Source organism: Blautia sp. HCP3S3_C12, from assembly GCF_052064155.1.
Taxonomy (GTDB): Bacteria; Bacillota; Clostridia; order Lachnospirales; family Lachnospiraceae; genus Blautia_A.
The window spans coordinates 1-57,671 of sequence record NZ_JBQHWC010000013.1; the positions used below are offsets into that span (position 1 = coordinate 1).

Genomic DNA, 57,671 nt, shown 5'->3' on the forward strand with positions numbered 1-57,671 from the left:
GGTTCCGATGGGCCTGCCATCATCATTCACACAGCATGGCTATACTTGTTTGGCTTCATGCCACAAGTCCTCGCCTTCGTGGCGCACAATCGTCAGCATAACGTATAAAGTTCACTTTTGGAAAATATGCTTTTCCATCCCTTTTAGTTTTGTGGTATTTCTTTCTAATCTGGACTTCCAGACCATCCAACACCATATTGCAGATAGTTGGTGAGATAGCCGAACCCTGTGGGCTGCCGAGGTCTGTTGGAAATAATCTTCCGGTCTCGACATACCCGCTTTTTAACCATTTTCGCAGAATATCTCTGTCCATTGGGATATGGTTCAGTATCCATTCGTGACTGATGTTATCAAAACAGCCCTTAATGTCTCCTTCCAGCACCCATTTAGGGGATTTTGCTTTATTCAGACAGGTAAAGCACTGTTCGATTGCATCCTGTACACATCTCTTTGCTCTAAATCCATAGGAGTTAGGGTCAGCAGTGATTTCCGCAATCGGTTCCAGTGCAAATTTGTACAATGTCTGCATCGCTCTATCCTTCATACATGGGATACTGAGCGGCCTCATTTTTCCGTTCTTTTTCGGGATATATACCCTCTTTAACGGTAATGGTTTATAGCCTCTGCGTTTTAAGCTGAGAATTGCTTCATATTTCAGTTTGGGAGTAGACCATAAGATTTTGTCTACACCTGCTGTCTTTTTGCCTTTATTACTCGTTACTCTTTTTACAGCTAAAGCACGTCCGTAGAAAGAGTGTGTAAGCAGCCATTGCAAAGACTTTACTTTGCCGGTTCTGCCCTGTTGATGAGCCTTTACGATACGCATTTGCAGTTTTTTAACGTATGCATTCGCTTTGTTCCAGTCGATGCTGTCCCATGCCTTAGCAATGTCAGAAGTCGCACACATTTTCATGTTCATTTGCCTTACTCCTTTCAAAAATTCTATAAACTCTCTCGTAATTAAGCACCATGCGGAATTCTGCTCCCCTTTCGGGTGGGGCAAATTTTGAACCCCTATCCGTCCTCATTACAAGGTCGGCATTCGCTTCCTCCGCAATCCTTTACCCGCATTCCCAACGGCTTCCCTTACGGTCCACTTGCCTTTGCAGGCGAGAATACGGGCTTGACACGTTCCACTTAATCAACAATCATTGATAGTTTAGGTTCCACCTCTACTCCGGCAGTCTTATGTCCGTGTATTCCTATCGTGGAGAGGAATATCCAACTGCACACCTTTTGGTTCAAGCCTGTCAGCTACTTTGGCTTGTTCAGCCTTAACGAAGCTTACGGTGATTCAGTTAATTAACCATGCTATCAGAAAGCCTGCACCCTAACCGCCTTGTAGCTGGCAGTTTTGCTTCTCCCTCACGGGATTTGCTCCAAATAGGGTTCCATTTTATATCCGCTTCCGAACAATGCCATTACTGGCAAAGCCGGGGATATTGGCTTCATCCAACGGAATGGATGGTTTGGTCGGAATTACCGCCAAACAGTTAAATTAAGCGACTTCGTGTCGCACCCAGGAGTATGCATCAAATGTCCCTTCGGTGATATACCGGAAAATATGTACTTTCTTATTCCGGTTACCCTGCCGGATGATACGCCCCTCCCTTTGTTCAATGTCAGAAGGACGCCATGGTACATCCAGATGATGCTCTGCGATCAGAAGATCCTGCACGTTGGTACCGGCTCCCATTTTTGCGGTGGAACCAAGCAAAAAGCGAACCTGCCCGCTTCTTACTTTTGCAAACAGCTCCGCTTTCCTTGTTTCCGTATTGGCATCATGGATAAATGCGATTTGTTCCGGAGGCACTCCCTGTGCCATCAGCTTATCCCGGATGTCATGATAAATATTAAAAGTGCCGTCATTCTTCGGGGTAGACAGGTCACAAAAAATAAGCTGGGTGGATTTTTCTGCCGTTGTCTCCTTCCATATGCCCAGAGCTTTTTCCACACAGGCATTGGATTTCGAGTCCCCATCATCCGGAAGCATGGGGTTGATCAGGCGCTGGTCTAAGGCCAGTTTCCTGCCGTCATTGGTGATCTTGAGCATATTGTCCTGTGAAGGATCCACCAGTCTGTTTCTGACCGCCTCTGCCCTCTCTGAAAGGTCTTTTACCATGTCCTGCTGGTATCCGCTTGGTTTCAGCACCACATCCTCATAAACGGCTTCCGGGACAGGCAGTTTCAGCATATCCGGGGTCTGGATGTCGGCACTCTCCTTGAAAATGGAGATCAGCTCCGGAAGATTAAAAAACTTTGCAAATCTCGTCTTCGCACGGTAGCCTGTGCCTTCAGGTGCCAGCTCGATTGCTGTAGTGGTCTCTCCAAAAGAAGACGCCCAACTGTCAAAATGACCCAGTCCAAGGCGCTGCAGAGTACCATACTGCAGGTAACGCATATTGGTGTAAAGCTCCGTCATACTGTTGCTGATGGGGGTCCCGGTTGCAAACGTAATGCCTTTTCCACCAGTTATTTCATCCAGGTACTGGCATTTAGCAAACATATCCGAAGACTTCTGGGCTTCCGTCTGTGCGATGCCCGCCACATTCCGCATTTTTGTATAGAGAAACAGGTTCTTATAATTGTGGCTCTCATCCACAAACAGCCTGTCCACACCCAACTGCTCAAACGTAACTACATCGTCTTTCCGGCTCCGGTCATTGAGCCGTTCCAGCCGGGCAGCCAGTGATTTCTTTGTTTTTTCCATCTGTTTGATGGTATAGCGTTCCCCATTTTCTGCCTTCGCAGTTTCGATTGCCATTTCAATCTCATCAATCTGCCGCTCGATCATAGCTTCCTGCCGTTCAGTGGACAATGGAATCTTTTCAAACTGGCTGTGCCCGATAATGACCGCATCATAGTCACCGGTGGCTATCCTGGAACAGAATTTCTGCCTGTTCGCCGGTTCAAAATCTTTTTTGGTTGCAGCAAGGATATTTGCACCCGGATACAGGGTCAAAAACTCTGACGCCCACTGGCCTGTCAGGTGGTTGGGAACGACAAACAACGATTTCTGGGCAAGCCCCAGTCTTTTGCTTTCCATCGCCGCAGCTGCCATCTCATAAGTCTTCCCTGCCCCTACGCAATGGGCAAGAAGTGTGTTATCCCCGTATAGCTGATGGGCAACCGCATTTTTCTGGTGGGGACGCAGCACAATATCCGGTGACATGCCCGGAAATGTTAAATGGGAACCATCATATTCCCGTGGACGGTTGGAATTGAAAAGTTCATTATATTTGGCACAAAGCACTTCCCGGCGCCCGGCATCCTGAAATACCCAGTCCTTAAATGCTTCCCGGATTGCTTCCTGCTTCTGGCTGGCAAGGGTAGTTTCCTTTTTATTCAGGACCCGCTTTTCCTTTCCATCTTCCTCTATGGTGTCATATACACGGCTGTCACGCAGGTTCAGTGAGTCTTCCAGTATCTTATAGGCATTTGCCCGCTGGGTTCCATAAGTGGCATCTATCAGGGGATTTCCAAAATCGGCACTCTTGCCTTTGATATTCCACTGCCCGGTCACATTAGAATACTGTACCCCGATCATTCCCTGTTCCAGTTTTGCCTCCGGTGTTCCAAAAATCTCCCGCATAAAATCATTGATATAGTTCGGGTCTACCCAGGTGGCACCGAGCCTTACCTCAATTTCCGAAGCATCCAAAAGCTTCGGCTGCACCCGTTCCAGTGCGCTGACATTTATGGCAAATTCCGGGTGCTTTTCTGCACATAATCTGGCCACAGACAGCTTTTCCCTCACATTCCCGGATAAATATTCATCGGCAGTCTCCCATCCCGCATAATCGTCATTTAGGTCACTTAACGGGTTTTTAAAAATAACTCCGCTTAATTCATTTACAATCCGCTCATGGTTCTCAGGACCTCCAAGAAGTCCCTCCATGTACTGGAGATCTACACGGGCTTTTTCACTCATGGACACTGCCAGTGCTTCGGAAGGGGTATCTACGGAGGTAGCCACTTCCTGCCGTTTGATGGTACGTTTACTAAACATATCTGCTTTCCGGTTCAATGTCCCATCCTCATTCAGTACCTCCAGAGAACAGAGAAGATAATAGCTTGCATCCTGGTTAAATGCCCTTTTATTTGTTCTGGAATTGATCAGCCCGAATTTCTTTGTAAAATCATCATATAAGCTGGATAATTCCGCCTGTTTTTCCCTGATTGCCGCATCCCCGTATTCTTCCAGCTGATATGCGATCAGCTCATGGGTTGCTTCCCTCAGTGCAACCATGCCTTTGATCCTCTCCAGCATGGTATCCGCCATTTCTACCGGCTTCATCACGGAATTTTCCCGGTAATACACATCCCCATCCACCACGGCATAGCTGTAATTTTTTACAGACGGGTCTGCCGGGATTGCTTCCCTTTCCAGATCATCCTCCTGCTCATCCAGTCCTGCAGGCTCAATTTCCCCCACAACATGGCTGACTGCTTCCCGTAACTGTTCTTCAAAAGGCTTCCCCTCCACCGGCAGGCATGTGGATTCCATCCCATAAGGTCCGGATACCAGTTCCATCTTTCCCACTACCATCTCCGGATGGGCGATAAAATACTGGTTCATGGCAATCCCATCCCCATTTTCACCAAGATGTACCCAGTCCGGTTCCAGATCCATCATCCTGTCCCGTTTCTTAAAGAACAGAATATCCGAAGTGACCTCGGTCCCTGCATTTTCCTTGAATGCCGTGTTCGGAAGACGGACTGCCCCAAGAAGCTCCGCCCTTTGCGCCAGATATTTCCGCACAGCCGGGCTTTTTTTATCCATTGTCCCTTTGGACGTCACAACCGCAACAATCCCTCCCGGGCGTACTTTATCCAGTGATTTCGCCAGAAAATAGTCATGGATCAGGAAATTATACCTGTCATACGACTTATCTGCCACCTTATACTGGCCAAACGGAACATTTCCCACCACTACATCAAAAAAATCATTGGGATGGTCGGTTTTCTCAAATCCTCTGATCTGGATATTTGCTTTTGGGTAAAGCTGTTTTGCAATCCTTCCTGTCAGGCTGTCAAGCTCCACCCCATACAGGCGGCTTTCCTGCATCGCTTCCGGCAGCATTCCAAAAAAGTGTCCCGTTCCCATAGAAGGCTCCAGAATATTTCCTTTTTCAAACCCCATCCTGCCAAGTGCTTCATAAATGGAACGGATGATTACCGGGGAAGTATAATGGGCATTCAGGGTGGACTCTCTGGCGGAAACATATTCTTCCGGGCTTAAAAGACTTTTAAGCTGCACATATTCTCTGCTCCATGCACGATTTGTTTCATCAAATGCTTCGGCAAGTCCGCCCCAGCCCACATACTGTGACAGGATAGTTTGTTCCTCCGGGGATGCAATGCGGTGTTCCTGTTCTATACGCTGAAGTGTCTGGATTGCCGCCACATTCCGCTCAAACTTCTGCTTTGCCGTGCCTGCCCCTAGTGCATCATCCGTGATCCGGAAATTCATCGCACCAGCGGAATCTATTTTCTCTTTCTCCCCCTGTGGCTCTGGTTCCGGTGTCAGATCCGGCTGCAGGAAATCTGGTTCGTCTGATTTCGTATCCTGATTTTCCGCTTCCGTCTGCTCCGGTTCTGTTTCCAATCCAGATCTTATCGGCTCAGCCTCTTCTGGTTTTCCCTGTCCCTCCGGGTTTTCCGGTTCTTCTGCTTTATCCTGCTCTTTCCCCGGTTCTGGTTTTTCCCATTGCTGCGATATGTTCTGCAGAATCTCCCTGCCCGCCTGATGGACTAACTCATCATAAGGGATCACCTGCAGTTCCTCCGCATGGCTGGCGATATAATCCCTTGCAGCCGTCTCATTGATAAAGAATTTTGACTTTTCCGGATAGGCTTCCAGACGGCCATCTTCCCCAATCGTTACAAGGCGGTACCGGACTCCTTCCCTGCCATCCTGATAATGGTAAGTAAAGAATCCAATACTGTAGTCGGTAACGTCTTCTGTACTTTCCAGTGCCACCACTACACGGTTGTCTGTCTGTTCCTGCTCCGGCTCCTGAAGAACGGCGATTTCCCCGGAATGTTCCTTCTCGGTATCCGCAATCAGCTTGTTTCTTGCTTCTACAAGTTTTTGCTGTTCTTTCTCTGCCTTCCACTTTATATAGGCGGCTTCCGTCTCAGGTGTCAGAAAACGGTTCGTTTCTATCAAGGTTCGGATACGCTCTGCCACTTTCGGCCATGTCAAAAGTACCTTTGCAGATGGTTCAATAATGCTTCCTTTGCTGAGACGAAGCCCTTTTGCATCATGGTCCTCATAGCTGTGCCATGACCCTGGAAGGGCAGATGTACTTCCTCCTGTCCCATATTCATTTTTCAGGAAATCTGCCTGCTCTTTTTTATCATGGTTACTCTGGAAAAATTCATAGATACGGAATAAGCCATGCTCAAAACCGCTTCCCCTGCTCAACCGGTAATCTATTTCATCCTGGGTAATGAATGTCTCCACCGGGACTTCCAGATTTTCCGCAGGCGGAAACTTCATTGGTCTGCGTTTCAGTTCTTCCACAGACTCCCGGATATCCTCCGGCCGATAGACCAAATGGAAACGAGCTTTCACGTCCCCACGCTGCAATGCCCCTATGGCCTGATCCATATGGCCTAATACCTGGTCAATTCCTTCCTGCGAAGAAAAATACTCTGCCAGCTTTTCCTCCGCATCCGGATGGATATGTGGTATCTCCAACTCCTTCGGAACAGAACCGTATTCATCCTGAAAAAAGTTATAAACCTTTGAGGCCAGTTCCATTTTTTCCAGCGTCGGTACATGCCACATTTCTGCTTCATCCATATATTTTCCATCAAGGATCAGATTGTACGTGCGCTCTTCCACTTCCATCCAGGACAGCGTGCGCATTGGCTGAAATCTGGCTGCATCTGCCCTTGCAAATTTCATTCCATCCTCGTCGTACCAGACAGACAGAGGCTCTCCCTCAAAGGAAAAACCCTTTCCTCCCCTGCCATATTCCCGTTTCAAAAACTCGGCCATTTTCGCAGAATCCAGCCCTTTCTGGTATTTTGCAAAAATACGTGGCCTGCTGTCTCTCTGTCCGCCGCCGGTAAGCAGCACGTAATCCACCATCTCATCCGTGATCGGTTTACCCATGGAAAAAGGAACCATATCATTTGCATGGTTAATAGCGATGTTCCCGACCTGCTCTTCTGCACTTGGGAAAAGAGAAAGCTGCTCATATACAGAAGCTCCACCTGCATCATTGATTGGAGTTTCTTCTCCGGGCATGAAAAAATCAGGCAGTTCTTCACTGTCCGATTCTTTCATTTCCTGATCAGGTTGTGCTGATATTTCTTCCGCTTCCTCTAATTGTAGATCAGTTCTGTCAGTACGATCTCCTCCGCTGAATGACGGATGCTGTTCATGAGCTGAATCCATTTCATCTGGTCTTTGGATTTCAGTTCCTCTGTCACTCCCTCGTCCGCTGCCATCTGCTCCGTGATTTCCTCCATCCTCTGCTCTGCCGCTTTCTGAATCTCCAACAGATGGCTCATCAGCCTGCCGGTCAGAAGAAGTCCCGAGTAAAGCCCCTTCTTGTGTTCCTGCAGATATGTCTTCCGCATCATCCCGTATTTGGTCAGCACTTCCGCTGGCTGCTCGTCCATTTTGATATTCGGGATGTAATAATCGCCGTTCCTCTGATATGTCAGTTCCATAATCCTGGCTCCTTTCTTCATTCCTGCTATTTTCCGGATTTTCATTTGCATCCTCAACAGTGTTCTGCTTTTCGCTTTCACGCTTTAAAGCATTATAGTCTAAGTTATTACGATTTGCAACTCTTTTTTTAGATATTTCCCGGTCATAAGCACGGATTGCTTTTCCGATCTCCATCAGGACCGGTTTACAAAGTTCTGTAGTGTTACTTCCAAGCTGTGACAAAGCCGGAACCGCATTAAATTCATGGATATAGTCGAAGTTTAACAGTTCTTCGTAATCCTCCATATCCATTCCGCAACGGGCCAGCAATGTATAAGAGATACTGGACTGCATGGTTTCCCTAAGATGCACTTTTCCGGAATATTCATCTAACCCTTCCAGATAGCTTCCCTCTGTCAGATATTGTAAGTCCTCCCATACCTCCTCATAGCAGTCCAGCGTGATACGCTGTGCAATCTCCAGCAGACGTTCCTCAAAGCTTTTATCCTGCCGGGTGCCTCCATAGATATGTTCCAGATGATCTATTACCGTCTCCTGATGCTCCGGTTCCATCTTCCATAAATAAGGAGTACGCCCGATCCGCCGTGCCTTATGTATATCCGATATATCAAACACATATTTCAGTCTTGGTCTTGGAGCATCTTCATCTATCAGGGCAATTCCTTTTGCTCCTTTGTTGACCCAGCAATTAAACCGGCGACTGTTCCAGATGTCAATACTGGCACATGCCGTGGCATCCGGACGCTGTGCATAGATCAAAAGCTGTTCCTGAAACGGATATTTGTAAATTCGTGCTGCTGTATCCAGATACCGTTTCCATGTCTCCCCGTTTTTTACAACTTCTTTCGCTGTCTCTTCTGCCAGTTTTGAAATTAACTCATATTTATTTGCCAAAGAAATCCCTCCCTGTCTTTCTTATGTTGTACTTTGTCAGATAATCTGCTAAAATAAAATCATTATTCCGAAAGGAGAACCATATGAAACACACCGCCACTATAGATGATGCCAATCATTCCTTTAATAATACAGTTTCCACCCTGCGGAAACATTTTACCCAGATAGATTTCCATGAACCGGAACAGATTAAACTGGCAAATGAATATTATAAATGGACGACTCTTAAAACAAACTTAATTCTGGATGAGAAATCATTCCAAATACCGCCCATAGCCTTACCAAACACAATAAAAAAAGATACATATCAATGGCTTCGGCCTGAAAAGCAGGCTGTGGTTTCCAAGTATTACTGCTATGATAAAGAAACTGACAAATATATTATTTCTGTGAAAAAAGACTCTGTACCAAATGAGGATATTGAAATAATTGCCCGTTCCCTTGTCCTGATACGTAAGGCTGTAGTCTGGGTTGATTTTGGCTATAATATCGGTACAGAATTTGGTGGAAGGCATCCTGCAATCATTTTAAAAAATCTAAAGGACTCTTTGATCGTCATTCCACTTTCTTCACAGGAACCCAAAACCATGGACTACAGTGTAAAAGTAGATAAAGTCTATGGTTATCCACTAATGCCACGATGGGCAAATGTAACCCGTATCACACAGGTAAGCCTGTCACGGGTACATTTTGAAAAGATTGGTGATGTAAAGCCATACGTCCTCAATCAAATCAGTGAAAAAATGAAATCCTGCGGTATCATCTGATAACTCATTACATACCCTATACTGATTACAAAATCGTTTGACAAAGCATACTGTTTATGCTAGTATGATGTTGTAAACGCAGGAGCAATCCTGGTAATTTTGTAACCGAGAAGCTGTCATTTATGGCAGCTTCTTTTTGTTGCATTGCCACTTCCATTCCTGATACTCCCTTTCAGAAATCTCATGGCTATTCAGCCTGTCTTTCTGTTTCATCCATTCCTTCAGAAATTCCTGAATCGCTTCTTCTGTAAAGACCAGAAGGACACTTCCCTTTTCCATTTTCTCCGGATTGCCAACCTGTACCCATTCCCGGTCAGTCTCATCCATCCAGAGCAGCATCTTCATCAACTCTTTTTCTGAATCCGGGCTTCTCCTGCAGAATATCTCCGGGTTTACCTCCAGAACTTTTGCAATAGCTTCCAGCCGTTCTTTCTTAGGCATGCGATGCCCAGTCTCATATTGGGCAATCCTTACATCAGCACTGTTCTCCGGGCATCCAAGCCTCATTCCCAATTCCTTCTGCGTCATGCCACGGTTCCTGCGTACCTGCCTGATCTGTTCACCTAATGTCATAATCCCATCCTCTTCTTATAACGGCAGGACTATCCGCAGACAGCCCCGCCGTAAACTTTTGTATTTTATATTGCAAGCCCAGGTTCCAGACGGGTATTCCCCGGCTCTTTCGTGATCCGTTCCTTTGCCGTATTCAGCTTATCCATAATCGACATCGGTCGATCTGTATTCTTCTCTTCTGCCTTTTCGGCACGTTCACTGGCAATCGTAAGCTGATGTGCCTCCTTATCGTAGAAATAAACTTCCCCTGTCAGGACATCCATCGGAGAGACTTCTGTCTGATTGACCTCATTTACCATATTTTTTAATTCCTGAAAATCAATGATCCCGTCATCCGGAACGATCAGAACCTCATGCACCGAAGAAGGCAGGACAAAGTAATCCCCGCCCACCTTTTCAGCAATCTGCTCTTTCATTTCCGGATAAAACAAAGCAGCTGCGCCCTCGCTTGTCCTGTCATTGGTCAGAACATACATGGGAAGTTTTGCATCCAGCATATCATCCGAAAACATTTCTTCGAAAAAAGCCCTTGTTTCCGCATCCATAGAAGCAGGTTCTACGCCGGTAAATTCCTTTACCATCATTTCTTTCATAATCTCTGCCATTGGCCGGAATACAGCCGGAAACTCCCTCTGAGTATTTGCCAGTGCCAGGTCATACAGTTCTTTTTCTGTCACTCCCCACTCCTTCTGGAGCATACCGTTAACCAATGCGGACATTGTACCTTCCTCACCTTTATCCAACAGTACCCGGTAAACCAGTGCCATATCATTCTCCATCCGGTGAGGAATCTTCTGCAGCATATCCCGGTTACTGTCGGCACCGATTACACGGAAGATAATCTTATCCTTCACCTGCGCAAAATTCTGAAATACTTCCACATCTTTCTGATCAGGCATCATACACTCTGCCCGGATTTTTCCGATCTGCGCCAGAATGTTTTCCATGCTCCGGCCATCCTGATGCTGCCCGTAAAATTCATTCAGATATATGGAAGGAGCCATATGTTCTCCCGGAAGCATGACCTGAAGGGCATCCAACGTTACCCCATTATTCTTTGTTATCTGTTCCACCCTGACAACTGCATCTGCATACTTTTCGGGAAGATACCCTTTGATCTCTTCTGCTATTTTTGCCTGAAATTCCTGATAATCCATCTATTTCTCCTCCTTTGCTTTCTTGTTATGGCATTTCCTCACTTTTACTGCATAGGCTGCCAGCCTTTTCTTAGCCATTTCTTTGTGTTTCATTTCTACTTCTGCTTTTACCATGTTTTATACCTTCTTTCTTTCATAATGAGGGCTGCATGTTGCCATGCAGCCCAGGATGCTTTATTTTTTATGTTTCTTCATAACAAACATTGTGACAATCCCACCTGCAGATAATGCCATCAGAAGCACAAACAGCAGAATTGGTGTATGGTCACCTGTTTTTGGACTGTTCGCAATTACAGATGTCGGAGTGTTTTGCGCAGAGGACGGTGAATCCGGTGCAGATAAAACCGGTGCAGAAGGTGTTTCCGGCTGTTCTTCCGGAATCTTTTCATTGGTAAGGTCAATCTTATACTCCACAACCGGTGTTTTATCATCCACATAAGAGAATTTTACCTTGTATTCTGTCTTGTCCAATTTATAACCTTCCAGCGTTTTCGTTTCTTTCAGGATATAAACAATCTCCTTTCCATAAGCACCATTCTTGAATGTAGCAATCGGATAACTATTCGACTCCGCATGGCCTGCACTGTCCGTAACCAGTGTCTCAAGGACTTTTCCTTTGCTGTCACAAAGGGCAAATTCCACTTCCTTCATCGGCTTTTTGGTATCCTTGTCGGTCTTATTTAAAATGACTCTTCCCCTTGCCTGGTCATCCTCCATCTTCACAGACTGTATTTCTCCGGTATCTTTTACTGTGAATTGCACTTTATTGGAAATGATATATCCCTTTGGAGCAGACTCTTCCAAAAGTGTATAAGTCCCAACCGGAAGTTTCTCCACATAATGCGGTTCTTTTCCGGATGTCCAGCTTTCCATCACCTCATTATTCTCATTCAAGATATACAGCTTTGCCCCCTCGATCTCGGAGCTTCCGTCTGTCATATCTACCTTGCTGATCTGAACTTTTGTAACATCGTCCTTCATTTCCACTTTCTGCACTTCTGCAGTATTCTCTACCGTAAATGTAATGCTTTCCGCTGTTACATATCCATCTGCAGGGATTTTCTCGGTCAGCGTGTATTCCCTGCCGGTCTCCAGTTCCCGGATCACATGCGGTGTTGTACCGGATATCCATTCGTCCACTACATTTCCATCTTTATCCGTCACCTGCAGTTTGGCTCCCGGAAGTTCTCCACCGGTTGTAAGGTCTGATTTCGTGATCTCCACGGTTGTAGGTTCGTTTTCAAAAATGAAGTCGAACATGACCTCTGCCTGATCCTCACCGGCATAAGTGAAGTCAAATTCCTGCACCTCACCTGTGGTCACAAAACCAGCCGGTGCCTGAACTTCCTTCACATAGTATCTTCCGCCCACGGGAAGATCTGCTGAAAAGAGGATTTTTCCCTCTTTATCCGTCGCTTTCTGCTCAATGATGGTATCTGCTTTCAGAAGCACTTTTCCGTCCGAATTTTTAATATCCTCTCTTGTACAGAGGGCAAACACTCCACCCTCCAGGACACGTTCCAGACCTTTTTCTTTCTTTACAACAGTTACTTTTGCCTTCTGGCGGCTGTTCTGCCATTCCTCATCGTAAGTAACCACAGGGGTATCCTGGTCACGGTAGGTAAGGTCGATCTCCCTTGCTTCCCCGTCCAGCACAAACCCTTCTGCAGTTTCTTTTTCCACCACATAGTATTTTCCAAGAGGCAGGTCATCCGCCCTCGCATAGCCCAGCGCATCCGTTGTGATGGTTGCTACAAGGTCATCTTTTTTGTAGTAATCCTCACTCTCACCATCTGCAGCTTTGATGTCCTCCAGCGCATATACCTCAAAAGTTACATCCTTCAGGGAACCTGTCACATAGCCAAAAGCAGATTCCATTGCTCCTGCCATCATATCATTCCATGTGATCTCACCAATAAATTCACCTTTTTTGTTGATGATGATACGGCCTGTCGGTACATCGTCTTTCATTTCCACCTTCTGTACTTCTGCAGTATCCGCAACAGTAAATTCCACTTCTTCCGCTTTCAGGTAACCATAAGGCGCAAACTCTTCCCGGAGAATGTAAGTCTCTCCCACATGCAGCCGTTTGATCACATGCGGCTCTCCTTTTACAGAAGTCCATGTATCCACTGTATTCTTGTCCTGATCCAATACTGTCAGTGTTGCCCCATTCAGTTCTACACTGGTTGTCAAGTCAGATTTTGTAAATTCTGTAATGGTCGGCTGGTTCTTAAAGACTTCTTCCAGACGGACAACTTCTACTTCCTGTCCCTGATAGGAAGCAGCTACTTCAATGGTTTCCCCATTAGAAACAAAACCTGCAGGTGTCTTTGTCTCTTTCACATAATATGTTCCAAACGGCAGGTCCTGCCCAAAGACTGCTTTTCCATTCTCATCCGTAACGGCAGATTCAAGAAGCGTATCTGCCTTAACAATGACTGCATCACCAGCTTTGATATCCTCTTTTGCATATAGGGCAAATTCCGCTCCCGCCAGCAGTTTTTCATTTTCCGCATCCTTTTTCACAGCAGAAATTTCCACCTTCTGGCGTTCATTGGAAAATTCCACGCTTTCAGAAACCACCGGGGTATCCTGCCCTGCATAAACAAACTGCACATTCTGTGCTTCGCTGTTCTGCACAAAACCTTCCGGAGCTGTTTTTTCCACTACCTTGTATGTCCCAAGGGGAAGATTCTTTAAAGTGGCTGTGCCGTCCTTGCCAGTAGTCAGTTCTGCCACCAGTTCATCTTTTGCATACTCCAGGATACGGTTTCCATTGGAATCCTTCTGGAAATCAGCCGTATAAATATCTTCGGCTGCATAGACCGCAAATACGGCACCTGCAAGGTTTTGGACTTTGTATGTAAAATCCTTTTTATATCCGTCCAGCACTTCGCCCTTTTTCACTACCGTCAGCTCGCCTTTTACCGGATGGTTCTCATACACAGCTTCAATAATAATATCTTTGCTGACATCATCCTGATAATATGCAGTATTGGAATCCACTGTGACTTCCACATAATTCTGATTGATGGTATATCCTTCCGGAGCTGTCACTTCCTCGACCCGGTAATGGCCGATGGGCAGGCTCTGTGGCAGGATCAGATATCCGTCCGCATCCGTGAAATAAGATTTATGGGTAACTGTAGTAGGATATGTGGTAACCTGTTCCACATATTTTTCATGGTCAAGGTCATAAATCTTAAATTCCGTACCCGGAATCAGGACTGTTTTCTTCGTCTCATCATCCAGTTTGATGATCTTCAGTTTTGCTTCAAATTCATCATCCAGAAGCACCCTCCAGGTCTGCGGTGTGTTCGGATGGTTTTCCGTAATCCTTACGATAAAATCATCCACCGGCTCATAGTTGTGGGGCGTAGTTGTCTCCCGTACAAGATAAGTTCCAAAAGGAAGTGCAATGGAACAGGCATATCCCTTTTCATCGGTAAAGATCTCCGTTGCCCCATTTTCCCCGATCACAACCGGCTTTGCAGAGGAGAAATCATAGCTTCCATCTTCTTTTGTTTTCAGACTGCTCACCAGATAGGCAGAGAAACCGGCACCTTTAAGCAGGTCTGCATCTGTCTTTCCATTCTGGGCAGCTTTGATGATCTGGAACGGCTGCTTGATCACCTGCTCTGGTGAGGTACAGATTTGCTCCACTGTTTTTACAAGGTCACCTTCAAAACTGCAGGAAAGGTCATACTCCTTTTCATCCAGCAGATAGCCATTTGACGGGGTGATTTCTTTCACATAATACTTTCCAAGATATAAGCCCGTTACCGATGCTTTGCCTTCCGCATCCGTAGTCAATGTTGCAATCTGTGTCCCTGCAGGATAGATCACCCCTGTCCTTCCGTCCGGATGAACAATATCTTCCCGGGCAAACAAACCATATACGGCATGTTCAAGAGTAGCATCCCCCTGGGGAGTGCCTGTTTCCACATCTTTCTTTACCAGCCTGATCACGGCATCCACCCGCTCATTGGTAAAGGTATGGGAAAACTTCTGTACCGGTTCTTTGTCATGGGTATAAGCAAAAGCAAAAGTATAGACATCCTCACTGTTGCGGTAATAATTATCCGGGGCCTGCAGTTCTTTCAGATAATAACTGTTTCCAAGCGGAAGATCTGCCTGGTACACCGCCGAACCGTCTGCACCTGTAACTGCCTGCTCGATCAGGGTATCCTTCTTTACAACCATAATCCCGTCTGTGTTTAGGATATCATTTCCTGCAAACAGACCATACCTGCCGCCCGCTAGGGGATTTTCTGTTTCCCTATCTTTTTTCACAACCGTAACTTCCGCTTTCTGGCGGTCATTGGAAAAGGTTACGTTTGCAAATACCACACTTTCATTCTGGCCTGCATAGCTTAATGTGACTGTTTTGCTTTCCCCGTTATTGATATAGTTGCCCGGAGCTTTTACCTCTGTTACCACATAAGAGCCAAGAGGAAGGTTGTTAAGCGTTGCACTTCCGCCCTCCCCGGTTGTCAGGTTCTCCGTCACTGCCATTCCTTTTTTATAGACCACCGAACCGGCGGCATTGGTAATATCCTCTGCGGCAGTAACTTTATATACAGCACCTTTCAATTTTCGTTTTTCATACTGGAAGGAAGTCCCGGACTCTGTAACGGAAGCTCCGGTCAGGACTTCCCCTTCTTTATATACTGTCAGGCTTCCTGTCTGTTCCTGATTAGGAATGGTTTTGGTCACTGTCTTCCCTACCACCAGATTGATATTCTCTGCCTTTGCACTTACCACATATCCCGCTGGTGCGGTGATCTCTTTTAAGTACACAGTTTCCTGTGTCTTGGTCAGTGTCACACTGGAGGCACCGTTATTATCCGTTGCAGGCATTTTGGCGATCAGGTTCGTGCAGGCCGCATCACTGTAAATGCCAAATACAGCACCTGCCAGCTTTGCCCCGGAAGTGCCATCCTGCTTCACAATGTCAATCTGTGCCTGCTCCGGCCAGTCCACCGTAAGAGAAATATCCGAAGAATCCGTATAATATCCAAAGCCAATGTCCTGTGAGTTCTGCAGTTTCAGAAGCATAGCATGGAAATCCAGCGGATATTTGGAAGTGATCGCATAGTTTCCTTTCAGTTTGCTGATGTCATTGGTTGTTGCAACCAGATGGAATTTCTCCCCGCCTTTTACTGTCACATTTCCAGTCCCTGTTTTTCCGGTTGTTTCATTTACAAGGCTTACCCCATCCTCCAGATGGATGGTGATCGTGAAAGCTTCATTTGCTTTCCATGTAAAGGTCTCTGTTTCTGCTCCATTTGCCGTAACGGAAAGGCCCGGAAGCAGCTCCATGGCTGTCGGGTCGGGCATTTTTGCCAGTGCTGCCTTGATCTCCCGCAGCATATTTTTTGCAGTATCCGACAAAGCCCCACCGAAACCGGACTCGCCATCATAAAGATAATCCACCAGATAATGCTGCATCGCCCTTGTCTCGGATGTACACCCTGCCTTTTCCATGATCTGTTTGATGTTATAGCCGTTGAACGTGCCGCCCCATCCGGGACCGCCATAACCATAGAAGAATGCTTTTCGGAGATACTTATCATCACCGCCCTCATCCAGCTCGATCATATTCTTATAGGTAGTCCCGCTGGGTGGGGAAGACATGGAATGCTGCATACAATACGCATTAACCGTATAAGTCTTGCCGCCTACTTTGTAACGGATATATTTATAGGAGTCATTGCCTCCGCTTCCCATAACGGAATTGAAGGGATGAAGCTGTCCGTCAGAATAGTAATAATAGGTATTCGCCTCAATCTCCGTTGCTTCATCCCATAAACCTTCGTCTCCGGCTGCTAAAAGCATGATGCCACCCTGTGCCTGGTCAACGGCAACCTCCAGTGCAATATCCTCTGCAGGCATTTCAAAACTGAATGTATCTGTCTGGGCATGGTAAGTTACTTCGGAATACAGAAGATCCGCCGTATTGCCCTGTGCGTTTGCTTCCTCTTTTAAAGCCGCTACTGCTGTCAGACATCCTTCCGGCAGGTTGGTGGAAAATTCCACCGTTTCACCGGCATCATAGCTCCCATCCTCATGGTTCAGGACAATATCCAATTCTTCCCCTTTTGTAATACGGACCTGGTAATCACCGTCACCGGAAGTTTCAGACTCTGCTTCTGTTTCTGTCTCTGACTCTGGTTCTTCTTCTGTCTCCAGCTCTGTTCCATCTTCTGTATCAACTGTCACCTCTGACTGCTCTTCCTCCTGAAGAACAATGACCTCTGTTTCTTCCACTGCCGGTTCCTGTGGCATCTCCGTTTCATTGGAAGGAAGTTCCGGATCACCCGTTGTTTCCTCTTCTGTGATTTCCGTACCATCTGTCACAGGTTCTGTTTCTGTCTCCGGAATGGGGAGTTCTGTCACAGGCTCCTGCGAGTCCGGCTCTCCTTCCTCGTCCCCGGATTCTTCCATGGAAGTTTCCGTACCGGCATCGGTTACCGTCATTTCCTGCTGTACGGTTCCGGAAGCTGCCGCTTCCCTGACGATGATCTTTCGGGAAATCTGATATACCGGATGGCCGCTTACCGGTTCTACATAATACACCGCTTTATAAGTATCGGCATGGTTGATAGAGAAGTCCTCGTCCGCCTCATTCTTTGCTTCATGGAAGGTTACTTTTACTTTCTCTTTATCCGGAATTTCTATCCCGGTCATGTCTTTGGTAATGTCAAAAACAGAGCCGGTATCCACTTCCAGGTCTTTTGCCGTTACCACTTCATCCACATCCAGAAACTCTTTTACCTCTTCGTAAAGGGGATACTCCTTCGCTTTCTTTTCTTCTTCCGACGCATATGCCGGTAAAGAAGAGAAAATTGTGGTAAATACCGTAAGGATTGCCATCATTCCTGAAAGGAACTGCCTCAATGTTCTTTTTCTATTCATGTTTGCTACCTCTTTCTTTATTTATGGTTTGCTTTCTTCCCTTTGCTGTCTTTCTCCCCGTCAAATGTCATGGAAAACTGCGGATATTTTCCGGAAGTATCCATGTGGATAGTGGCAGCAAAAGTACAATCTTTTTTCTTGGAATACAGGCCGGATACCTTTGCTTTTCCATTCTTTAAAAGCGCCTGGACAACAGGTCTGCTCAGCTCCTTACGCATGGAAGCAAAATACCGGTTATTTTTAAATAAGGCAAAATCACAGTCCCTGTTTTCACAGTAAAAGTTCGTTCTGCCTTCATAAACATTGCCGCCACATTTCGGGCATCTGCCCACCGCCTCACGGTCACTGGCAAACATCCCCTGCTTTGATTCATCCACTTCATGGTAGGTATGCACCAGAGCGGACACCATCGCCTCAATCCCTTCCATAAATACTTCGGAGGACTTTTCCCCTTTGGCGATCAACGTCAGGTCATTTTCCCATTCTGCCGTCAGTTTTGGCGATTTCACTACCTCCGGCAGCACCGTGATCAGTTTTACACCATCCTCTGTGGGAAGCATCTGCTTATTTTTTCTCTCAACAAATCCTTTCTCAACCAGCTTTTCAATGATCGCAGCTCTGGTTGCCGGTGTCCCAAGCCCCTTTCTTTCCACTTCTTCACCCATTTCTTCGCTTCCGGCATGTTCCATTGCAGACAGAAGCGTATCCTCTGTAAAATGTTTCGGCGGTGAAGTGTAATGCTCACTGACCTTTGTATCCACATCATGAAATGTCATTCCCTCTGCCAATCCCGGCAATGGAACTTCTTCTTTTTCGTTTTTCTTTCCCGTTTTATATTCTTTCAGGAACTGTTCTTCCGTAGTTTTCCATCCATTCTGCAGGATGGTCTTTCCGGAAGCCGTGAAAAAAATACCATTACATTCCAGTTCCGCCTTAACGTTCTCAATTTTATGCACCTCTCCTGTCGCACAAAGGAGACGCATGGCAATCAGGGATAAAATCTGCCGCTCCCCTCCCGGCACTTTCCCCAGGTCTGTCTTTCTGATCTCCACGGTAGGGATTATGGCATGGTGGTCGGACACTTTCCTGCTGTCCATTACCCTCCCCACATCCGGAACCGGCAGGCTACTCTGCATAAATGTGAAAACCATCTGTACCGCCGCCGCTGACTCCAGCGCATTCTTCTCCATATCATCCGTCAAAAACTGGCTGTCTGTCCTCGGGTATGTTACCAGTTTCTGTTCATAAAGGCTCTGGGTGTAATCCAGAGTCTGCTGGGCAGTGAAGCCAAACAGACGGTTTGCATCTCTCTGGAGGGTTGTCAGGTCATACAGCTTCGGCGGATACACAGACTTTTCTTCCTGTTTGACAGACACAACAAGAGCCTGCCCTTTTTGGCAAGCTCCCATGATCTCTCCCGCCTTATCCTGTTCATCAATCCTTCCTGTCACAGCATCCAGCCCGCCGCACAGGAGATGCACCATAAAAAAACGCTCCTTCTTAAAATCTGATATGCTCTGTTCCCGTTCCACCATCATGGCCAGTGTCGGTGTCTGTACTCTTCCCACCGTCAGCCTGTGACGGTATAACACGGTAAACAATCTTGTGGCGTTAATGCCGACCAGCCAGTCCGCTTCACTTCGGCATAAGGCAGACAGGTAAAGATTGTCATACTCCCGTCCATCCCGAAGATTGGCAAACCCGTCCACAATGGCCCGCTCCTCCATAGAAGAAATCCACAGGCGCTTAAATGGTTTTGTACAGCCTGCCTGCTCATAGACCAGCCGGAAAATCAGTTCTCCTTCCCGTCCTGCATCTGTCGCACAGACTACTTCTGACACCTTTGGGTCATGGAGCAATGTTTTCAGTACCTCATACTGTTTTCTGGTACTTTCCTTTACCTTGTACTGCCACACATCCGGAATGATGGGAAGCTGTTCATAAGACCATTTCTTCCATTCTTCCCGGTAGGAATCCGCACTGGCCAGTTCCACCAGATGCCCTACACACCACGACACCAGATAACCATTCCCCAGCAGATACCCGTTTTTTGCTTCCGTGGCATGAAGCACCTGGGCGATGCTCTTTGCCACGCTGGGTTTCTCCGTAATTACTAACTGCATGTTTCACCCCGTTTCTCTTTAATGAAAGGAATATCTTTTTATGATAAGAAGCGGTGCCAAAACACCGCTTTCTTTCCTGTTTACATATAGTCCTCATCTTCCAAAGAGTCCTCATTTTCCGGTTCTTCTTCACCGGTATCTTCCTCCGGTTCTGTTTCGGTATCATCTTCTTCATAGGCGGTTTCTCCCTCATCCTCATCTTCGTCATCATACTCAAAAGATTCTTTCTTTCCCCTGACGAATTTCAGGTAATAATAACCTCCGCCGACACCCACAAGGGCAAGCACCATCAAAAGGATGGTTCCCGAATTATTTGCTGTCTTTTCTGCAGGTTTCGCCTCTTCTTCCGGTTCTTTTTCTTCCGGCTCTGTTTCCGGTTCCTGTTCCACTATTTCCAGAGGGAGGGAAGACTCCATGACCGCCTGGTTCTGTGGAAGCGTTACGGTATCCGTATCCGTAAAGTTTAACAGGTCATTTTCGCTTACTTCTGTCAGAAGGTATACGTTATCATCCGTTTTATCCATATCAACGATCAGATAAAAAATCTTTCCGCTCTTTGTCCGTATGGTATAAAACTCTTTCCCGCCTTTGACAGTAGAAGAAATAATATCGCCCTGTATCCTTCCGGTATCTGTATCTGAAATGGCAATCTCCGTATCCGATGTCTCTGTTGTCTCTGTTTCACCAGAGGATGTATCGCTGACCGTTGACTGGTAATCCGTCACCGTTGCTGTGGCACTGGTCGGGGCTGTCGGGCTTGCATCCACCGGAAGAGAGTTGCTATTTTCTTCTGTACCAGTCCCGTCCGACGGGTTGGATACAGCATCCGGATTTTCATAATATGGATTGGCTACCTGATAAGTCTCTGACAGATTACCCGCATTATCCCGGACCTGCAGGGTAAAATACTGATAGGAAGTATCTGCCCTCTGCAGCCTTACCTTTAAAGTATTATCCGTCAGTTCTGTAAATTCGTTTCCATTCACATAAATCGCTGCCACCCCGGAGCCTTCATCAGTTCCCCGGATGATCAGAACCCCGTTTTTTGCTGCAGCACTCAGGGTCGGTTTTGTCTGGTCAAAGCATTCAATATATCTGCTCTGTGTATAGGTCTGTCCATTCTGGTCCGTGACCCGCACATACACACTGCAGTTCCCGGTCACCGTCACTTCCCGTTCCTGTGTCACATCCAGCCAGCTTCCATTTTCAGAAATCCTGGCTTCCACTTTCGCAACAGAAAAATTGCCGCTCCCTGCCGCATCCTCCACCTGGATCATGGCTTTCGCCTGCTCTTTCTGCCATCCGTCCGGTTCCGTAATGGTGATCACTACATCTGGCTGTACTGCGGTTTCCTGTGTTTCCGTCTCTGGTACGGCATTCTCACTTTCTACTGCAGTATCTTCTGCAGCGGTATCTGCCTGCACTTCCCCTGCCGTCTGTTCATCAGGCAGATCTTCTGACTGGATAACTGCAGTCTGTTCTCCTGCTTGCTCTTCTTCTGGCTGGGCAACTGCCGTTTGTTCCTCTCCTTGTCCTTCTTCCGGGAAAATTTCAGTATGTTCCTGCTCTGCAGCTTCTTCAGCAGCCATTTCCGTGGCCTGTGCAAACACATTTGCGCCCACCGTGGAACCCAAAAATGCCGTCCCCAAAGGGACACCGGCCACTGTAACTGCAAACAACAGCGCAGCCGCTTTTTTATGGATTTTCTTCATTGCCTGTCTGCTCCTTTTCTCTGTTTTCTAAAATCTGTTTCTGTTCCTCATTGCTGATGTCAATCATCAGCTGAAGTTCCTCGGCTGAAATACCATGTTTCCGGATGATCTTCAGGTATTCCATATCCTCCGCCTGTTTCTTCTGCTCTTCCAAATCCCTTGCCCGTTTCTGGAGCTGTTCGATTCTGGTATAGGTTTTGGAAAGTTCTGCCTTGATTCGCTCAATATTCAATGGTTTCCCTCCTAATTTGGTCTTCCGAACCCGTAAAAATGGGACTGCCAGTAAGCCGTATTGATAGATGTGTACTGGATCGGGTCACCACAGTGGATCATCTGTCCGTTACCGGCATAAATCCCCACATGGGTAACCGGTTCCCCGGCATTGTACGTTCCGGTAAAGAAAATAATGTCCCCTGCCCTGGCCTCTTCCGGTGCTATCGGCGTACAGATGTTGTAAATTCCCTGTGCCGTCAGCCTTCCCATGTTGCAGACTCCGGAATTGGTAAACACATAGCTTACAAACCCGGAACAGTCAAAGGACGTTGCAGGGCTGGATCCTCCCCATACATACGGCATACCCAGATAACGTTCTGCCTCTGCAAACAGCCTGCGTACTGTCTCATCGTCATAAGCAGCGCCGCCTCCATATAAGCCGCCTTCACCGGTTCCGATATAAAAGATCGGGTTATAATAAGTCCCGTCTTTTACGATCTCCAGATAAAGCTGGCTTCCGGTGGCACTTCCTGTACTTCCCGTGGTACCGATCACTGTATCTTTTGTAACGGCTTCTCCCCGGGATACAGACACATTCTGCAGATAGGCATATTTTACCTGCACACCTTTTTCATCCTGTGTCACCACATAATTTCCAAAAGTGCTGTCATATCCTGTCCGGACCACTGTGCCATCCATCACGGACTGTACTTCTGTTCCTTCCCGGACATTGATGTTCACACCCCGGTGCAGTTCCATCCTCCCTGTGGAGTTATTGATGGAATATCCATAATAACCGCTGACATAGGAATACCAGTTCAGCTCAATGGGCGTATCATAATCTTGCAGGTTTCCCCGACAGGAATACACTACCTCATAGATTTCTTTCTGTTCTTCATCCATGCGTGACTGGACAACACTCCAGAGCGGCTTAGCCGTCAAAGAAACATTCAGCACATCTGCGGTCACTGTTCTGGTCACCTCTACAGAGTTGGCATTTCCCTCTGCCAAAAAGCATTCCCAGGTCTGATGCCCATGGGCAGACGCTGCTGCGTGATTGTCATAATACACATCAAACTGGACTCCATATCTGGCAAAGTTGCCGGTGTCTTCCACCGTATATTCCACACCGTTCATCACCACTTTCGTCCCCATCGGGAGAAATGGATTGGATGCATCCACAGCAATGGTATGGTTTGCCTGCGGCATGGCACCGCTGGCTGTCGGCCCGCCACTCCATACCCCACAGCAGATCGGGCAGTTGCAGTAACCGCTTGTGACCACATTTCCCAGGGACTCACCCACCCGTATGGTTCTTGTTTCCTCCCTTGTTTCCGTAGTCTCTTCTACACGGATGCCGTATTGTTCAGAAAACAGGGACTCCAGTTCTCCTTTGACCTGTGAAAAAGTAAAATCCCCATACTTTGCAGTCAGGTAACTGATCAGTGTATGGGGATCATGCCCAATGGCTCCAATATTGAACCGGTATTCATCTTTTCCCGGATACTGCGCTTCCATCTGGTTGATCTGTTGCTGCAGCTCGGCTTCCATCTTTGTGTAGTAAAGCTCTGCCTGTTCAATCTCCTCCGGATCTGCTATGTAACTGGTCGCTATCACCGTAGAAACATTGTCTGTCAGTATCATGGAACAGGATGAAATACCTGTCATGATGATCAGCAGTAAAATCAGAAGCAGCAATGCGGAAACAATCAACGTACTGTTACGTGTGATCATCTCCTGGACCTTTCTGGCTACCTTTGTAGATACATCAGCCATCTTCAAGGTTGTCCTTTTGGTTTCTTTCTGGATTTTCCCTGCCCTGTATGCGATTTTATACTCCCGCTTAATCCTCTGTTTCTGCAGCATTTTCCGGAACAGTTTTTTTTGCATTTCCGGGTGTTCTTCCAGCCATTTCCGGTACTGGTAATTCGTATTTGCCAGATAAGTTTTCCGCTCCAGACGGTTCAGGCTGCTCTGCTGTTTTCTCTGCTTCCGGAAATTCCGGTTGCTGTGCTGCCGTAGCAGTGCCTCCCCTGCCTGCTCCCCTTTATGGGCGGCTTGTACAGCAGAATTATCCTGTTCCTCCTGCCGGATTTTATTGTGTGCCAGATTCCCAACATCATCTTTCAGCCGCACCCCGGCTTTCTTTACTGCCGGAACTGTTTTCGCTGCTTTTGGTGTTTCTTCAAAATACAGCCGGTATTTGCTTCCTTCCGGCGCATCCTCCCTGACACGCTGCAGTTTCATGGATTTCTTCTGTGTCTGGTGCTTTTTGGCATGTTCCAGCTTCTGGGCAGCCTTTTTTGACTTTTCTTCTGCCCGGATGAGCTTCCGGCTTTTCTCCGTTTTAGGTTCCGTTCCCGGTATCTTTACATCTTTTTGTTTCTGATTCAGGCTCCCATCCGCTTCCATCTTGTCAAACTGAAGCCTTGAGGCTTTCACCTGTTTCTGGTTATGGTAACGCCTCCGGTTCCTTGCCTTCCGTTCCCGGACTGCCGCCGCTGATTCACGGGGTTCTTTCCTTCTGTCATCCGGATAACTGCTCTCCTGCGGTTCTTCTGCATTTTCCTCCGCTTTGGCAGGATCGTTTTCTTCCTTTTCTTTTGGCAGTCGGCTTCTGGCCTTGTTTTCCGGCGGTCCTTTCGTATGCTCTTTTTTCTGTGGTTTCCTCCTTTCTTCCCGGTCTGCCGCAAAGGACTGCTCTGCATCTGACTTTTTAAAAGATAATTCTTCCTGCTTATCTGTCAGCTTTCGGCTCCCCTTTGTGGCAAGGTTCTCTTCTACCAGGCCACTCCTGGTCATACGGTTTACTTTCTTCTCTTTTGCCTTAAACTTCTGCTCCTGCAAAATGCCTCACCTCTTTTCTGCAAAAGAGGGATCACCCTTCCGTCTGCATTTCTTCCGGTTTTGTACTCATGATGGCATAGGTCTTTGTATCTGTCGGATACTTATCAGAGAACGGAATGATCACATTCCCATAAAAAATCAGCCCTTCCCCGGCATTACTGTTATTGACGAAAGAGAGCTGATGCTGCGAGATATTCAGTTTTTCGGCAAGGATTTTCTGGTCACCACTATGCTGGTTCAGCATATATATAAAATCACTGTTGCCTACAATGTTTTCCACAGCCAGGGAACCAAGAAAATCGCTTACATTCTGTGTCAGTCCAGTGGGAATACCGCCCCATTTACGGAAACGCTTCCAGATTTCCACCGAATAGTTGGCTGTCTGGGGCTGCTTCAATAGAAGGTGGAACTCATCCACATAGTACCTGGTTGCCTTTTTTAGTGCCCGGTTGGTGGAAACCCTTGTCCATACCATGTTCTGGACGATCAGCATCCCGGCTTTCCGAAGCGTGGTTCCCAGGTCCTTAATATCAAAACATACCACCCGGTTATTCATATCTACATTTGTCCTGTGGTTGAACACATTCTGTGAACCTGTAACATAAAGCTGCAGGCAGTTTGCAATCCTCCTTGCCGCATCATTCTGGTCTGCATAATCATTCAGCCGGTTCAGGAAATCCTCTAACACCGGCATTTTTTCCGGTACCGGGTCATTATAAAGGAATTCCTCATAAATATCCTTAATACAGTGGTCGATAATGGACACTTCATCGCCGTCCAGCTCCGCACCCTGCGGCTTTTTCATAATCAGCTCGCAGAACGATGCAATAAACTCGGATTTGTCCGCAATAATGGTGTCCACATCCTCCGTATCCCCGTTAATCCGGTACTTCTCCGGATGGTAGATCACATCCAGGTTTACATCCATCGGATTGATATAGTCGGTACTTTTTGCACTGATCTTTACCACCTGCCCGTTTAAAGCATTTACCAGTGGGAAATACTCCCCTTCCGGGTCGCACACGATAATATCATCATCCGTGATCAGGAATACATTCAGGATCTCCCTCTTCGCCGCAAAAGACTTTCCGGAACCCGGCGTACCTAAAATCAGGCCATTGGGGTTTTTCAGTTTCTTACGGTCAACCATGATCATATTATTGGATAACGCATTCAGACCATAATAAAGCGCCTCCCCGTCCATAAACAGTTCCTGGGTGGTAAACGGTACAAAAATCGCTGTGGATGTAGTAGTCAGGAGCCTGTGGACACCTGTCTGGTTCATCCCCAGCGGAAGGGATGCCACCATTCCCTGTTCCTGCAGATACTGGAGCCTGCGGATATTGCAGTTATATTTCTGTGCGATACCGGCAGTCTGGTAAGCGATATTATCCAGCTTCCTCTTGCTGTCCGCCGTATTCATCAGAAGGAATGTTACTTTAAACATCTTCTCATTTCTGGACTGCAGTTCATTCAGCAAATTCTCTGCTTCTTCCCCATAAGTGGAAATATCCGTAGGGATGATGTCCATGTCATATCCGCTTCTTACTGCCTTTTTCTGCTCCTCTATCTTCATTTTCTGGATATTGGAAAGGATATTTTTCAGGCTTTTAATGGCTGCCTTCGGGTCTACGGGCTGCACATGGATGTTTACGATCAGGTTTTCCTCCATATCAAGGAAATCCGCCAGCATCTTATCCGTCAGCTCCGGTGAAGTGATCTGCAGATAGGACACGCATCCGAATGTCTGTCCCATACGGAAATAGCTGTCATTGCGGAAATCAAACCCGGTTGGTGCAATAAAGTCCTTTGTCCCAAGCCCTGTCTTTGCCACCATTCCGTAATGGAATTTAAACGGTTCCTTGGTATCCATATTCATAGTGTCATGGAGGATTTTGAGACGTTCCAGACCATTCAATGGCCTTGCCGCAGCCCCCAGCACTTTAAAGTTGTTAAGAATCCCTGTCTCAATACGCTCCAGCCTGGATTTTGCTGCCCGTAGGCTATCCGCTTTAATCCCAAAGGTGATATACTTTGTCTTCACCAGACCATTATTCCCTTTTGCAAGCTGCATTTTCAGCATATCCGCATATTCCTTCCGGATGTCATCAAACGCATCCCCTTTTGGTGGAATATCAATGGTCTTGGAATACTCATCAAAGTTGACCTGCTGGTTTAAAAACGTGATCTGAAAACGGACAGAACTGTCAAAGTAATTCAGGAACTCACAGTAATTCTCAAAAATCGTTGTCTTGTCATCATTCTTCGCAAGCTGATAGTTAATATCAAAAAACTGGATGGTCTTGGAAAAGAACTTGTCCTCTGTCTGGCAGATACCGTCCCGGTATATTTCTTTATAAGGGAGTGTCTCCTGCGCCGTAAAAGGGATCTTTTTCTTTTTCTGCTCTGCTTTTTTCTCCCGCAGCTGACGCAGCCGTTTCTTTTCCTCTTTTGTAAGCCCAACGTTTCCTGCAGGCTGTGACCTACTTTTTGCGGCAGGATTTCCGGTGGAAGCGGAACGGATTTCTCGCTTCCCTGGCTTCTTTTTCCTTTTTCTCAAGTTTTGCACCTTCTTTCTCTATTCTGTCCTGCTCCACAAGCCGGTCATACATATTTTCACACTGATAAACACGGACACCCGGACGCAGAAATTTCTGCCGGATGATGTGGAACAGTATCTTTTCGGCGGGGAACCCATCTTTCTCATACATCGCCAGAAAGAAAAATGGCAGCATCACAATGACCATCAGCGTTGCCGCCACATCTGTTCCCAGACCTGTTTTTGTTAAAAAGTAAACTGGTAATCCGCATACTCCCGCAAGGGAGAAGCAGATGATCTGTCTTTTGGTCAGGTTCAGTGCCACTTTTGTCTTGACTTTCGACAAGTCTTTTGGCACAGGTACATATGCCATAGCTTTCCCTCCTAATGTGCATTAAAAATTGACTTTGACAGGGAACCTGTCTTAAATAAACTGAAGCACAGGATTACAGTATAGGCCGCCACGGACCAAATTGCCGTGTGGATGTTGTCTGCCACTGTGATGGAATTGACCAGCACAGCATAAATCGCCACACATACCATCATGAAAAATCCCTGGAACCCTAATGCCATCAGTGCTTTCACATAATTGTTCCCAATGCTTCCCCATTCCCGGTTGGTAAAGGTAGCAAATGGGATAGGTGAAACAGATACATAAAGGTAGATTTCAATCATTCGCCCATATAAAATGACGGTAATCAGGACGGATATGATCTTCATGCAAAGACTCACGATCATCGTTTCCACGCCAAGCCCTAACAGTTCCCCGATGCCCATATCCTCCACGCCATTCTCCAAAATGGCCTGCAGCGCATCTGCCACATCTATGGAAGCATTGCCGTTTATAATGCCTCCGGCACTCGTCACCACATGGTTTGCCACATCGAAAATGGCCATCGCAATATCAAAGGTATGGGTCACCAGATATACCGCTACCCACATCTTGAAAATGTACTTAAAAAACATGAACGTGTCCGTATCGTGCATGTTGTTCTTCTCCATGATCATGGAAATCAGCTCATAGCACAGCACAAACGTGATGATCATCCCCGCAATAGGGACAATGACATTATCCGACAAGCTCTTTATCATCGAAAAAATGCCACTGTTCCAGTCTTGGGGCGTCCTTCCAACTTCCGCAGCAATGGTTCCCACCTTCGTATTGACATCCGTGAACATGGTGTCCAGGTTGGATGTGATCCATCCTGTCAGAAGCTCCTTTATGAACTCTGTTATCTTCTCAATAATCCCGTTCATCCAATTATCCGAACAGCGTTGCCAGCTGCGGGATCAGGTTCATTCCAATCAGCACAATGCCACCGCCAGCCATGAGCTGTTTTATCCCCTGCGACTTGGCCCCCGGGTTGTCATTGCCATATCCTTCCAGCAGGTTGATGACACCCCATGCCGCAAGTCCGGCACCGATGGCACAAACCAGTGTTTTTAAGGTTGTAATCGCCGTAGTAAAAAATCCCATATGTGTATGTCCTTTCTTTAAAAAAGGAAGAGAAAAACCCTGTGAAAATCCCGCCCTGTGTGGTAACATAAGGGCAGGATTTCTCCTTTGGAAAATCCGACACTGCGCAGCCGGTACTTACATTTTAGCCGATGGGGTACCGGCTGCCTTTTTCCAATGCCACCCATTGTTTTCCTCCTTCCACTTTGCGACAACTTGTCGGGAAGCTGCCGGTTTACTGGTTACATCTCATAGACTTCCACCGTATCATCCGGCTTCAGCACGAGACTGGTGCTAAGATATTTTTCAATATCAAAGCGGTTCTTTTTGTCATAGTCCGACAGATACCTGTAATTTTTATGCTTGCAGATGTCATATTTATCCGAGAAGAACGGCCTGACACCACGAAGCTGCAGGATACATTTCCCGCCGTCCATAACTGCTATTTCATCCTGGCTCATCAGCTCCTTCCCTGTTTTCTGGTAATTCATACCATAGGAACGCTGGCTTCCCCTCGTATCCGAGGTATTATAAAGATCAATCGTTTCCTTTCCCAGAAGTTCCGCCATCTCTTTTAAGGTGGTCTTTTCCTTCCCTCCCAGAAAGATCGTGGAATCACAGTTGCCTTCAATCGTGTCAGCGTTATCCTTATAGATTGCCTTTAGCTGGCTCTTGGACTGCAAAATAATAGAAGCTGATATTTCCCTGCTACGGATAGTAGCAATCAGCTTCTCAAACTTTGGTATCTGCCCAATATTCGCAAACTCATCAAGCAGGCAGCGCACATGGATCGGCAGCCTGCCGTCATATACATCGTCTGCCCGGTCACACAGCAGGTTAAATAACTGCGTATACATCATGGATACCACGAAATTGAACGTATCGTCCGTATCAGAAATGATGACAAACAACGCTGTCTTCCTGTCTCCCAACATATCCAGTTCCAATTCATCGTAGCTCATAAGCTCCCGCAGTTCCTTAATATCAAAGGGGGCAAGCCTTGCTCCGCAGCTGATCAGAATAGACTTTGCCGTCTTTCCCGCAGCAAGTTTGTATTTTTTGTACTGTCTCACTGCAAAGTGTTCCGGGTCTCTCTGCTCCAGTTCCTCAAACATAAGGTCAACCGGATTTTTGAAATTTTCATCGTCTTCCCTGGCTTCTGATGCATTGATCATGGCAAGAAGTGTATTGAAATTCTTTTCTTCCTCACGGCCCTCATACCAGATATAGCCAATCAGCGCACAGTAGTATAATTTCTCGGCCTTTACCCAAAAATCTTCTCCTGCCTGCTGTCCTTCCCCTTTGGTATTGGCAATGATGGTTGTCACCAGTTTCAGGATGTCTTTTTCACTGCGGATGTAGACAAACGGATTATAATGCATGGATTTTTTGAAATTAATGGTATTCAAGACCTTGATTTTATAAGGTTCATACACCACTTTTCCATTTTTATCACGCACCAGTTTCCCATTTTCATCCGTCATGGGTGCGCCTCTTGCAAGCAATTTTCCCACCTCCACTAAAACAGTCCCCTTCGGGTCTGTGACCACATAAGAGCTGTGCATCTGCATCAGGTTCGGTTTTACAAAAAACCGAGTCTTGCCCGAACCGGAACCGCCAATCACCAGAATGTTTTTATTTCTGGCAAATTTAGGGTTCTTCGGCCTGCCGGACATCATCAGCCATTCCGTTGCCGTAAGAATGATATTATTCTCAAACACCGGATCTTTGTATGGCTGAATATCTTTTTCCGTTCCCCATCTGGCAGAACCATACTCAACACCCTGCCGGTACTTCTTGGCGTTCTTTGATCTGTAATACACGATCAGTTTTATTGCCACACCACCGGCAAATCCATAAAGCAGATCCATGTAATACATGCTGGGAAACGGGTCTGCAAATGCACGCTCAAAATAGTTTAAAGTTTCCATCAGCTTATCCCACCCGGTTGCACCATCACTGACCCGGTAAAGCCATGCAATCTTATCTGTAAAATAGCCGCATATGAGATAAGGAAAGTTTGTCAGGAACAATTTTTTCTTATCCAGTGACTGCAGGCTGTTGATCTTTTCCTGCACAAATACCCTCACATCCGCAATCACTTTTCCGGGAATGCTGTCTGCCGGAATAGAAAAGCTGAACTGTTTTGATTTCTGTTTCGGCGATGCACGGCTTCGATGCCATTTTTCACCTTTTTTCTGGCTGCGGGGAGCATCCGGCTTTAAATTCATCATAAGCTCTGCCCCCTGTCCTTCCGGTGTTCTTTGGCCCGCTCCCGGTTCTTGCCTTTTGCAACAACCTCTTTGAAATGGGTAAGTTTTTCCATGATGGAAGGCTTATCCTTCTGCTTCATCTGCTTTCCGACATACTCCTTGAACGCCTGGTTCAGTACATCTGTATCCCGTCCTTTGAAGAACACGAGATATTTCGGAGGATTTTCCGATTTATCCTTTTTTAAGGCATAATCAATCCCATATTTTTTCGCCACACGTTCAAAAGACTTGATGTTGCCATCGTTGATTTCAATGTTGGAAACACCTGCATTCTGGCCGATCAGCTCTTTAACCGTCTGCTTTCCCTGCTTATAAGGATTTTTCCCTTTCTGGTGCTGTGCCGCAAGAAACTTCCTCAACGCAGCACGCAGCACGTTACCGGTAAGCTTCGCTGTTCTGATGGATAAAGCAATCGTCCTTTGGGTAACCTCTTCTTCCATTTTGCAAGACCTCCTTTCTGCCTGCCAGTCTCCTTCACGGCGGTACCAGCAGGTGGTGTATATACTGCTTCATTCTGGCTCCTTTCCACCTCCCGACAATTTGTCGGGAAGTGCACTTATAAATAAAAAAAGCCGACAGATCCAATCTCAATTAAACTGAACCTGTCGGCTATGTAAAACTATATGTAATTGTAATATCTGACTGCCCCTGCAGCCGGTTTATTGCTTTCTCCGGATTACAGGAACCTGTTTCACTTTCTTTCCAACATTCCTTCTCTGCAATGCAAAGACCATATCACTGGTACGCTCAAAAAATCCTATATCTTTCTTCCAGCTCATTCCGCATTTGCAGTGCTGCAATCCTATAAATTGCTGTTTCATTTTCCTGCCACAGTTCGGACAGATTTTGTTGCTTGCTCCCATTATTTTCACATCCTTAAACGGGAATTTGTAGGCTCATTAACAGTATGGGCATTTCTATACTTTTATGATGTCAGCATTTTTAATACTATTTCCCTCTATAAGATACCAAACGTTACTTTCCTGTTCTGCTCCTCTTACGTAAAACTTCCAATATGCATTTGGATATCTTGTATTTAGATAACTGAAATAGTCAAAATCAATTGCACAAGAATGTCCATAAACAATAATCTCTTCAATTTTACATTGATTCTTATCCAGAAAGTTTTTTAATAAGTCAATTCTAATTTCTTTGTAAAATGACTTGCACTTGTCAATTAACTCTGCATATGCTGTTCTAACATAATAGTCTTCAATGCCGTTAATATGTTCTTCTACTTCAATTTCAACATAAGGACCTCTTCCTTTTCCTCTTGGATCATAAGTATATTTTTCGGGTTTAAAATTTCCTTTTGGATATCCTAATTCCAGATTCTCTTCTCCTACTTCACCATGAATATGTAAAATCTGTTGCCATGGTATATCATAAATTTCTTCCAAAGTATGCGTATAGTTGAAAGTAATATAATATCCATCTGAATCAAGAATTTGTTCTAATAAATCATTAGCTTGTATATTACACAAAGAATCATCCGCCTTATCCGCAAATTCATATAATGCATCCTGTAAATTCCCATTCAATTCCACCTGATAGATAATGCTATCACGGTCACTTTCTCTCTCTGATAAATAATCTGGCTCATAACCATCAAAGATTTCCTCAAGAGTGTTAAAGTCTGGACATCCAAGCAGATTTTCAAAATCAGACCAAATATCATTTTCGCGGGATTGATACAAATCCCAAAAATTATCCTGTTCATATTTTCTGGCAATATTCTTAAAGTCTGGATCAAATTTGGTTGGAAGATTATGTGCCAAATCAAATCCATTTCCTATAACAAATAATTTGTTTTTCATAATGTATCTCCTTATATTTATTACCATAGTAGGTCTGTTAAAACTATGTAGAAATGGATGATTTTAACTAATTTATCGTATTAATCTACCACCCACTAAATACCGATTTTCACCCTAATAATAACAGTATACACTATTTTTACATGTCATGGTAGAGTATACCTGATTGTGTTTATCATTTTTCCAGAAGAAACATCGTTGAAAACTGAATGTATAATTTGTCCTCATCCCAACTTGCCATATCCATCATCATACACTGGAACAGCACATCCACATTCTCCAACTGATAAATCCGATTGCAGATCTCCGACATATCTTCCAATAAACCTTTTTGCAACGCCAATTCTTTCCGGTACATCAGGCTCTGCAGATACAATGCTGCCAGATGCTTTCTACTGAAGATCAGTGCCGCAGTCTCTTCACCGTTTACTCTGCATTTCCTCTTTTCCTTTTCTTCTTCTGTCAGACTAAGGACACACTTCACATTTTCTATATACACATCCCCGTCAAAAGATGGCCGTTTTTTCTTAATCCACTGCTTTGCCGCCATTTCCATCCGTTTTCTGTCAAACTCTGATTTTGCTGTCCGGAAAGTCGGCTTTTTCCCTGCAGCATCCATATAAACATTGCTTTTCAGCAGCTTGCCAGCAATACCTCCGTATTCCTCAACACGGAAAAAATAATCAAGAAGCTGGTTCATTTTTGCCTGGCTGTCAACCAGATGGTAACTGTCTTTCTCAAATTCCATTCCTTCAAAATGTACCGGTGCGCTTCCCTTGCTGATCTCTTTCTCAATTGTTCTTAATACATCTCTCTGTGACTCCATCTTATCCTCCAATTCTCTCTGTCCATTCTCCTGAAATCTACGTTCAAATAAAAGTCCCATTTCTTCATCTGCCCTTTTACCGGCAACCAACAATGGATAAAAAAACAATGCCATAACTACCTGTGCTGCCAGAAAATAAACTACAATCATCTCTGTTCTCCCTGTTCCAATATTCTTCCGATGTTTTCCCATTTAAAAAACGGACTGATTTTTTTCAACACTGCAATCAGATCCGCTTCATTCTCAATCTCAATATCTATAAATTCTATTACACTGACCTCAAGCCCACCGGCTATCTTCTTTAACTGGTCAAGCTTTGGTTTTCTTATACCCAGTTCATATTTCCGGATGGTGTTTTCGTGAATGCCTGCTCTTTTCCCAAGCTGTTCCTGCGACAACCCTTTTTTCTGGCGAAAGTATCTGATTTTTTCTGCTACATCCATCTGCTCAATTCCCTTCTTTTTCTTCGTATCCAAGATTCCCTATTTCCTCTTCCAGTTCTTTTGCTGACAGAACAAAACAGCATACCAGAAATACAAAAAACAGGAAGGTGATAATAATCACACCTAACAACACAATCTCCATCTTCATTCTCCTTGCTCCATGGCCTCATAGACAGAGAAAAAGCAACCAGATCAATAAACCGGCTGCTTCTCCTTCATGGGTTATTCTGTTTTATTATCTTCCAGTGTAAATGCCTCCGCTGTCAGGCGTATCCCCATTGCCATCCCCTGTATAAAATGCTCCCCGTTTTCCATGGCAGCAAGCTGTGCTGAATAATCTTTGTAATCCTGAAACATTTGTGCCAGTTCCGGGGACAGATGGCTGGCAAACTCCACTTCCACGGTATTGCATAATTTCATGGTGTCATGGTATTCTTTCTTTCGGGGACAGCACTGCTCTCTTGGCATGACGCCTTCATAAAACATCTGCTCCATCAATTTTCTGTCCATCTCAGACCTCCGTTTCATTCAATTATCGACACACACCAGTCATTCGTGTAACTCCCGAAACAAGTCCTTTTGCCAGTATAAAAACCGCTTCCAGTAAACGCCATACCAGTATGAAAATACCGATAATCCCACCGACCAACAGGTTCAATGCAAATATACCAACTGTTTCACCAATACCGTAACCGCTGGGTATCAACCAGACAAACATCTTCTGTACCCCAAACGGTATTCCCATCAGGAACAGCAGTTTCCAGTAATCAATACCGCACTCTGCCATACAAAGTGGCCGGAAAACCACTGCCAGAAAGAGAACTGCCATCACCGGCCATATTACTTTTTTCCAAATCTCCTTAACCATTGCTCCAACCTCCTCCATACATATCATGGTTGACCTCTGCCCTGTAGTAATTGCCAATCGTACTTGGAGCATTAAACAGGCAGGTCAGCAAATACGCTTTCACATTCCGGACCTTTGTTGTCGTATCATGCAGGCATTCAAGCACATACTGGATATGGGAATAATTTACCTTCAGAAGCTTATTTTTTACAAACTGATACGGATATTCCGCCCCGCTGATCATAACTGTCTCCCGGTCAATGCTGATAGTCTCAACCAGAAGCTCTACGATCTCGTCTATGTACTCACGGTCACCAGTCCTGCATCCCTGGATTAAAATGTCATAATCAATATTGGTTTTCACAATATCGGTGTATGCCTGTATGACATCCATCGCATCAATCCTATCTTCTGTCCTGTTACCCTGCACTTCCACTGATGGATTGATAAGATCAGTATTACTCATATAATTCTTGTTAATATAAGTATTATTAGGGTCGGTTTTCCCGACCTCTGCACTTCGGTTTTTCCGACTTCCGGACTTCGGTTTTTCCGACCTCCAGACTTCGGTTTTTCCGACCTCCAGACTTCGGTTTTCCAGAACTCCAGACTTCGGTTTTTCAGAAGTCTTGACTTCGGCTGCTTCTGCTTCCTGATTTTCTTCAGCGGACTCGCAATTTTCCTTCTCATCAGCAGACTCCATGCACTCCTGTCTGTCCTTGATCAGAAAACTTTTCACATAAATAATGGCAGGTTTACCTAATCCACGCTTTACACGCTCAATCAGGCCAATCCCTTTTCCGGTATCCAGCTCGGCAAGAATTTTTACTCCCTTATCCTTTCCGCAATTCATATACTGCATAACCTGCTCCAGAGTAAAAATAATGTACACCCTGTCCTCCTCGTCAATCCAGTTGTTTTTGATGGACAAGGACATTCTGTCCAGCATCAGACCATAAAGCACTTTTGCATCGCTGGACAGATCCTTGAAATAGTCATCTGTGAACAATACTTTGGGAATACGGTAAAAAGCAAACTGCTCCGACTCATAACCATGGAAATAATCAAATTCAACATCGTGTTTTGCCATTTTGCTTTCCCTCCTTCCCATTTCTTACTGGCTGTTTTTCCAGTTCTCAAGCAATTCAAAAATGACCTGTTCTATCTGTTGGTTACTGTAATCTTTCGGAAAATACTGCTTCACTTTACCCGGCAGCGTTACTTTTCCCGTTTCTTTCTTTTCTTCGCACAAGATCAGTTCCACAGCAAGCTCCGTCAGTTTTCCCTCTTCACTGTGCTTTTTCAGTTGATCTGCCATTGTCCCGCTTACAGATGCTGTTCTCCCGACAACGCACTGCAGGACCCATTTCTGTTCTTCTTTTGAAAGATAAGAAAGTGATACAGCCGGAGAAACTTTAATATTTCCTCTGTCTACCAGTTCCAGCAATTCCGGAAGAAGTTCCGTCAGCCTGATATACCTCTGTACCTTTCTTCCGCTGTCCCCAGCTTCCTTTCCTACCAGATCGGCTGTCTCGGCATCACTCGCGGTTTCAGATTTCACTCCCTGATGTTTCAAAGCCTCCAGTTTCATCTTATAAGCAAAGGCTTTTTCACTTGGCAGGATGTTATCTCTCTGGATATTGGAATCCACCATGATCACCACGGATTCATCATCCGAATAGTCCCGGACAATCACCGGCATAGTATCCCTGCCTGCCAGCTCACAGGCTCTTTTTCGTCTATGACCGGCAACAAGTTCATAACCTCCCTCTGCTCTTGGTCTTACCAATGCCGGATTAAGTACACCGTAACTCCGGATACTTTCTACAGTTTCGTCCATCTTTTCATCATCCAGAACATGAAATGGATGGTTTTTAAATGGGAATAATTCCGCCAACGGAACTTCGATTACTTTGTCCATGCCAGCATCAGCCGTTTCACTGATACCAAGCAGATCGTCATAAGTGGTTAACTGAATATCCTTCTGTGGTCTACGCACGGTTCAACACCTCCTGCGCCAGCATTTCATAGCTTTTTGCACCTTTACTCCGGCTGTCATATGCAAAAATACTGATACCTTCCGAGGCAATCTCCGCTATCGCTTCTGAACGGGGAATGGAGTTTTCAAATACCCTCATTTCCTTTCCATACGCCTCTTTGACTGCTTTCTTATTCCGTTTGGAATTGTTATACCGGGCGCTGTCCATCGTAAACAGGATACCTTCCACCTCAATTTCCGGATTATAACGCTTTTTTGTTCCTTTTACTACTTTCAGCAGTTCCGTCAATCCATCCGCAGCATAATACTGGGGCTGAACTGGTATCAAGACACTGTTGGCAGCACTCATGGCATTGATCGTCAACATACCCAAAGATGGCATACAGTCGATAATGATAAAATCGTAATCGTCTGTCATCATTTCCAGATATTCTTTCAGAACCTTTTCCCGGTCATCCACCGTAATCAGAGACATGTCCATACCTGTAAGCAGTTTATTGGACGGAATCACGTCCACACCTTCTTTATGATGTAAAACCGCTTCTTTCGGGTCAAACTCTATTCCCATGATGATATTTTCCATCATGTTCTTCAATGTCACCCGGATATTTTTCGGGAACCCCAACCCGAGGGTCAGATGCCCCTGCGGATCGGAATCAACCAACAACACTCTCTGTCCCATTCTTGCCAGTCCAACACCCAAGTTGATGCTTGTGGTGGTCTTGCCGACTCCACCTTTCTGGTTAGACACCGCTATCACTCTGCACATAACTTTATCCTCCTGACTCACTGTCTGTTCTTTTCTACTTCTGCATACACACGATAATACTTTTTTGTCCCTTTATTGGCATACGGCTCGGAAACATCCAACACGTTAATTCGTTTATCCCTTTCAAGGATTTTTTTGAACCATTTAATATCATTTGTTGTTCCTTGAAGCCTAATTTTCAGCATACATATCCTCCCAATCCTGATAGAAGCAGTATTCCGGATAACGGATTTTAATTGCCTCCCAAAAATATCTTGCATAGCCGCAGCAAAAAAGTTCTTCCACGGTATAACAACTGCATTCTTCCAGTTTTCTTTCTGCATCTTCGATATCCAAAACACTGGGCGTTCCATTGCAGTAAAGGTTATACGCCATCCGAACCACTTTCATGCTGCCGCTGGTCTGCCAGCCTTCATACAGACATTCCGGCTTAACATATCCTTCTTTAAAATCATAAATTCTGTCCACATGATCTCTTGTGTCTGAATTTAATCCGAGACAATATACCAATGCCTTGTGGTACACATCCTGGTATCTGCACTTCTGCAGATATTCCATGTAGAATTTCTTGTGTGCTTCGTTCTTAAAAGTTATTGTGCGAGTAGATTTCCCGCTGTTTGCACCTAACGCTGTACCTGTCATCGTCATGACCTCCTATAAAATTTCTAATAATAATGTTTTGATGAAAATTGGGTAATTTTAGAAATTGCGATAACTTGAGTAACTTCGCTGAATATTGTGGATACTCATTTTACTCAAACCATGATGTGAGTAATACTCAATTTGAAGTGATTTTTGACGATTTTTGGCGGTGCCTGACGGTATTTCCGCTTTTTATCCTCAGAACAGGAAAAAGGCCCCGAAAACCTTATAACCACTAGAAAATGCTGTGTTTATAAGGCTTCCGAAGCCTTAAATCATTTCATGTTAAATTTACTTGAAAAGTTCGCTTAAATGCCCATCTGCTTTGCAACTTCTTCTGCAAAGTTCTCTTCTTTCTTTTCGATACCATCACCTGTCTCGTAACGTACGAAACCTTTAACAGTAATCTTAGCACCGTTTTCTTTAGCAACCTGCTCTACGTATTTAGCTACAGACTGTTTTCCATCTTCAGCTTTAACGTATGTCTGGTCAAGAAGGCAGATTTCTTTAAGCTCTTTTTTGATACGTCCTGTGATCATTCCTTCGATAACCTTAGCAGGTTTCTGGGATTCCTTAGGATCGTTCTGGATCTGAGCCATAAGGATTTCTTTCTCATGCTCAATGTATTCTGCACTTACTTCGCTGTCACTTGTATACTGTGGTTTCAGAGCTGCAATCTGCATTGCTACGTTCTTAGCCATTTCTTTAACAGCATCGTTAACTACGTCTGTTTCAACATCTACAAGAACACCGATCTTACCGCCCATATGTGTGTAGGAAGCAACGAAACCGTTCTCTTCTGTAACCTGAGCAAATCTTCTGATGTTCATGTTCTCGCCGATAACTGCGATCTGAGCTGCAAGAGCTTCTTTAACAGTCTTAGTTGTATCAAGTGCCCATGCTTCTGCAAGGAAAGCATCGATATCTGCTGCTGTTGTGTTCATAGCCTGAGCTGCTACATCTGCAACGTAGTTCTGGAACTTTTCATTCTTAGCTACGAAGTCTGTCTCAGCGTTAACTTCTACAACAACTGCTTTCTTTCCGTCTTCGGAAACTAAAGTTTTGCAAAGACCTTCTGCTGCTACACGGCTTGCTTTCTTCTGTGCTGTAGCAAGACCTTTTTCGCGAAGGAATTCTACTGCTTTATCCATATCACCTTCTGTAGCTGTAAGAGCTTTCTTACAATCCATCATTCCGGCGCCGGTCATTTCTCTTAATTCTTTTACCTGTGCTGCTGTGATAGCCATTTCATTTTCCTCCTGAATAATATTCGTAAATCGCCCGGAGGGGCTTTTCCTTTTTCAATGACAGGAAAGCCTGTCGGCTTTCCTGTACTGGTTCAAAAAATTATTCTTCTGTAGCTGCGAACTCTTCAGATTCAGCTTCGATTTCACCGTCTACATCTGCAGTACCCTGTTTTGCTTCGATAACAGCGTCTGCCATTTTGGAAACGATTAATTTTACTGCACGGATTGCATCATCGTTACCAGGAATTACATAATCCAGTTCTTCCGGATCACAGTTTGTATCGCAGATACCGATAAGCGGGATTCCTAATGTATGAGCTTCCTGTACGCAGATTCTTTCTTTCTTAGGATCTACGATGAAGATTGCATCTGGAAGTCTCTTCATTTCTTTGATACCACCAATGTTTTTCTGTAATTTGGCAAGTTCTTTTTTCAGCTCAATAACTTCTTTCTTAGGAAGAACGTCAAATGTTCCATCAGCTTCCATAGCTTCGATCTGTTTCAGTCTTGCAATACGGCTCTGGATAGTTTTGAAGTTTGTAAGCATACCACCTAACCATCTCTCGTTTACATAGAACTGTCCGCAACGCTCTGCTTCTGTTTTGATAGCATCCTGAGCCTGTTTCTTTGTTCCTACGAATAAGATGTTTCCACCGTCTGCTACGATATCAGCGATTGCATTGTAAGCATCGTCAACCATACCTACAGACTGCTGTAAGTCGATGATGTAGATACCGTTTCTCTCTGTGTAGATGTATGGAGCCATTTTAGGGTTCCATCTTCTTGTCTGATGTCCGAAATGTACACCTGCTTCTAAAAGCTGTTTCATTGAAATAACGCTCATGTTTGTTCTCCTTTTTTGGTTAATTTCTTCCGCCCGGTTCTTTTTCCTGGGGACCCAGCCTCACACCGCAGGGCACCATCCGCGGGAATCTCCGAACGTGTATATTTTTGCACACGCAATAGATGCGCATGACTCGCAACTTCTGTAGTATAGCATACAAAAACCCTCCATGTAAAGAGGGTTTTTTGCAAATTTTTTATTATTTTTACAGGTTTTTCAAGATCTGCCAATGCTGTCTTTCAGTTTTTTTTCTTCTTCAGCAGTCAGCTGACGGCATTCGCCTTTTTTCAGGTCATCCGGCAATGTTAATACTCCCATGGAAATTCGTTTCAGATAGACCACTTTCTTTCCTACTGCTTCTGCCATTCGCTTCACCTGATGAAATTTGCCCTCTTTGATCATAAGCTGAATCTCCGAAGACCAACCTGACGGATACTGTTCCAGTTCTGTCTCTTCTACTTTTCTGGTACTGAGGATTTCCAGTTTTGCAGGCATAGTCGGTTTTTTTTCTCCGATCTCCAGGCCCTCAGCAAATCTCTGTACATCTTCTTTTGTCATGCACCCATCTGTGACAGCATAGTAAGTTTTGTCTACATGTTTCTTCGGAGAAAGAAGTTCATGTGCCAGTGCTCCGTCATCTGTGATCAGAAGCAGACCTTCTGTATCTTTATCCAGTCTCCCTACCGGAAACATGCCTTTCCTGTCTGATGGCACCAGTTCCATCACTGTTCTGTCCCGCTTATCCTCTGTTGCACTGACATAACCTGCAGGTTTATGCAGAAGATAATAGACAAATTCCGATGCCTTGGAAATTCTGTTTCCATCCAGAATTATCTCATCCTCTTCACTGACCTTGATCTCCGGTTTCTTTACAGGCACACCATTGACCTGGACTTTTCCCTTTTGAATATATTTTTTTACCTCACTTCTGGTCCCTGCTCCTGCATCTGCCAGAAACTTATCCAGACGAACTGCTTTTCCCATTACATTCTCCTGTTAATCATCATCTGCTTTCTATGGCAGATTTTTTATATCATTCTCTTCTTTTTTCTTACACTGTACATTTTTTCAAAATGAGTAAGACAGTACACTACGCTGGCCAGCAGAATCAGATAGATCAATATCAAAATCTGTACACCATATTTCATGGAAAACATATCCAGTGCATATTCTGTAATTACCAGTGACCAGATATTGGCCCCCATATGAAGCAACATACTGCTGTAAATATTTCCACTCATTTCCAGTATCCATGCAAATGCTGTTCCAAGGATACTTGCGTATATTCCCTGCACCATATTTCCGTGATAAATACCAAAGATCACTCCGGAAATCACTGCTGCCACCGGCAGCTTCATCCAGTCACGCAGACGCAGATAGATTAACCAGCGAAAGATCATTTCCTCTGCTGCCGGCGCAACGATTCCCATCCAGAAAATCATCATAAAAAGTGATTTTCCTTCTGTAATTCTGGTCATGCTCTCCTGATAGGTGGTGCTGTTGATAAATGACTGAAGTATTGCCATCAAAAAGTTTCCATATTGTGCAAGTCCGGCTCCTGCCAGAAGCAAAAGAACTATTTCCGATATAGAAAGCGATACTTTTTTTTGCGCTGGGATCAGGCCGCCGGCAATTCTTCTGACTTTATCTCTTCCATAAAAATACAATGCCGGGATCATAGCCAGGATTCCTGTTAAGCCTGTGAGAAAAATCGTGTGATTATAGTACGCCTCTGCCGAATTCCCTGCTGTTCTTGCAAATACTGCCAGCGCAGTTCCTGCAACGATCTGCGAAATCACAAAATGAATTCCTGCCGGATATCCTGCCCTCCAGATTTTAGAAACAATATTTTGTTTTCGCAGAGGGCTCAGGCGAAAAAATCTACGATTCCTTCTGCAGAATCAACAATTTTCAGAGGTTCTGCCTTTTTAAGCTCTTCTTCTGTTCCATATCCAAAAGAAACCGCAATACATTCCAGACCTGCTTTGCGTGCTCCGTATACATCATGTTCTTTATCTCCGACCATAATAACCTGATCTCTGTGTTTGTCCATATTCAGACGCTTCAGAACTTCTTCGATCACTTCTGTCTTGTTTGTTCTTCGACCATTCATTTCGCTTCCGCCGATTTCTGTAAAGTACCGGGCAAGTCCAAAATGATCCAGAATCTGTCTCACATATACTTCCGGTTTAGAGGATGCTACCGCAAGAATATACCCTTTCTTCTCTAGCTGTGCCAGCATGTCCTCAATTCCCGGATATACTGCATTCTCAAAAATTCCTGTTACAGAATAACGTTCTCTGTAAATTTCCACTGCTTTTTTTGCAGTTTCTTCGTCAATCTGCGCATATTTCTTAAACATTTCCATAAGCGGCGGTCCTACGAAAACCTTCAGTTTCTCAAGGTCTGGTTCAGGCTTGTCGATTCTCTCCAGTGCATATTGAACAGACTTGGTGATACCCTCTCCGGATTCTGTTAATGTTCCATCTAAATCAAACAAAATTACTTTGTACATAGATTCCTCCTGTCTCAGAAAAATTGATATAATATGATAGATTATATCATTGTTTTCCTGAAGCGTCTATGCAGAAAAAATCCAGGGATCCATTTTTATCAGCTTTCCACCTTGAGAAATAACCAACAATTCTATTTCTTTTACATTTTTATCTTCTGTCTCCGGTATGATCCTGTCTCCTTCCCAATGCCAGGGACATTCTGTTTTGTTAATCCGAAAAGACAGAATCTGAACGGAGCCTTGAGATATTATCTGAATTTGCGGGGTATGGGAGCTATCTGTATTTTGTATGCAATAAAACTTAACAGATTCATCTTTTACATGCGTGTATTCAGCAGTATTCCCCTGGTCTTCTTTATTTTGAAGCACTTTGGAATTATCTGTCTTCGTGTTTTCTTTTTCTGTTTTCTTTACTTTATTTTGTTTCTTCTTATTTTTCTTTTTTGATGACTTAGGCGTTGGTGTCTGAGTTGATTTAGGCGTTTTTGTTGGCTTCGGATGTTTCGTAGGTTTGGGTGTTGGTACAGATGTTGATGTTGGAGCGGGATTTTCTGGCATCTTAACAGTGGATTCATTATCCGTCTGGGATGTTGCCTGCATATTGTTACCCGTCTGAGATTGATTATTCCCTGCAGAATTATTATTCCAAGCATTATTACTCTGAACGTTATTATTCTGTGCATTATTATTCTGGACATTATTATCCTGAAAATTATTATCCCACTGAGAATCACTGTTCCATTGACTGCCGTTATTCCAGTCAGTGTTATTCTGTTGTACACCATCCCATTGCTGTATATTATCCTGTGTTCCGTTTCCTGTATCAGAATCATACTGATATCCATTGTCCTGGGTCTGATTGTTCTGTACAGGAGTTTCTGATGTGTTGTCTTCAGTCTGCCAGTTATTTTCCCACGTATTCTCCCAACTGCTCTGATTCCACTGCTGCTGTTCCTGCCATTGCCAGCTACTGCTTTCTCCATTTCCTACATCAATATTAAAGCCTCCCATCTGCATGGCAGAAATAGTCGAAGTCAGGCACAGGCATAAACATACAAATGTCACAATCCAGAGTCTGTTATGATTTTTCTTCACTTTTAGTCATCTCCTTTTCCCACAATCTCAGATTTCTGCTGACTGTATCGTCTAACATTGTTTCTTTCAACTTATATTCTGTCCATAGTGTCTGACCGGCTTCCTTTTGTCCGGTACGGAATAAGAACATTCCATATTCACCGTATCCGGCTGTGTAAGTTTCATCATAAAGAAGCATTTGCTCATAGTAGAATCCTGCATTTTCATAATTTTGCCGATACTCACTGTTTACAGCCAGAAGCTGCAAAATCTTTCGTGACTCTTCTTTTTCTGTGCATTGTTTTTGTAATTTTCGCAGTCCGGTATCTGCCTGTTTACAAATTATTTCCCTGTCTGCTTTACTGCCATTTTGAAATTCTTCCTGATAATAAAGGTCTGTAATATCAGTTAGCTCTTCATAAAAATCAAATGTTTTGGAACCGGATACCAAATCAGAACTAAACAGAAGAAAAACAGTTATTACTGCAAAAGCAATACTACTTCCTGCCAAAACCAACATGTTTTTAATTTTACTCTGGTTTTGTCTCTTTTGGATTCTGCTTAGTTTTTTCTGTACAATCTTCATATTTTGATAACGCATTTCCGGTTTCTTCATACAGCATCTGAAAATAAGCCAGAATAATGACATGTTCCGGATGAATAACAGATAATCTGTTTTTCCACATAAGGCAGATAATGTTTTTCCAAATGTATAAATATCTGTTGCTGCATTTATCTTTCCCTCATATTGTTCCGGCGCAGCAAAACCGGCAGTGCCTGTGCATACTTTATGATGATATTTATATCCATTTACAGCACCGCCCAGATCGATCAGATATAATCTGCCATTCTCACCCAGCATCAGATTGTCAGGCTTCAGATCCCCAAAATAAACCGGTGGTTTCCGACCATGAAAATAGGAGAATACCTCTGAAATCTCCATTCCATATTTAATGATTTCATTTATGGAAAAATGTTTTCCGTCTCTTAAACACTCACCCAGAGATTTTCCCTTGACATATTCCATAACAAGATAGCATTTCCGGTTATCCTCTATATAATCTATCATCTTTGGCAGAGACGGATGTGAAAGCTTCAAAAGCATACGTGCTTCACTTTTGCCGGATGCCGGTATTTCTTTTACCGCCCACAAAACGCCTAGTTCCAGATCTCTGGCAAGGTAAACTTTCCCTCCACCGCCTTTTCCAACAGGCTCCAGAATACAGTAACGCCCTTTTAATACAGTTCCAGATAAATTCACTGGTTCACCTCCTGTTCAATTGTCAAACAGATAAAATCAACAGATTCGCTACTTGCTCATAACCGAATAACTGCTCCGCAGTTTATCTGAGCCAAGCAGATATTCACAATTCGTTTAAAATAAAAATGGAAAATATGATGGAAGAATTTCATCACGTATAGATTAGATAAATACAGAATAGCACATTTCGTTCTTTTTGAAAAGCCCCATTTACAATATATGTAAACAGGGCCTAGTATACGTTACTGTTCACTCCGTTCTCAGTAACGTAGCCAAAATTCATTCCAGATTGCCTGCGGCAATGAAATTTTGGCTTGTATGTCTCGGGATTTTGGCATATTCATGCCAAAACGCCTCGCGGGATAGTGGTGTGTGAACAGTAACTAGTATACCAACAAGTTGATTGATTGCTGAATTTTATTTTTACATTCTGTCCGGTGCTGAGAATCCAAGAAGATCGATGCACGTCTCCAGAACTTTCTTAGTGAGTTTCAGCAACTGGATGAAGGAAGCTTTCTGTGCTTCGTTCTCTTCGCTAAGGATCTTTGTCTCATGATAGAAGCTGTTAAATGCATTGGATACTTCGTAAATATATGCACAGATCTTATGCGGTGCTTTTTCTTCAAAGGCGTTCTCTACAGTTGCACCGAAACCTGTCAGCTGAAGCATCAGGTTTTTCTGACTGTCGTTTACAGGATCAAGGATTGCACCTGCTTCAAGGTTTCCACCCTCTTCTTTGAAACGGTTCAGAATAGATTTGATACGAACGATTGTATACAGAATATACGGACCTGTATTTCCTTCAAATGATGTAAATCTGTCAATATCAAAAATATAATCCTTGGTAGCCTGATTGGAAAGGTCACCATATTTGATGGCTGAAAGCCCTACGATCTCTGCAGTTTCTTTCGCATCTTTATCTTTTACGCTGCGATTCTCAACAATCTTGGTAAACATCTCTTCGTTGATGTCTTTAATGAGAGTTTCCAGACGCATAACGCCGCCCTCTCTTGTCTTGAACGGTTTGCCGTCTTTTCCGTTCATGGTTCCGAATCCAAGGAAGGAAAGCTTTGTATCATCTTTTACAAGCCCGGTCTTTCTTGCACAGCGGAATACCTGGATAAAGTGAAGTTCCTGACGTTTATCTACCACATACAGGATCTCATCCGGGTTAAATAATTTCATACGCTCTACGATTGTTGCAAGGTCTGTAGTTGTATAGAGAGAAGCTCCGTCTGATTTCAGAAGCATACATGGAGGAATCTCTTTTGTGTCGTTCTCTTCTTTTACATCTACTACAAGTGCGCCCTGATCTACATAGGCAAATCCTTTTTCTTTCATCTCCTCAACCATTCCTGGAATATATGGCTGTGCATCGGATTCCTTTTTCCAGAGATCAAACGATACGTTTAATTTGTCATAGTTGCGTTTCAGGTCTGTAACGGATACGTTCATGATATGGTTCCAGAGAGCCATGTATCCCGGTTTGCCCTGCTGAAGAAGATGAGTTGCTTCCAGAGCTTCGTTTCTGTACGCTTCATCCTCTTTGGACTTGCCGCTTGCACATGGATAAATTTCTTCCAGCTCACTGATCGTAAATGGTGCTTTCTCCGGATATTCTCCCGTATAAGAATCATCAAAATAAACCAGCTCCGGTTTTCTGTGTTTCAGTTCTGTAATGATCAGTCCCATCTGAAGACCCCAGTCTCCCAGATGAACATCACCGATTACTTTATGACCTACGAAACGGCCAATTCTCTTAATACTCTCACCAATGATTGCAGAACGAAGATGTCCTACATGAAGAGGTTTTGCAACATTTGGTCCGCCGTAGTCGATGATGATTGTTTTCGGCTCTTTTGCTGCTGATACGGAAAGTTTCTCGTCTGCAGCCATTTCCTTTAAGTAATCTGCAAGGAATTCACCTTTTACTTTCAAATTGATAAATCCTGGTTTTACGACTTCTGTCATGGAGAAAACCCGGCTGTCTTTTAAGTATGCTACTACATCATCAGCGATCATAAACGGCGCTTTCTTGTACGCTTTGGCTCCTGCCATAGCACCGTTGCACTGAAATTCGCAAAGATCCGGTCTGTTGGATACGGTTACTTTTCCGTAGGATGGGTCGTATCCGGCTTTTTCAAATGCTGCGGAAAGTTCTTCCGCCATCTGCTCCATAAGTTTCTTCATTCTATTAACTCCTCAACTAAATATTATTCTCTCAGAAATACATCTTTTCTAAAAGTTTATTTTACAACGACTCTTCTGGAACAAGCTACAGCTACTGCTCCATATCCAATGTGACAGGCCACACTCAGAGATAAGGGATCTAAAACTATCTCCTGTCCCGGAAAAGCCTCTTCAAGTTCTTTCTTAAACTCCAGAGCCTCCTCTTCATTTCCTGCATAGGCAGACTGCAGGCACATTTCTCCACGCTTTACATATTCAGCAAAACGATTTTCCCAATCATTCTGCATAGCTTTCACCATAACCCGCTTAGCCTGTTTCTTACCTCTAGTCTTGGAATAGGCATCCAGCTTATCACCCTGAATCTGTAATACCGGCTTTAAATTCAAAACCGTTCCGATTGCTGCCGCTGCAGGAGTGATCCTGCCGCCCTTTTTCAGATATTTCAAAGTTTCCAAAGTAATATAAATACTGGAATCTGATTTCTGTTCCTCTAAAACCTGTCTGATCTGCAGGGCATCTCTGCCTGCATCTCTCAATGTCAGTGCATCCAGTACAGACTGTTTTTGTGTAACAGAAATTCTCTGATTATCCACTACCTGTACTTTTCCATCATATTCCCGGGCCAGTCCGCTGGCTGTATCACAAGAAGCACTGAGTCCGCTGGACATTGGAATATGCACAATCTGATCATAGCTTTCCAGAAGTGTATTCCATAATCCACACACATCTGCCGGTACCGGCTGTGAAGTGGAGATAGATTCCTCATTTTTCAGACGCTCATAAAACTCTTCCTGAGAAAGAGTAATCCCCTCCAGATAAAGCTTCTCATTAATATAAAAAGGCATAGGAATCACACTAACTCCCAGATCCCTGGCCAGGTCCTGCGTTATGCCGCTGTTACTGTCTGTGACAATGGCCACTTTTCCCATATACATTTCTCCTTTACTTCTAATTCATCCTTCATATAAATAAAATTTCTGTATTGCTGATCATAGGTGAACAGCTGATAGTTTTCATCTATGCAATGTAAAAATACATACTGTGTTTAGTTTAACATAATTTGGGGGCTATCTCAATCCGGAATTTAAAATTTACAGCATAAAATTTTCATATCATAAAAAATAGCATATTAAAAAAAAGAAGCACTGACATTCACATCAGTGCATTCCTTTCATCTTATTCACTTCTAAGCGCATCAATTGGATTCAGATTTGCAGCCTTTACAGACGGAAGCAGACCAAATACCACACCGATCACTGTAGAAAAAAGTACCGCCACCACAATAGACGGAATACTGATAGCAGTCGGTGAACCTGTTACTTTTCCCACAACCTTAGAAAGTCCGATGCCGGTTACAACTCCGATAATGCCTCCAATACTGGTAAGTACAGAAGCCTCTGTCAAAAACTGACCCAGTATTGTCTTTTTGCGTGCACCAATAGCCTTTTTCAGACCAATCTCTTTGGTACGCTCCGTAACCGACACAAGCATAATGTTCATAACACCAATGCCTCCAACCAGTAAGGATATACTTGCGATCCAAATCAGCTGATTGTTTGTGCTTTCACTCAGCTTCTGCATATTTCTTACCTGCTTCATAATATCATCTGCCTTATATTTTAAAGTAGATGTCTTTCCGTTTCCTGCTGAAGGAATCAGCTCATTCAGCACTTCAGCCGCATCATTTCCCACTGTGCTCATAGTATCCGTACTGTCAGCTTTTACCACTGCATTCTGGGGCACATCAAATTTAAAAGAAATTGGCCAACAGCTGTCAGGAATCATCACATTTCCAATAATATTCTCCTGATATGTATAATAATCAGTAAGATTACTAATCGTTGGCTGATAGTTTTCATTTTGGCGAATCACGCCTACCACTGTATAAGGTTCCTGGTTAATTTCCACAGTTTTCCCTACAGGATTCTCCGAGGGAAACAGATTCTGTGCAGCATTGTCATCAATCAGCGCTACCTTATTATATTTTTTGTAATCATCCGTCACAAATCCTCTTCCGGACTGAACCACATAGCCACAGGTTGCCAGATAATTCACATCGATACCATAAACACTTCCACCCTGAAGACTATTGTTATTATTATAAATGGTAGCACTAGAACTGTTGTAATAAAAAGTTGCATTCTCTACGTGATCCAGATCATGAATCTTATCTTTGACATCATCTGTGAGAACCGGTGTCTGACTTGTAGTGGATCCATACTCTGAATCATACTGATTGTCGCCATCATACAGATATATATTTACCGTATTGGAACCAGATCCGATAAGATCTTCCTTAATCTGCTCACTTGTACCCTTGATGGTAGATACAATTGCTATAATAGAAGCAATACCAATAATAATGCCAAGCATTGTCAGAAAGGATCTCATCATATGTGACCATATTCCCTGAAAAGCCAGGCGTATATTTTCAATCATAAAATTTCTCCCTTCTTACTATTGATTATACATATAGTCCAAAGTTACCTCGTTGGTTTTTGCGCCCTCAACAGCATCCTTGCCATAAGGGAATGCCAGCTTGTCATCGCTGCTGATACCGCCCTTGATGATGATATCATAACCGCCGTCCACAGTTGCGCCCACTCTGATTTCCTGCTTTTTCAGAATTCCGTTATCATCCTTGTACACATAGTTTTTTCCGTTTTCACTCTTTACAAAAGCCTTGGATAAAACCATGCTGCCATTATCAGCCGCTGAATTCTGGAGCTCCACCATTACATAATCCGGTGTATCAAACTGCAGGCTTTTATCGTCAACAACAGCGGTAAATGCATAATAGGACACATTGGGATTATTATCTCCATAATAATTGTAAGAATCTACCGGATATTCAGATACATCCATTATTTCCGCCTCAAATTGTCCTGATGTATAACTGGTACAGCTTAGCTTTGTGCCCTCTTTCACAGTATCCAGCATCAGTTCGCTGACAGCGCCTACTACATAGTAACCATCTTCACTCTTTACCTTGAGCAATGCTTTACCGTCTGTAGTTGTACCACTGGACACATCTCCCACATAGGAAACAATTCCATCCAGCTTACTGCTTACAAGCTTCTTATTTGCTTTCTTTTCCAGTTGTGAGATCTTGATATCACTCTCCTGGATATCTAGCTTCAGACTTGCTATCTTACTGTTCTGATATTTGATCGCATCTGCCCTGGAAACAGTTGTCCCCGCAGGTTCGGTACTGTCTCCGCCGCCACTGCCATCGTTATCTGCATCATCATCGTTTTCATATCTGGATGCATCTGCCAGAGTAAATTCCACCTCTGCAAACTCATATACCGATTTCTCCAGCAAGCTTCCGTTGATCAGATAATATCCTGTACAGGATTCCTTACGGTCTTCATAATTTCCAATTTTATCTAACTGATGAAATTCCAGCTGATACCAATATCCTCCCTGATGCTCTATCTGGGTTCCATCCTCACTGTAGCCTGCCATTTTATTGAAAAAGCCACCTGTCACAGTAACCTTTTCTTTGGCACTGCTACATAGAAATATATATGGATCCTCCTCTGTACCGGTTCCTGCATAGGGGATAGTCTTACCATCCAGCTTCTGATAAAAAGGCTCTTCACCATCTGTCATATTCTGATCAATGGTTGGCGTAGGTGTTGGTGTCAGCTGCGAAGAATCATCAAAGGAATTCTCTGTTCCATCTCCGAAATCACTGGCAGAAGGATCTCCATAAGCAGGTGTATCATTAATGCTCTGTTCTGTATCTTCTTCAGTATTTGTTTCCTCACTCTGTCCATTCTCTGTTCCTTCAACAGCTTCCGTCTCTCCGTCCACCTCTCCTCCATCTGTAAAAGCATTCAGCAACAGGGGACGAAATGCTACAGCCAGATAATTACCGTTCATATCTGCTGCAGAAGATAAAGTTGTATCCGGAGCCAGATCATCCCCGGAATCTGTGGCACTGCTATCAGGAACATCGGAACTGTCTGCATTTGCTCCTCCGTCAGACTCTTCCACCGGACCGCCATTCTGAAGGCTTTTCAGTCTGGCCTGTGCTTTGTTCAAATCCTGTTCCTGTTTTTGTTTTTTCAGTTTTGCAATATTTAACTCCATCTCTACCAGGGTAGTATCAAAGGAAATCAGCGGATCTCCTTTTTTTACAGCATCTCCCTTGGCTACATACACCTGATCAACGATCAGGTCTTTATCCCCGCTTACAGTCTGAGAAGCACTGGCTGTTACGGTTCCATCAATGGTAGTATTGCTGGAATAATACTGCTGCAGAAGGCCGCTGACTGGTGTGACATTTACTGTCTTCACACTGTTTTTTTTCATCTGCATCAGTCCCGCACTAATTCCGGTACCTGCCAGAGCCACTACCAGTATACCGGTGATTATTTTTCTGGATTTTCCCATGAAATCACCTCTTTTCCTGAAGGATACCATCTTTTATGGTAACCACCCTTTTCGCATGGGAAGCAATCTCCGCATCATGAGTGATCATAAGCACTGATACGCCTTCCTCATTTAGTCTCTGAAAAAGCTCCATTACCTGAGCTCCCGATTTACTGTCCAGAGCACCTGTTGGCTCATCTGCCAGCAGAAGCTTTGGATTATTCACAATTGCCCTTGCAATAGCAACTCTCTGCATCTGTCCTCCGGACAGCTGGTTCGGCTTAAAATCCACACGATCTGCAAGTCCCACTCTTTCCAACGCCTTCCGCGCCCTTTCTCTACGTTCCTTCTTTGGAACCCTGGCATAATTTAAGGGCATTTCCACATTTGCCAGTGCACTCTGCTTTGGAAGAAGATGAAAGCTCTGGAATACAAAACCGATCTTATGAAGTCTGATATCCGACATTGCATTTTCAGAACAAGCTTTAATATCCTGTCCGTCCAGGTAAAAGGTTCCCTCTGTCTGTTTATCCAGGCAGCCTATAATATTCATAAGTGTGGTCTTTCCTGAACCGGAAGGTCCCATAATTGCTACATATTCTCCCTCTTCCATAGAAAAATTCACATCTTTTAATACCGGAACCTTCATCTTTCCCTGCTGGTACTCTTTATAAATCCCTTTCAATTCCAGTATCATTGAATTCCCTCCGTATCCTCATCCGCACTTATACCCGGAGCTTCATCCATAGGGATCAAATCCTCATTTGGATCCAGTGTATCCTCAGAATCGTCAAAATTCTCGACGTCTTCGTCACTACTCTCTTCTATGGGTTCCATATCCACAGAATCATCCGGCATTGCATAACTGTCTGCTCCTGTCATATCCATACTGAGGTCATCCTCACCTTCACCAAGAGTCTGGGTAATATCTCCCTCTTCTGTAGTTTCCCCTTCCTTCAGGGCATCTGTAGGAAACGCAATACTATCCTTCTTGGTCAGTCCGTCAATAATCTCATATTCGCCCAGATCATCGTCATGTTTTCCAAGAGTTATATATCTTTTTTCCAGCTTTTTCTTATCATTGACAGCCCATACATAAGGCTCGTTGGTATCAGCATCCACAATATAATAATCGCTGAGCCACAGGCCTTCCTTCAGTTCATCCTGCCCGATATCTCTTTCTATATATACATGCTGTCCCAGCATCAATCCGTCAGAAGAATCCAACTCCACATAAAATGGATAGGAGGTAGATGTTGTCTGTTCATCTGAGCTGCTGCTCATACCCATCATATTCATATCATCATTGCTCTCAGATGTTCCATTATTCATATCAATACTTCCCATGGTTCCTTTCCATGTCTTTGTGCTGTCCACGCGGGAACGGATAATCACAGCTTCTCCAGGAACAACAGAATCTCTGTTCTGCTCATTTACCTTTCCTTTCACTCTGTAGGAACCGGTACTCAGAATAGTAATAAAAGCAGAACTGTCAGAATTACTGCTTCCGCCTGACATTACATCTGAAGAATCACTGTCATCCACTGTATCCCCGTCATCACTGGTCATTTTGGATGTATCGATTTTCTGAATCACACCGTCAATTTCACTTCTCACCTCTGTATTGCCGGTAGCATTCTGGAGCTTTTCAATTTCTGCAGTCTTACTCTTCTGATTATATTCATTTTTTTTCAGATTCATTTTATTGGTTTCGATTTCAATTGTATAGGAAAGCTGATCCTCTGACTTTGCTTTCTTCTTCTCTGCTTCCAAAGTAGCAATCTGCTCTGTAAGGCTCACTTGTTCATTTTTCAGCCTGTCCAGATCCAATTTTGCCTGCTGCAGATCATCCTGAATGCTGCTGAGATCATATTCAAAAAGAAGCTGTCCGGCCTTAACCTCATCTCCGGTCTTTACCTGAACTTCCTTTACCTTACGTCCACTCTCTATCTTAACACTCACCGTTTCCTGGGGCTCTACCACTCCGGCAAAACGATTCGTTGCCGCTGACTCCACTCCGGTAAGAACACTGACCTTGGAAACATATACAATGGAATCATTATTTCCACTCTGACCGTTGCCGTAAAAATGATACCAGACACCAGTACCAATAGCACCGACTGCGATAAGGATTCCCAAAACGATAAGAATTCGTTTCTTCATAATTACCTCCTTGCTGCTGTTGTATGCCTACTTACTTTAGCTATTATACACTCTTTCTTTTCAGCAGCCGAAATCTTTACTTTCCTATAATAGCAGATTCCTCTCGAAAAGGAAAGCTTTGACGCTAAATGATGCAGATTTCACAATTTTTTCACCATTTTTTTATGAAATTCGTTCATAATTTATGCATTTTTGACATTTTTTAAAAAATCTGGTAAAATAGTGTGGAATTATTTTGAAAGGAAAGAATACGTATGAAGATTATCAAACGTCTCCTCCCGGTTCTCTTCTCATTACTGTTGGTACTGGCTCTGTCTATGCTCTGTGGCTGCTCCCGTACAGACAGCTCAGATGCAGAAGAAGTACTCAAAAGTGAACTGGATCAACTGAAAAATCTGGATTCTGATACTACCCAAAAATATATTTCCTATACTGAGATGTTTCCGGATGCAACAGAAAATACCAAACTGTCCGACGAAATACAGAATGTATTTTCTCTTTTCTTCCAGCAATTTGATTATAAAGTTCTGGATGTCAGCGTCGACGAAGATAAAAAAAATGCCCAGGCTTCTCTTGAGCTTACCACCATTGATGCAAAATCTCTTGCAACAGATTTTGCAGCAGAACTGCTCAGAACCAAAATCACAGAAGCTGCCCAGGCAAAAGCAGGAAATATTAAAGATTCCTCCAAATCTCTGGAAGGTCATTATCTGATACTGAATCAGCTCCTCACAAATAATAAGTATGATTCAGCAGTAACAGATTCTACCATTCAACTGACCAATAAAGGTGACGGTAAAAAAGAGAAATGGGAGATCAGACGGAATTATTCCCTGGAAAATGATCTTGTCGGCGGTCTCATGGTCTATCTGTCAGATCCCGATATTCTTTCTCCTGAAGATACTCTGACCGTATACTTCAATACACTGAAAAAAATGAATCTCGAAGAAATGAGCTCTTATCTTGGCGTTGTAGATATAATGAATACCTCTGATTCTGTAAAGAATTCTATCGCGGAAGCACTTGTAGAACAGGTACATAAGAATTTTAATTTCAAAATTAAGACAAGCAGCGTCAATGGCTATAATGCTACTGTCACTACGGAAATCACAACTTTTGACAGCAATGCCATTCTCAGCGATTATCAGCACAGTCTGGATGATTATCTTGCATCTCCGGATTCCGTCATTGACGGATCGCAGAAGCGATATGATAAATCTCTGGATCTGCTTTTGAAAAGCATTGAGAGCAACACTGCCTCTGCTACCTCCGATGTGGATTTCGTCCTGATCAATGATGGTACTTCATGGAAATTGCAGGACGAAGGACGCACTCTGGGAGATGCGATTTTTGGCACTCTGACCACCTCACCCTTAGATGATTCTTCTGATTCAGAATCATAATCCCAAAAAACAATAATAAAAATGGTTTCATAAACAAGCTCGTCCAAGTTTATGAAACCATTTTTTATGATACAGAAATCTTTTCTCACATACCAGTAATAATCTTAATAAACAGAAGTGCCAGTACCACAAGAATAATCGGGCGCACAATTTTACTCCCATTTTTCATTACCATTCCAGACCCTACATAATGTCCTGCAATTGAAAAAGCAGAAGCTGCAAGTCCCAGAAGAATTACAATTTTACCACTAAATAAAAATACGGCAAGAGCCATTACATTGGAGGAAAGATTTGCAAGCTTCATAGTCCCCGAAGCTTTTGATACCGGAAGTTTTGCCACCCCTGTATAAAGAATCAGAAGAAATGTGCCGGTTCCAGGTCCATAAAATCCATCATAACACCCCACTGCCAAAGAACACGCAGCACACAGAAGCCATTGTTTTCTTCTGGAAATGTCAGTCTGAATATCTTCTTCCAGATTTTTCTTTTTCAAAACATAAAAAGCCACAATGGGAAGTATGGGAATCAACATCCATTTCAGAAGTTTGTCACTTGCTGTCAACGCCAGGTGTGCCCCTACAAAAGAGCCCAATAGCGCCATGGAAATGCAGGGCAATGCCAATCCCCAGTCTACAAATTTGTTTTTGCACAGACGAACTGTGGAAATTGCTGTACCTGTTGCAGAAGACAGCTTATTAGTTGCTATGGCATTGTGCATGGGAACTCCCGCAAGCAAATATGCAGGCAGGGAGATCAAACCTCCGCCGCCTGCAATAGAATCTACAAATCCTGCCAAAAAAACCATGGGGCATACAATCAAAAAACACGAAATTGTAAGTGTCATTTTCAGTTTTCGTCTTCCTCCGGTCTTACCTCCAGATCCAGTTCTTTAAGCTGTGCTTCACTTACCACACTCGGTGACTGAGTCATCAGACAGGAAGCATCCTTTACCTTCGGGAATGCAATTACATCACGGATACTGTCAACCTTTGCCATAAGCATAACCAGACGATCCAGTCCATAAGCCAGTCCTGCGTGAGGCGGAACTCCATATTTGAATGCATCCAGAAGGAATCCAAACTGCTCATAAGCTTCTTCTTTGGTGAATCCAAGTTCTTTAAACATTCTTTCCTGAATGTCATCCTGATGAATACGAACACTTCCACCACCAATCTCATTACCATTAAGAACAATATCATAAGCTTTTGCGCGAACCTTACCCGGATCTGTATCCAGTAATGGAAGATCCTCTTCCATCAACATTGTAAATGGATGATGCATTGCTGTAAAACGGTTCTCTTCCTCACTCCACTCAAGAAGCGGGAACTCTGTTACCCATACAAAACGATACTCATTCTTATCCAGAAGATCCATCTGTTTCGCAAGCTCCAGACGAAGGGCACCCAGTACATCATAAACCAGCTTCTTTTTATCTGCGGCAAAGAGAAGAAGGTCTCCCGGTTTTCCGTCCATAGCAGCAACCAACGCATCCATCTCTCCCTCTGTCATGAATTTTGCAAAAGAAGATTTTCTTGTGCCATCTTCCGCAATGGCAATATATGCAAGGCCTTTGGCACCGTATCCTTTAGCAAATTCAACCAGCTTATCAATCTTTTTACGTGGCATAGCGCCCTGTCCTTCTGCATTGATACCACGGACACTTCCACCATTCTCCAGCGCAGAGGTAAATACACTGAAACCACAATTTCTAACTACGTCACTTACATCATGAAGTTCCATGCCAAAACGCATATCCGGTTTATCAGATCCAAATCTGTCCATAGCCTCCTGCCAGGTAATACGCTGAATCGGAAGTTTTACTTCAACATCCAGAACTTCTTTAAACAGATACGCCAGGAATCTCTCATTTACATCAATAACATCATCCACATCTACAAAAGAAAGTTCCATATCGATCTGTGTAAATTCAGGCTGTCTGTCCGCACGGAGATCCTCATCACGGAAGCATCTTGCTATCTGAATGTATCGGTCATATCCGGAACACATCAGAAGCTGTTTGTAAAGCTGCGGAGACTGAGGCAGTCCATAGAAATGTCCCGGATGAACTCTGGACGGCACCAGATAA

44 protein-coding genes (1 of these 44 running past the window's edge) are annotated in these 57,671 nt (G+C 44.2%); 2 read left to right on the forward strand and 42 right to left on the reverse strand.

Going from position 1 to position 57,671, the window contains the following annotated elements:
• Nucleotides 1-55: 55 nt before the first annotated feature.
• Together ACTNDS_RS10820 and ACTNDS_RS10825 are read right to left on the reverse strand one after the other, a co-directional pair.
• Entirely contained in the window at nt 56-919 is an 864-nt protein-coding gene (locus tag ACTNDS_RS10820) for a reverse transcriptase domain-containing protein (protein ID WP_441035665.1), read from the reverse strand.
• A 579-nt stretch (nt 920-1,498) separates the two neighbouring features.
• Entirely contained in the window at nt 1,499-8,584 is a 7,086-nt protein-coding gene (locus ACTNDS_RS10825) for a DEAD/DEAH box helicase family protein (protein ID WP_441035666.1), read from the reverse strand.
• Between the two features lie 83 nt (nt 8,585-8,667).
• Here ACTNDS_RS10825 and ACTNDS_RS10830 point away from each other — a divergent pair, with 83 nt between their 5' ends.
• The gene (locus ACTNDS_RS10830) at nt 8,668-9,351 is read left to right on the forward strand and encodes a type II toxin-antitoxin system PemK/MazF family toxin (RefSeq protein WP_441035667.1); all 684 of its coding nucleotides are present in this window, start codon (nt 8,668-8,670) and stop codon (nt 9,349-9,351) included.
• A 120-nt stretch (nt 9,352-9,471) separates the two neighbouring features.
• Here the strand turns inward: ACTNDS_RS10830 and ACTNDS_RS10835 are convergent, their stop codons facing one another.
• From ACTNDS_RS10835 to ACTNDS_RS11020, 38 genes are all read right to left on the reverse strand, one after another.
• Nucleotides 9,472-9,924 (reverse strand): helix-turn-helix domain-containing protein, encoded by a 453-nt coding sequence (locus ACTNDS_RS10835; protein WP_441035669.1) that lies wholly within the window; start codon nt 9,922-9,924, stop codon nt 9,472-9,474.
• 65 nt (nt 9,925-9,989) lie between these two features.
• Nucleotides 9,990-11,081 (reverse strand): DUF5688 family protein, encoded by a 1,092-nt coding sequence (locus ACTNDS_RS10840; RefSeq protein WP_441035671.1) that lies wholly within the window; start codon nt 11,079-11,081, stop codon nt 9,990-9,992.
• Nucleotides 11,082-11,255: 174 nt separating this feature from the next.
• Nucleotides 11,256-18,002 carry a SpaA isopeptide-forming pilin-related protein gene (locus tag ACTNDS_RS10845; RefSeq protein ID WP_441035673.1) on the reverse strand — a complete coding sequence of 2,249 codons (6,747 nt, stop codon included), beginning with the start codon at nt 18,000-18,002 and terminating at the stop codon, nt 11,256-11,258.
• 17 nt (nt 18,003-18,019) lie between these two features.
• Nucleotides 18,020-20,125, reverse strand: a complete 2,106-nt coding sequence (locus ACTNDS_RS10850) for a DNA topoisomerase 3 (RefSeq protein ID WP_441035675.1) — start codon at nt 20,123-20,125, stop codon at nt 18,020-18,022.
• Nucleotides 20,126-20,205: 80 nt separating this feature from the next.
• The gene (locus ACTNDS_RS10855) at nt 20,206-21,837 is read right to left on the reverse strand and encodes a CD1107 family mobile element protein (RefSeq protein ID WP_441035677.1); all 1,632 of its coding nucleotides are present in this window, start codon (nt 21,835-21,837) and stop codon (nt 20,206-20,208) included.
• On the reverse strand, nt 21,821-22,069 hold the full coding sequence (locus ACTNDS_RS10860) for a DUF4315 family protein (protein WP_441035679.1): 249 nt from the start codon (nt 22,067-22,069) through the stop codon (nt 21,821-21,823). Before ACTNDS_RS10860 ends, ACTNDS_RS10855 begins: the two co-directional genes overlap by 17 nt.
• 11 nt (nt 22,070-22,080) lie before the next feature.
• On the reverse strand, nt 22,081-24,897 hold the full coding sequence (locus ACTNDS_RS10865) for a CD1108 family mobile element protein (protein ID WP_441035680.1): 2,817 nt from the start codon (nt 24,895-24,897) through the stop codon (nt 22,081-22,083).
• Between the two features lie 31 nt (nt 24,898-24,928).
• Nucleotides 24,929-27,331, reverse strand: coding sequence for a VirB4-like conjugal transfer ATPase, CD1110 family (locus ACTNDS_RS10870; RefSeq protein ID WP_441035778.1), 2,403 nt, complete (start codon nt 27,329-27,331; stop codon nt 24,929-24,931).
• Nucleotides 27,332-27,380: 49 nt separating this feature from the next.
• Nucleotides 27,381-27,809 (reverse strand): PrgI family protein, encoded by a 429-nt coding sequence (locus ACTNDS_RS10875; protein ID WP_441035681.1) that lies wholly within the window; start codon nt 27,807-27,809, stop codon nt 27,381-27,383.
• Between the two features lie 11 nt (nt 27,810-27,820).
• On the reverse strand, nt 27,821-28,693 hold the full coding sequence (locus tag ACTNDS_RS10880; RefSeq protein ID WP_026648654.1) for a VirB6/TrbL-like conjugal transfer protein, CD1112 family: 873 nt from the start codon (nt 28,691-28,693) through the stop codon (nt 27,821-27,823).
• Between the two features lie 4 nt (nt 28,694-28,697).
• Nucleotides 28,698-28,913: a Maff2 family mobile element protein gene (locus tag ACTNDS_RS10885; RefSeq protein WP_373219147.1), complete on the reverse strand. Its 216-nt coding sequence runs from the start codon at nt 28,911-28,913 to the stop codon at nt 28,698-28,700.
• A 221-nt stretch (nt 28,914-29,134) separates the two neighbouring features.
• Entirely contained in the window at nt 29,135-30,994 is a 1,860-nt protein-coding gene (locus tag ACTNDS_RS10890; RefSeq protein ID WP_441035780.1) for a VirD4-like conjugal transfer protein, CD1115 family, read from the reverse strand.
• Between the two features lie 128 nt (nt 30,995-31,122).
• A complete protein-coding gene (locus tag ACTNDS_RS10895) occupies nt 31,123-31,605 on the reverse strand; it encodes a PcfB family protein (protein ID WP_441035683.1) in 483 nt (160 codons plus the stop codon).
• A 219-nt stretch (nt 31,606-31,824) separates the two neighbouring features.
• A complete protein-coding gene (locus ACTNDS_RS10900) occupies nt 31,825-32,028 on the reverse strand; it encodes a hypothetical protein (protein ID WP_441035685.1) in 204 nt (67 codons plus the stop codon).
• 54 nt (nt 32,029-32,082) lie between these two features.
• Entirely contained in the window at nt 32,083-32,982 is a 900-nt protein-coding gene (locus tag ACTNDS_RS10905; protein WP_441035686.1) for an AbiH family protein, read from the reverse strand.
• Nucleotides 32,983-33,157: 175 nt separating this feature from the next.
• Nucleotides 33,158-33,958 carry a hypothetical protein gene (locus ACTNDS_RS10910; RefSeq protein ID WP_441035688.1) on the reverse strand — a complete coding sequence of 267 codons (801 nt, stop codon included), beginning with the start codon at nt 33,956-33,958 and terminating at the stop codon, nt 33,158-33,160.
• A complete protein-coding gene (locus ACTNDS_RS10915; protein WP_441035690.1) occupies nt 33,955-34,284 on the reverse strand; it encodes a helix-turn-helix domain-containing protein in 330 nt (109 codons plus the stop codon). The genes ACTNDS_RS10910 and ACTNDS_RS10915 overlap by 4 nt, the downstream gene beginning before the upstream one ends.
• Nucleotides 34,256-34,399, reverse strand: coding sequence for a hypothetical protein (locus tag ACTNDS_RS10920; protein WP_441035692.1), 144 nt, complete (start codon nt 34,397-34,399; stop codon nt 34,256-34,258). Before ACTNDS_RS10920 ends, ACTNDS_RS10915 begins: the two co-directional genes overlap by 29 nt.
• 74 nt (nt 34,400-34,473) lie before the next feature.
• A complete protein-coding gene (locus ACTNDS_RS10925; protein WP_287779360.1) occupies nt 34,474-34,761 on the reverse strand; it encodes a DUF6809 family protein in 288 nt (95 codons plus the stop codon).
• Between the two features lie 22 nt (nt 34,762-34,783).
• Nucleotides 34,784-35,119 carry a DUF6050 family protein gene (locus ACTNDS_RS10930; RefSeq protein ID WP_441035693.1) on the reverse strand — a complete coding sequence of 112 codons (336 nt, stop codon included), beginning with the start codon at nt 35,117-35,119 and terminating at the stop codon, nt 34,784-34,786.
• Nucleotides 35,112-36,188 (reverse strand): DUF6017 domain-containing protein, encoded by a 1,077-nt coding sequence (locus ACTNDS_RS10935; protein ID WP_441035695.1) that lies wholly within the window; start codon nt 36,186-36,188, stop codon nt 35,112-35,114. The genes ACTNDS_RS10930 and ACTNDS_RS10935 overlap by 8 nt, the downstream gene beginning before the upstream one ends.
• Nucleotides 36,189-36,212: 24 nt before the next feature.
• Nucleotides 36,213-37,097, reverse strand: coding sequence for a ParB/RepB/Spo0J family partition protein (locus ACTNDS_RS10940; RefSeq protein WP_441035697.1), 885 nt, complete (start codon nt 37,095-37,097; stop codon nt 36,213-36,215).
• A complete protein-coding gene (locus ACTNDS_RS10945) occupies nt 37,090-37,866 on the reverse strand; it encodes a ParA family protein (RefSeq protein WP_441035698.1) in 777 nt (258 codons plus the stop codon). Before ACTNDS_RS10945 ends, ACTNDS_RS10940 begins: the two co-directional genes overlap by 8 nt.
• 17 nt (nt 37,867-37,883) lie before the next feature.
• Complete coding sequence (locus ACTNDS_RS10950) at nt 37,884-38,051, reverse strand: hypothetical protein (protein WP_441035700.1); 168 nt, start codon at nt 38,049-38,051, stop codon at nt 37,884-37,886.
• Nucleotides 38,038-38,508 (reverse strand): DUF6075 family protein, encoded by a 471-nt coding sequence (locus ACTNDS_RS10955; protein WP_441035702.1) that lies wholly within the window; start codon nt 38,506-38,508, stop codon nt 38,038-38,040. The genes ACTNDS_RS10950 and ACTNDS_RS10955 overlap by 14 nt, the downstream gene beginning before the upstream one ends.
• Before the next feature lie 308 nt (nt 38,509-38,816).
• On the reverse strand, nt 38,817-39,755 hold the full coding sequence (gene tsf, locus ACTNDS_RS10960; protein WP_441035704.1) for a translation elongation factor Ts: 939 nt from the start codon (nt 39,753-39,755) through the stop codon (nt 38,817-38,819).
• A gap of 100 nt (nt 39,756-39,855) precedes the next feature.
• On the reverse strand, nt 39,856-40,599 hold the full coding sequence (gene rpsB, locus ACTNDS_RS10965) for a 30S ribosomal protein S2 (RefSeq protein ID WP_062807791.1): 744 nt from the start codon (nt 40,597-40,599) through the stop codon (nt 39,856-39,858).
• A gap of 216 nt (nt 40,600-40,815) precedes the next feature.
• Nucleotides 40,816-41,583, reverse strand: a complete 768-nt coding sequence (locus ACTNDS_RS10970; protein ID WP_128868038.1) for a pseudouridine synthase — start codon at nt 41,581-41,583, stop codon at nt 40,816-40,818.
• Nucleotides 41,584-41,627: 44 nt separating this feature from the next.
• On the reverse strand, nt 41,628-42,398 hold the full coding sequence (locus ACTNDS_RS10975; protein ID WP_441035707.1) for a lysostaphin resistance A-like protein: 771 nt from the start codon (nt 42,396-42,398) through the stop codon (nt 41,628-41,630).
• A 68-nt stretch (nt 42,399-42,466) separates the two neighbouring features.
• Nucleotides 42,467-43,114, reverse strand: coding sequence for an HAD-IA family hydrolase (locus ACTNDS_RS10980; RefSeq protein WP_441035708.1), 648 nt, complete (start codon nt 43,112-43,114; stop codon nt 42,467-42,469).
• A 66-nt stretch (nt 43,115-43,180) separates the two neighbouring features.
• A complete protein-coding gene (locus tag ACTNDS_RS10985) occupies nt 43,181-44,209 on the reverse strand; it encodes a hypothetical protein (protein WP_441035710.1) in 1,029 nt (342 codons plus the stop codon).
• Nucleotides 44,193-45,449 carry a serine/threonine protein kinase gene (locus ACTNDS_RS10990; protein WP_441035711.1) on the reverse strand — a complete coding sequence of 419 codons (1,257 nt, stop codon included), beginning with the start codon at nt 45,447-45,449 and terminating at the stop codon, nt 44,193-44,195. Before ACTNDS_RS10990 ends, ACTNDS_RS10985 begins: the two co-directional genes overlap by 17 nt.
• 423 nt (nt 45,450-45,872) lie before the next feature.
• Nucleotides 45,873-47,639, reverse strand: coding sequence for an arginine--tRNA ligase (gene argS / locus ACTNDS_RS10995; RefSeq protein ID WP_177284849.1), 1,767 nt, complete (start codon nt 47,637-47,639; stop codon nt 45,873-45,875).
• Between the two features lie 56 nt (nt 47,640-47,695).
• Nucleotides 47,696-48,568 (reverse strand): DegV family protein, encoded by an 873-nt coding sequence (locus ACTNDS_RS11000; protein ID WP_441035714.1) that lies wholly within the window; start codon nt 48,566-48,568, stop codon nt 47,696-47,698.
• 247 nt (nt 48,569-48,815) lie between these two features.
• Nucleotides 48,816-50,078: an ABC transporter permease gene (locus ACTNDS_RS11005; protein WP_173742471.1), complete on the reverse strand. Its 1,263-nt coding sequence runs from the start codon at nt 50,076-50,078 to the stop codon at nt 48,816-48,818.
• 18 nt (nt 50,079-50,096) lie between these two features.
• Complete coding sequence (locus ACTNDS_RS11010; protein WP_441035716.1) at nt 50,097-52,040, reverse strand: hypothetical protein; 1,944 nt, start codon at nt 52,038-52,040, stop codon at nt 50,097-50,099.
• A gap of 4 nt (nt 52,041-52,044) precedes the next feature.
• Nucleotides 52,045-52,716: an ABC transporter ATP-binding protein gene (locus ACTNDS_RS11015; RefSeq protein ID WP_019162123.1), complete on the reverse strand. Its 672-nt coding sequence runs from the start codon at nt 52,714-52,716 to the stop codon at nt 52,045-52,047.
• Nucleotides 52,713-54,182, reverse strand: coding sequence for an efflux RND transporter periplasmic adaptor subunit (locus ACTNDS_RS11020; RefSeq protein WP_441035719.1), 1,470 nt, complete (start codon nt 54,180-54,182; stop codon nt 52,713-52,715). Before ACTNDS_RS11020 ends, ACTNDS_RS11015 begins: the two co-directional genes overlap by 4 nt.
• Nucleotides 54,183-54,436: 254 nt before the next feature.
• On the opposite strand from ACTNDS_RS11020, the gene ACTNDS_RS11025 reads away from it, so the two are divergent.
• Complete coding sequence (locus ACTNDS_RS11025; RefSeq protein WP_441035721.1) at nt 54,437-55,585, forward strand: hypothetical protein; 1,149 nt, start codon at nt 54,437-54,439, stop codon at nt 55,583-55,585.
• 85 nt (nt 55,586-55,670) lie between these two features.
• Here the strand turns inward: ACTNDS_RS11025 and ACTNDS_RS11030 are convergent, their stop codons facing one another.
• Entirely contained in the window at nt 55,671-56,429 is a 759-nt protein-coding gene (locus ACTNDS_RS11030; protein WP_173742467.1) for a sulfite exporter TauE/SafE family protein, read from the reverse strand.
• Nucleotides 56,430-56,431: 2 nt separating this feature from the next.
• On the reverse strand, nt 56,432-57,671 hold the 3' portion of the coding sequence (gene aspS / locus ACTNDS_RS11035) for an aspartate--tRNA ligase (protein WP_441035723.1). Its footprint extends 557 nt past the window's final position; only the last 1,240 of its 1,797 coding nucleotides appear in the window; the start codon falls outside the window, past its right edge — the gene reads right to left on this strand; the stop codon is at nt 56,432-56,434.

Coding starts and splice junctions, on each gene's coding strand:
- ACTNDS_RS10840 (WP_441035671.1), bottom strand. CDS start 11,081: ATGGATTATCAGGAATTTCAGGCAAAAATAGCAGAAGAGATCAAAGGG.
- ACTNDS_RS11020 (WP_441035719.1), bottom strand. CDS start 54,182: ATGAAGAAACGAATTCTTATCGTTTTGGGAATCCTTATCGCAGTCGGT.
- ACTNDS_RS10820 (WP_441035665.1), bottom strand. CDS start 919: ATGAACATGAAAATGTGTGCGACTTCTGACATTGCTAAGGCATGGGAC.
- ACTNDS_RS10930 (WP_441035693.1), bottom strand. CDS start 35,119: ATGGTTAAGGAGATTTGGAAAAAAGTAATATGGCCGGTGATGGCAGTT.
- ACTNDS_RS10950 (WP_441035700.1), bottom strand. CDS start 38,051: ATGCTGAAAATTAGGCTTCAAGGAACAACAAATGATATTAAATGGTTC.
- ACTNDS_RS10970 (WP_128868038.1), bottom strand. CDS start 41,583: ATGGGAAAAGCAGTTCGTCTGGATAAGTTTCTGGCAGATGCAGGAGCA.
- ACTNDS_RS10935 (WP_441035695.1), bottom strand. CDS start 36,188: ATGGCAAAACACGATGTTGAATTTGATTATTTCCATGGTTATGAGTCG.
- ACTNDS_RS10955 (WP_441035702.1), bottom strand. CDS start 38,508: ATGACAGGTACAGCGTTAGGTGCAAACAGCGGGAAATCTACTCGCACA.
- ACTNDS_RS10910 (WP_441035688.1), bottom strand. CDS start 33,958: ATGATTGTAGTTTATTTTCTGGCAGCACAGGTAGTTATGGCATTGTTT.
- ACTNDS_RS11010 (WP_441035716.1), bottom strand. CDS start 52,040: ATGGGAAAATCCAGAAAAATAATCACCGGTATACTGGTAGTGGCTCTG.
- ACTNDS_RS11015 (WP_019162123.1), bottom strand. CDS start 52,716: ATGATACTGGAATTGAAAGGGATTTATAAAGAGTACCAGCAGGGAAAG.
- ACTNDS_RS10905 (WP_441035686.1), bottom strand. CDS start 32,982: ATGAAAAACAAATTATTTGTTATAGGAAATGGATTTGATTTGGCACAT.
- ACTNDS_RS11030 (WP_173742467.1), bottom strand. CDS start 56,429: ATGACACTTACAATTTCGTGTTTTTTGATTGTATGCCCCATGGTTTTT.
- ACTNDS_RS10845 (WP_441035673.1), bottom strand. CDS start 18,002: ATGAATAGAAAAAGAACATTGAGGCAGTTCCTTTCAGGAATGATGGCA.
- ACTNDS_RS10875 (WP_441035681.1), bottom strand. CDS start 27,809: ATGGCATATGTACCTGTGCCAAAAGACTTGTCGAAAGTCAAGACAAAA.
- ACTNDS_RS10900 (WP_441035685.1), bottom strand. CDS start 32,028: ATGGGAGCAAGCAACAAAATCTGTCCGAACTGTGGCAGGAAAATGAAA.
- ACTNDS_RS10835 (WP_441035669.1), bottom strand. CDS start 9,924: ATGACATTAGGTGAACAGATCAGGCAGGTACGCAGGAACCGTGGCATG.
- ACTNDS_RS10895 (WP_441035683.1), bottom strand. CDS start 31,605: ATGGAAGAAGAGGTTACCCAAAGGACGATTGCTTTATCCATCAGAACA.
- rpsB (WP_062807791.1), bottom strand. CDS start 40,599: ATGAGCGTTATTTCAATGAAACAGCTTTTAGAAGCAGGTGTACATTTC.
- ACTNDS_RS10830 (WP_441035667.1), top strand. CDS start 8,668: ATGAAACACACCGCCACTATAGATGATGCCAATCATTCCTTTAATAAT.
- tsf (WP_441035704.1), bottom strand. CDS start 39,755: ATGGCTATCACAGCAGCACAGGTAAAAGAATTAAGAGAAATGACCGGC.
- ACTNDS_RS11000 (WP_441035714.1), bottom strand. CDS start 48,568: ATGGGAAAAGTGGCCATTGTCACAGACAGTAACAGCGGCATAACGCAG.
- ACTNDS_RS10855 (WP_441035677.1), bottom strand. CDS start 21,837: ATGAAGAAAATCCATAAAAAAGCGGCTGCGCTGTTGTTTGCAGTTACA.
- ACTNDS_RS10885 (WP_373219147.1), bottom strand. CDS start 28,913: ATGGGATTTTTTACTACGGCGATTACAACCTTAAAAACACTGGTTTGT.
- ACTNDS_RS10850 (WP_441035675.1), bottom strand. CDS start 20,125: ATGCAGTTAGTAATTACGGAGAAACCCAGCGTGGCAAAGAGCATCGCC.
- ACTNDS_RS10945 (WP_441035698.1), bottom strand. CDS start 37,866: ATGTGCAGAGTGATAGCGGTGTCTAACCAGAAAGGTGGAGTCGGCAAG.
- ACTNDS_RS10980 (WP_441035708.1), bottom strand. CDS start 43,114: ATGTACAAAGTAATTTTGTTTGATTTAGATGGAACATTAACAGAATCC.
- ACTNDS_RS10925 (WP_287779360.1), bottom strand. CDS start 34,761: ATGGACAGAAAATTGATGGAGCAGATGTTTTATGAAGGCGTCATGCCA.
- ACTNDS_RS11005 (WP_173742471.1), bottom strand. CDS start 50,078: ATGATTGAAAATATACGCCTGGCTTTTCAGGGAATATGGTCACATATG.
- ACTNDS_RS11025 (WP_441035721.1), top strand. CDS start 54,437: ATGAAGATTATCAAACGTCTCCTCCCGGTTCTCTTCTCATTACTGTTG.
- ACTNDS_RS10920 (WP_441035692.1), bottom strand. CDS start 34,399: ATGAAGATGGAGATTGTGTTGTTAGGTGTGATTATTATCACCTTCCTG.
- ACTNDS_RS10880 (WP_026648654.1), bottom strand. CDS start 28,693: ATGAACGGGATTATTGAGAAGATAACAGAGTTCATAAAGGAGCTTCTG.
- argS (WP_177284849.1), bottom strand. CDS start 47,639: ATGAAGAAACTTATGGAGCAGATGGCGGAAGAACTTTCCGCAGCATTT.